At 43.6% G+C, this 57,671-nt stretch carries 45 protein-coding genes, 2 tRNA genes, 3 rRNA genes and 2 pseudogenes (1 of these 52 running past the window's edge); 18 read left to right on the forward strand and 34 right to left on the reverse strand.

The window, feature by feature from the left end:
• Positions 1-176: 176 nt before the first annotated feature.
• From ADH67_RS05330 to ADH67_RS05365, 8 genes are all read right to left on the reverse strand, one after another.
• Positions 177-1,808 (reverse strand): fumarate hydratase, encoded by a 1,632-nt coding sequence (locus ADH67_RS05330; protein ID WP_066592822.1) that lies wholly within the window; start codon positions 1,806-1,808, stop codon positions 177-179.
• A 357-nt stretch (positions 1,809-2,165) separates the two neighbouring features.
• Positions 2,166-2,280 (reverse strand): 5S ribosomal RNA (rrf, locus tag ADH67_RS05335).
• 122 nt (positions 2,281-2,402) lie between these two features.
• Positions 2,403-5,287 (reverse strand): 23S ribosomal RNA (locus tag ADH67_RS05340).
• A 254-nt stretch (positions 5,288-5,541) separates the two neighbouring features.
• Positions 5,542-7,083, reverse strand: a 16S ribosomal RNA gene (locus tag ADH67_RS05345).
• The 16S, 23S and 5S rRNA genes sit together here, the layout of an rRNA operon.
• Positions 7,084-7,371: 288 nt before the next feature.
• Entirely contained in the window at positions 7,372-8,763 is a 1,392-nt protein-coding gene (locus ADH67_RS05350; RefSeq protein WP_066592824.1) for an FAD-dependent oxidoreductase, read from the reverse strand.
• A gap of 112 nt (positions 8,764-8,875) precedes the next feature.
• The gene (locus tag ADH67_RS05355) at positions 8,876-9,526 is read right to left on the reverse strand and encodes a response regulator transcription factor (RefSeq protein ID WP_066592827.1); all 651 of its coding nucleotides are present in this window, start codon (positions 9,524-9,526) and stop codon (positions 8,876-8,878) included.
• Positions 9,486-11,294, reverse strand: coding sequence for a sensor histidine kinase (locus ADH67_RS05360; protein ID WP_084081470.1), 1,809 nt, complete (start codon positions 11,292-11,294; stop codon positions 9,486-9,488). The genes ADH67_RS05355 and ADH67_RS05360 overlap by 41 nt, the downstream gene beginning before the upstream one ends.
• Before the next feature lie 102 nt (positions 11,295-11,396).
• Positions 11,397-12,173 carry a DUF4422 domain-containing protein gene (locus tag ADH67_RS05365; protein WP_066592835.1) on the reverse strand — a complete coding sequence of 259 codons (777 nt, stop codon included), beginning with the start codon at positions 12,171-12,173 and terminating at the stop codon, positions 11,397-11,399.
• 227 nt (positions 12,174-12,400) lie between these two features.
• On the opposite strand from ADH67_RS05365, the gene ADH67_RS05370 reads away from it, so the two are divergent.
• A complete protein-coding gene (locus ADH67_RS05370) occupies positions 12,401-12,814 on the forward strand; it encodes a helix-turn-helix domain-containing protein (protein ID WP_066592837.1) in 414 nt (137 codons plus the stop codon).
• A 73-nt stretch (positions 12,815-12,887) separates the two neighbouring features.
• A tRNA-Arg gene (locus ADH67_RS05375) sits at positions 12,888-12,964 on the forward strand.
• A gap of 105 nt (positions 12,965-13,069) precedes the next feature.
• Here ADH67_RS05375 and ADH67_RS05380 read toward each other — a convergent pair.
• From ADH67_RS05380 to ADH67_RS13330, 5 genes are all read right to left on the reverse strand, one after another.
• On the reverse strand, positions 13,070-13,600 hold the full coding sequence (locus tag ADH67_RS05380; RefSeq protein ID WP_066592840.1) for a hypothetical protein: 531 nt from the start codon (positions 13,598-13,600) through the stop codon (positions 13,070-13,072).
• A gap of 633 nt (positions 13,601-14,233) precedes the next feature.
• Entirely contained in the window at positions 14,234-15,202 is a 969-nt protein-coding gene (locus ADH67_RS05385) for a zinc ribbon domain-containing protein (protein WP_066592843.1), read from the reverse strand.
• Positions 15,203-15,404: 202 nt separating this feature from the next.
• Positions 15,405-16,028, reverse strand: a complete 624-nt coding sequence (locus tag ADH67_RS05390; protein ID WP_066592845.1) for a hypothetical protein — start codon at positions 16,026-16,028, stop codon at positions 15,405-15,407.
• 56 nt (positions 16,029-16,084) lie between these two features.
• Positions 16,085-16,420 (reverse strand): recombinase family protein, encoded by a 336-nt coding sequence (locus tag ADH67_RS13325; RefSeq protein WP_201415734.1) that lies wholly within the window; start codon positions 16,418-16,420, stop codon positions 16,085-16,087.
• Between the two features lie 30 nt (positions 16,421-16,450).
• Positions 16,451-16,681 (reverse strand): hypothetical protein, encoded by a 231-nt coding sequence (locus ADH67_RS13330; protein ID WP_201415721.1) that lies wholly within the window; start codon positions 16,679-16,681, stop codon positions 16,451-16,453.
• Between the two features lie 12 nt (positions 16,682-16,693).
• Here ADH67_RS13330 and ADH67_RS05400 point away from each other — a divergent pair, with 12 nt between their 5' ends.
• A complete protein-coding gene (locus ADH67_RS05400; RefSeq protein ID WP_066592846.1) occupies positions 16,694-17,044 on the forward strand; it encodes a hypothetical protein in 351 nt (116 codons plus the stop codon).
• 116 nt (positions 17,045-17,160) lie between these two features.
• Here the strand turns inward: ADH67_RS05400 and ADH67_RS05405 are convergent, their stop codons facing one another.
• Both ADH67_RS05405 and ADH67_RS05410 read right to left on the reverse strand, forming a co-directional pair.
• The gene (locus ADH67_RS05405) at positions 17,161-18,303 is read right to left on the reverse strand and encodes an ATP-binding protein (RefSeq protein ID WP_066592847.1); all 1,143 of its coding nucleotides are present in this window, start codon (positions 18,301-18,303) and stop codon (positions 17,161-17,163) included.
• A 401-nt stretch (positions 18,304-18,704) separates the two neighbouring features.
• On the reverse strand, positions 18,705-19,238 hold the full coding sequence (locus tag ADH67_RS05410) for a hypothetical protein (RefSeq protein WP_089275713.1): 534 nt from the start codon (positions 19,236-19,238) through the stop codon (positions 18,705-18,707).
• Positions 19,239-19,461: 223 nt separating this feature from the next.
• Between ADH67_RS05410 and ADH67_RS05415 the strand changes: the two genes are divergently transcribed.
• A complete protein-coding gene (locus tag ADH67_RS05415; RefSeq protein ID WP_236578511.1) occupies positions 19,462-20,505 on the forward strand; it encodes an IS1634 family transposase in 1,044 nt (347 codons plus the stop codon).
• A gap of 184 nt (positions 20,506-20,689) precedes the next feature.
• On the opposite strand, the gene ltrA is transcribed toward ADH67_RS05415, so the two are convergent.
• Positions 20,690-21,997 (reverse strand): group II intron reverse transcriptase/maturase, encoded by a 1,308-nt coding sequence (gene ltrA, locus ADH67_RS05420; RefSeq protein ID WP_237307770.1) that lies wholly within the window; start codon positions 21,995-21,997, stop codon positions 20,690-20,692.
• Between ltrA and ADH67_RS13445 the strand changes: the two genes are divergently transcribed.
• The 4 genes from ADH67_RS13445 to ADH67_RS05440 all read left to right on the forward strand — a co-directional run bounded on the left by ADH67_RS13445 (position 21,888) and on the right by ADH67_RS05440 (position 23,741).
• Positions 21,888-22,220, forward strand: a complete 333-nt coding sequence (locus tag ADH67_RS13445; RefSeq protein WP_237307772.1) for a hypothetical protein — start codon at positions 21,888-21,890, stop codon at positions 22,218-22,220. The two genes, ltrA and ADH67_RS13445, sit on opposite strands and share 110 nt — an antisense overlap.
• A gap of 258 nt (positions 22,221-22,478) precedes the next feature.
• Positions 22,479-22,802 carry a transcriptional repressor KorB C-terminal beta-barrel domain-containing protein gene (locus ADH67_RS05430; RefSeq protein WP_066592854.1) on the forward strand — a complete coding sequence of 108 codons (324 nt, stop codon included), beginning with the start codon at positions 22,479-22,481 and terminating at the stop codon, positions 22,800-22,802.
• A gap of 14 nt (positions 22,803-22,816) precedes the next feature.
• On the forward strand, positions 22,817-23,437 hold the full coding sequence (mobC, locus tag ADH67_RS05435) for a plasmid mobilization relaxosome protein MobC (RefSeq protein ID WP_143597729.1): 621 nt from the start codon (positions 22,817-22,819) through the stop codon (positions 23,435-23,437).
• Positions 23,430-23,741 carry a hypothetical protein gene (locus ADH67_RS05440; RefSeq protein ID WP_008812115.1) on the forward strand — a complete coding sequence of 104 codons (312 nt, stop codon included), beginning with the start codon at positions 23,430-23,432 and terminating at the stop codon, positions 23,739-23,741. Before mobC ends, ADH67_RS05440 begins: the two co-directional genes overlap by 8 nt.
• Before the next feature lie 143 nt (positions 23,742-23,884).
• On the opposite strand, the gene ADH67_RS05445 is transcribed toward ADH67_RS05440, so the two are convergent.
• Both ADH67_RS05445 and ADH67_RS05450 read right to left on the reverse strand, forming a co-directional pair.
• Entirely contained in the window at positions 23,885-24,952 is a 1,068-nt protein-coding gene (locus ADH67_RS05445) for an isoaspartyl peptidase/L-asparaginase family protein (protein ID WP_066592856.1), read from the reverse strand.
• Between the two features lie 91 nt (positions 24,953-25,043).
• Positions 25,044-26,762 (reverse strand): IS1634 family transposase, encoded by a 1,719-nt coding sequence (locus ADH67_RS05450; RefSeq protein WP_066592857.1) that lies wholly within the window; start codon positions 26,760-26,762, stop codon positions 25,044-25,046.
• Positions 26,763-26,995: 233 nt separating this feature from the next.
• Here ADH67_RS05450 and ADH67_RS05455 point away from each other — a divergent pair.
• Positions 26,996-27,280, forward strand: a pseudogene (locus ADH67_RS05455) (HU family DNA-binding protein); the annotation flags it as partial.
• A gap of 134 nt (positions 27,281-27,414) precedes the next feature.
• Here the strand turns inward: ADH67_RS05455 and ADH67_RS05460 are convergent.
• The 3 genes from ADH67_RS05460 to ADH67_RS05470 all read right to left on the reverse strand — a co-directional run bounded on the left by ADH67_RS05460 (position 27,415) and on the right by ADH67_RS05470 (position 31,099).
• The gene (locus ADH67_RS05460; protein WP_066592859.1) at positions 27,415-28,572 is read right to left on the reverse strand and encodes a thiaminase II/PqqC family protein; all 1,158 of its coding nucleotides are present in this window, start codon (positions 28,570-28,572) and stop codon (positions 27,415-27,417) included.
• Positions 28,573-28,934: 362 nt separating this feature from the next.
• Positions 28,935-30,056: a restriction endonuclease subunit S gene (locus ADH67_RS05465; RefSeq protein ID WP_066592861.1), complete on the reverse strand. Its 1,122-nt coding sequence runs from the start codon at positions 30,054-30,056 to the stop codon at positions 28,935-28,937.
• Positions 30,053-31,099: an HsdM family class I SAM-dependent methyltransferase gene (locus ADH67_RS05470; RefSeq protein ID WP_236578512.1), complete on the reverse strand. Its 1,047-nt coding sequence runs from the start codon at positions 31,097-31,099 to the stop codon at positions 30,053-30,055. Before ADH67_RS05470 ends, ADH67_RS05465 begins: the two co-directional genes overlap by 4 nt.
• A gap of 121 nt (positions 31,100-31,220) precedes the next feature.
• Between ADH67_RS05470 and ADH67_RS05475 the strand changes: the two genes are divergently transcribed.
• On the forward strand, positions 31,221-32,294 hold the full coding sequence (locus tag ADH67_RS05475) for an IS1595-like element ISBuba1 family transposase (protein WP_066591293.1): 1,074 nt from the start codon (positions 31,221-31,223) through the stop codon (positions 32,292-32,294).
• On the opposite strand, the gene ADH67_RS05480 is transcribed toward ADH67_RS05475, so the two are convergent.
• The 4 genes from ADH67_RS05480 to rpiA form a co-directional block, all read right to left on the reverse strand.
• Positions 32,286-33,281, reverse strand: a complete 996-nt coding sequence (locus tag ADH67_RS05480) for a type II restriction endonuclease subunit M (protein ID WP_084081471.1) — start codon at positions 33,279-33,281, stop codon at positions 32,286-32,288. The genes ADH67_RS05475 and ADH67_RS05480 overlap by 9 nt on opposite strands.
• A 91-nt stretch (positions 33,282-33,372) precedes the next feature.
• Positions 33,373-34,662 (reverse strand): tyrosine-type recombinase/integrase, encoded by a 1,290-nt coding sequence (locus ADH67_RS05485; RefSeq protein WP_066592863.1) that lies wholly within the window; start codon positions 34,660-34,662, stop codon positions 33,373-33,375.
• Between the two features lie 194 nt (positions 34,663-34,856).
• Positions 34,857-34,947: transfer RNA gene (locus ADH67_RS05490), tRNA-Ser, on the reverse strand.
• Positions 34,948-35,145: 198 nt separating this feature from the next.
• Positions 35,146-35,832 carry a ribose-5-phosphate isomerase RpiA gene (gene rpiA / locus ADH67_RS05495; protein ID WP_066592866.1) on the reverse strand — a complete coding sequence of 229 codons (687 nt, stop codon included), beginning with the start codon at positions 35,830-35,832 and terminating at the stop codon, positions 35,146-35,148.
• A 154-nt stretch (positions 35,833-35,986) separates the two neighbouring features.
• Here rpiA and ADH67_RS05500 point away from each other — a divergent pair, with 154 nt between their 5' ends.
• The 5 genes from ADH67_RS05500 to xth all read left to right on the forward strand — a co-directional run bounded on the left by ADH67_RS05500 (position 35,987) and on the right by xth (position 43,165).
• Positions 35,987-38,371, forward strand: coding sequence for a PAS domain-containing sensor histidine kinase (locus tag ADH67_RS05500; protein WP_066592867.1), 2,385 nt, complete (start codon positions 35,987-35,989; stop codon positions 38,369-38,371).
• Positions 38,372-38,594: 223 nt separating this feature from the next.
• Positions 38,595-39,260, forward strand: a complete 666-nt coding sequence (locus tag ADH67_RS05505; RefSeq protein WP_066595776.1) for a response regulator transcription factor — start codon at positions 38,595-38,597, stop codon at positions 39,258-39,260.
• 82 nt (positions 39,261-39,342) lie between these two features.
• Positions 39,343-40,209: a bifunctional methylenetetrahydrofolate dehydrogenase/methenyltetrahydrofolate cyclohydrolase FolD gene (folD, locus tag ADH67_RS05510; RefSeq protein ID WP_066592868.1), complete on the forward strand. Its 867-nt coding sequence runs from the start codon at positions 39,343-39,345 to the stop codon at positions 40,207-40,209.
• Positions 40,206-42,260, forward strand: a complete 2,055-nt coding sequence (locus tag ADH67_RS05515; protein WP_066592869.1) for a M3 family metallopeptidase — start codon at positions 40,206-40,208, stop codon at positions 42,258-42,260. The genes folD and ADH67_RS05515 overlap by 4 nt, the downstream gene beginning before the upstream one ends.
• 107 nt (positions 42,261-42,367) lie before the next feature.
• Positions 42,368-43,165, forward strand: coding sequence for an exodeoxyribonuclease III (gene xth / locus ADH67_RS05520; protein WP_066592872.1), 798 nt, complete (start codon positions 42,368-42,370; stop codon positions 43,163-43,165).
• A gap of 29 nt (positions 43,166-43,194) precedes the next feature.
• Here xth and ADH67_RS05525 read toward each other — a convergent pair whose 3' ends face one another.
• The 7 genes from ADH67_RS05525 to rph form a co-directional block, all read right to left on the reverse strand.
• Positions 43,195-44,193, reverse strand: a complete 999-nt coding sequence (locus tag ADH67_RS05525) for a radical SAM protein (protein WP_066592874.1) — start codon at positions 44,191-44,193, stop codon at positions 43,195-43,197.
• 31 nt (positions 44,194-44,224) lie between these two features.
• Entirely contained in the window at positions 44,225-45,670 is a 1,446-nt protein-coding gene (gene ntrC, locus ADH67_RS05530; RefSeq protein WP_066592877.1) for a nitrogen regulation protein NR(I), read from the reverse strand.
• A complete protein-coding gene (gene glnL, locus ADH67_RS05535; protein WP_066592878.1) occupies positions 45,667-46,734 on the reverse strand; it encodes a nitrogen regulation protein NR(II) in 1,068 nt (355 codons plus the stop codon). The genes ntrC and glnL overlap by 4 nt, the downstream gene beginning before the upstream one ends.
• A gap of 71 nt (positions 46,735-46,805) precedes the next feature.
• Positions 46,806-48,221 carry a type I glutamate--ammonia ligase gene (gene glnA, locus ADH67_RS05540; RefSeq protein WP_066592879.1) on the reverse strand — a complete coding sequence of 472 codons (1,416 nt, stop codon included), beginning with the start codon at positions 48,219-48,221 and terminating at the stop codon, positions 46,806-46,808.
• Positions 48,222-48,400: 179 nt separating this feature from the next.
• The gene (gene hemW / locus ADH67_RS05545) at positions 48,401-49,546 is read right to left on the reverse strand and encodes a radical SAM family heme chaperone HemW (RefSeq protein WP_066592881.1); all 1,146 of its coding nucleotides are present in this window, start codon (positions 49,544-49,546) and stop codon (positions 48,401-48,403) included.
• A 2-nt stretch (positions 49,547-49,548) separates the two neighbouring features.
• The gene (gene rdgB, locus ADH67_RS05550; RefSeq protein WP_066592883.1) at positions 49,549-50,145 is read right to left on the reverse strand and encodes an RdgB/HAM1 family non-canonical purine NTP pyrophosphatase; all 597 of its coding nucleotides are present in this window, start codon (positions 50,143-50,145) and stop codon (positions 49,549-49,551) included.
• 2 nt (positions 50,146-50,147) lie between these two features.
• The gene (gene rph / locus ADH67_RS05555; RefSeq protein WP_066592885.1) at positions 50,148-50,867 is read right to left on the reverse strand and encodes a ribonuclease PH; all 720 of its coding nucleotides are present in this window, start codon (positions 50,865-50,867) and stop codon (positions 50,148-50,150) included.
• Between the two features lie 84 nt (positions 50,868-50,951).
• Between rph and ADH67_RS05560 the strand changes: the two genes are divergently transcribed.
• A complete protein-coding gene (locus tag ADH67_RS05560; protein WP_066592887.1) occupies positions 50,952-51,869 on the forward strand; it encodes a YicC/YloC family endoribonuclease in 918 nt (305 codons plus the stop codon).
• A 414-nt stretch (positions 51,870-52,283) separates the two neighbouring features.
• A complete protein-coding gene (locus ADH67_RS05565; protein WP_066592889.1) occupies positions 52,284-54,002 on the forward strand; it encodes an IS1634 family transposase in 1,719 nt (572 codons plus the stop codon).
• 162 nt (positions 54,003-54,164) lie between these two features.
• On the opposite strand, the pseudogene ADH67_RS13775 reads toward ADH67_RS05565, so the two are convergent.
• A pseudogene (locus ADH67_RS13775) lies at positions 54,165-54,698 on the reverse strand (IS1634 family transposase); the annotation flags it as partial.
• A 202-nt stretch (positions 54,699-54,900) separates the two neighbouring features.
• Between ADH67_RS13775 and ADH67_RS05575 the strand changes: the two are divergent.
• Positions 54,901-56,712, forward strand: a complete 1,812-nt coding sequence (locus ADH67_RS05575; protein WP_066591289.1) for an IS1634 family transposase — start codon at positions 54,901-54,903, stop codon at positions 56,710-56,712.
• Positions 56,713-56,844: 132 nt separating this feature from the next.
• On the opposite strand, the gene ADH67_RS05580 is transcribed toward ADH67_RS05575, so the two are convergent.
• Positions 56,845-57,671, reverse strand: partial view of an IS1634 family transposase gene (locus tag ADH67_RS05580; RefSeq protein ID WP_066592893.1) — the final stretch only. 973 nt of this gene lie beyond the right edge of the window; 827 of the gene's 1,800 nt are visible here — the last part of the coding sequence; the start codon falls outside the window, past its right edge; its stop codon occupies positions 56,845-56,847.

Raw genomic sequence — 57,671 nt, forward strand, 5'->3', positions numbered from 1 at the left:
TTGCTATCTGCTTCTTTCAGCCTGTACATCACTGCACACACCTTGCAGATTCGCTAGCTCTTCCCACTAGCGGGCGAGCTCGGGACTTTCACCCTTTAGATTGCACTCATGCCGAGCACACAAAAAAGTCCGCGAGACTAAGCCCGCGGAAATTCAATCAAAGGTCAAGCAAAACTTTACTTAAGCGGTTTTAATTGAGTAAAGAAGTCGTTTCCTTTGTCATCAACGAGGATGAAGGCCGGGAAGTTTTCAACTTCAATTTCATAAACAGCTTCCATACCAAGCTCAGGGTATTCAATGCACTTGATGCTCTTGATGGAAGAGTCGGCCAATGCTGCGGCAACACCGCCGATGGTTCCGAGATAGAAGCCGCCGTGTTTCTTACAAGCATCAGTAACTACTTGGGTTCTGTTGCCTTTAGCAATCATAACGTGAGAGCCGCCGGCAGCCATGAACGGATCAGCATACGGATCCATACGGTTAGCCGTTGTCGGGCCCATTGCACCGCAAGCATAACCTGCAGGTGTCTTAGCCGGTCCGGCATAGAGAACAGGATGGTTCTTAATGTAATCAGGAAGTTCTTCGCCCCTGTCTAAACGTTCTTTGAGTTTAGCGTGAGCAATGTCGCGAGCAACAATGATCTTGCCTGTCATAGAAACACGTGTAGAGACTGGGTACTTAGAGAGTTCTTTTCTGATTTCATCCATCGGTTTGTTCAAGTCAATCTGAACACCGGTGTCAGAACCTTCGTTCTTGTATTCTTCAGGGATCAATTCTTCAGGATTTTCATCTAATTTTTCAATGAACAAGCCTTCAGCGGTGATCTTGCACTTGACGTTACGGTCGGCAGAGCAGCTAACACCGATACCGATCGGGCAGCTAGCGCCATGACGAGGCAAGCGGACTACACGAATATCATGGGCCAAATACTTACCGCCGAACTGAGCGCCCAAACCAATATTGTTTGTCATTTCGAGAAGCTTTTCTTCTAATTCAAGATCTCTGAAAGCTCTGCCGGTTTCGTCGCCTGTTGTCGGAAGAGAGTCATAGAAGTGAGTAGAAGCAAGTTTGACCGTAAGCATTGTCTTTTCAGCAGATGTACCGCCGATGACAATAGCAATGTGATACGGAGGGCAAGCGGCTGTACCGAGATCCTTGATCTGCTGCATCAAGAACGGAATTAAGGCATCCGGATTAAGAATAGCTTTAGTCTTCTGGAAGAGATAAGACTTGTTAGCGGAACCGCCGCCTTTGACGACGCAAAGGAAGTTGTATTCCATACCTTCTACTGCTTCAATATCGATCTGAGCAGGAAGATTGCAGCGGGTATTAACTTCTTTGTACATTGTCAGAGGAGCATTCTGAGAATAACGCAGAGCCTCTGTTGTGTAGGTGTCATAAACTCCTTTACTGATTGCTTCAGCGTCATCAAAGCCTGTCCAAACCTGCTGGCCTTTTTCACCATGAATGATTGCTGTACCGGTATCCTGGCAGATAGGCAAAACACGATTAGCAGAGATCTGAGCATTTCTAAGCATCGTGACTGCTACGTATTTATCGTTATCGGAAGCTTCCGGGTCATGAAGAATCTTGGCAACAGCTTCATTGTGAGATCTTCTCAAAAGGAAGTTCACATCTTTAAAAGCCTGATGAATAAGAGTTGTGATACCTTCTTTTTCGATTTTTAGAATAGGTTGGCCTTCAAACTCTCCAAGGGAGACAAATTTATCTGTTAACCGATAATATTCGGTCTTATCTTCTCCCATTTGGAACATTGGAGCATAGTTGAAGGAAGGGGTTTCTGCCATGCAAATCTCCTTAAATAATTTCTAAAGACTGACTGTGTCCGTAAAGATACACCGATTTTATGAATAAATGTAAAATAATTAACCTTTAGTTAATATAAACCCGTATATCTTTCGGATGAACAACTCACAAATAAAAGAAGAAGAAATTACAAAATCTAGAAATAAATTAATAGGTTAAATTTAAATATATAAAAATCAATAAATAGATAATAACTTATTTAGGCTATAACTAAAATAAGACAGATATTAGTGTATTTACTAATTATTTTGTTTGAAATAACAAACGAAAATTTATTTCCAGCAAAAACAAAACCCTCGGAGTCGCAATGACTTCGAGGGTCTGTTTTAAATAATTGAGCCCGGAGGCTACCTACTTTCGCAAGAAATACAACTCACTATCATCGGCGTGGAGGCGTTTCACTGTCCTGTTCGGGATGGGAAGGAGTGGTTCCACCCTGCTATGGCCTCCGGGCTTTAACTTGTTCTGCATCTTTCGATGCTCGGAAATTCTTATCAATCTTGACGAGCATTTAAGCTCTGCTTTGTTTAACTTTACTTGCTACAACCAACGCGGGCTTTAAGCTTCACGGTTATAGGATCAAGCCTCACGAGCAATTAGTATCAGTTAGCTCAATGCCTTACAGCACTTACACACCTGACCTATCGACGTCCTGGTCTCGAACGACTCTTTTGGGAGGTTTTACCTCCGGGAAGACTCATCTTCAGGCAAGTTTCCCGCTTAGATGCTTTCAGCGGTTATCTCTTCCGCACTTAGCTACCCGGCTATGCCACTGGCGTGACAACCGGTACACCAGAGGTGCGTCCACTCCGGTCCTCTCGTACTAGGAGCAGCCCCCGTCAATCTTCCAACGCCCACGGCAGATAGGGACCAAACTGTCTCACGACGTTTTAAACCCAGCTCACGTACCTCTTTAAATGGCGAACAGCCATACCCTTGGGACCGACTTCAGCCCCAGGATGAGATGAGCCGACATCGAGGTGCCAAACACCGCCGTCGATATGAACTCTTGGGCGGTATCAGCCTGTTATCCCCAGAGTACCTTTTATCCGTTGAGCGATGGCCCTTCCATTCAGTGCCACCGGATCACTATGACCTGCTTTCGCATCTGCTCGAGTTGTAGCTCTCGCAGTCAAGCACGCTTTTGCCATTGCACTATCAGCACGATTTCCGACCGTACCTAGCGTACCTTCGTACTCCTCCGTTACCCTTTAGGAGGAGACCGCCCCAGTCAAACTGCCTACCATGCACGGTCCCAAACAGTGTGGTCCTGTCTTGGTTAGAACCGCAAACAAATCAGGGTGGTATTTCAAGGTTGACTCCAGAGGAGCTGGCGCTCCTCTTTCTCTGTCTCCCACCTATCCTACACAAATCGGTTCACAGTTCAATGCAAAGCTGCAGTAAAGGTTCATGGGGTCTTTCCGTCTAGCCGCGGGTAGATTGCATCATCACAAACACTTCAACTTCACTGAGTCTCGGGAGGAGACAGTGTGGCCATCGTTATGCCATTCGTGCAGGTCGGAACTTACCCGACAAGGAATTTCGCTACCTTAGGACCGTTATAGTTACGGCCGCCGTTTACTGGGACTTCGATCAAGGCCTCTCAGCCCATCAATTAATCTTCCAGCACCGGGCAGGCATCACACCCTATACGTCGTCTTTCGACTTTGCAGAGTGCTGTGTTTTTAATAAACAGTCGCAGCCACCTATTCTCTGAGACCGTCTCACGCTCAAGGTGTCTCTCCTCTCACGCTACTGCGGCACACCTTCTTCCGAAGTTACGGTGTCAATTTGCCGAGTTCCTTCTCCCGAGTTCTCTCAAGCGCCTGAGCATATTCAGCTCGCCCACCAGTGTCGGTTTGCGGTACGGTCCTCTCAGACTGTAGCTTAGAGGTTTTTCCTGGAAGAGTTTCCAATCACTTCGCTCCCGTGGGAGCACCACTTCCGATCCGGACGATCCGTTGGCGGATTTGCCTGCCAACCGTCCTCGTCTAAGTACCGAGTAGTCCAACACTCGGATGACCTTAGCCTCTCCGTCACCCCTTCGCATCTGACAGCGGTCCGGGAATATTAACCCGGTTCCCATCGGCTACGCCTTTCGGCCTGACCTTAGGGGCCGACTCACCCTGCTCCGATGAACGTAGAGCAGGAAACCTTGGGCTTGCGGCGAGAGGGCTTTTCACCCTCTTTAACGTTACTCATGTCAGCATTCGCACTTCTGATATCTCCAGCAGACTTCTCAATCCGCCTTCTCAGACTTACAGAACGCTCCCCTACCACGCATGGATTTTTCCATGCATCCGCGGCTTCGGTTAGCAGCTTAGCCCCGTTACATCTTCCGCGCAGAAAGACTCGACCAGTGAGCTATTACGCTTTCTTTGAAGGATGGCTGCTTCTAAGCCAACTTCCTGGTTGTCACGGCCTTTCCACTTCGTTTTCCACTTAGCTGCTATTGGGGACCTTAGCCGGCGGTCTGGGTTGTTTCCCTTTTGAGTCCGGACGTTAGCACCCGGTGCTCTGTCTCCCGTGTATAGCTTCCAGGTATTCGGAGTTTGCCTTGGTTTGGTAAGACTACATGTCCCCCTAGCCAAAACAGTGCTCTACCCCCTGGAGCCTTCACACGAGGCACTACCTCAATAGTTTTCGGGGAGAACCAGCTATCTCCAGATTTGTTTGGCCTTTCACCCCTATCCACAGCTCATCCGCTAATTTTGCAACACTAGTCGGTTCGGTCCTCCAGTGTGTGTTACCACACCTTCAACCTGGCCATGGATAGCTCATCTGGTTTCGGGTCTACACCCTGCGACTTTTCGCTCTATTCGAACTCGCTTTCGCTTCGGCTTCCCTATTCGGTTAACCTCGCCACAGAATGTAAGTCGCTGACCCATTATGCAAAAGGTACGCAGTCACCTCAAAAAAAGGCTCCTACTGTTTGTATGCATGCGGTTTCAGGTTCTATTTCACTCCCCTCCCGGGGTTCTTTTCGCCTTTCCCTCACGGTACTGGTTCACTATCGGTCGATCACTAGTATTTAGCCTTGGAGGATGGTCCCCCCTTCTTCAGACAGGATTCCTCGTGTCCCGCCTTACTTCTCGTTTCCTTAGTACCATTCGGACAATTTTAAATACAGGGCTATCACCTTCTCTGGCTGAGCTTTCCATCTCATTCTTCTATTATCCAAACTATCAAAAACTAGGCTCCTCCGGGTTCGCTCGCCGCTACTGCCGGAATCTCGGTTGATTTCTTTTCCTGAGGATACTTAGATGTTTCAGTTCTCCTCGTTCGCCTCGCATGACTATGGATTCATCATGCGATAACCCTTATCGGGCTGGGTTCCCCCATTCAGATATCTGCGGATCTATGCTCGTTTGCCAGCTCCCCGCAGCTTTTCGCAGGCTGCCACGTCTTTCTTCGCCTGTGATCGCCAAGGCATCCACCACATGCACTTAGTCGCTTGATCCTATAACCCTGCCGCCTATTGCCCGGCAGCGTTACAAGCAACCGCTAAACGCTGTTCCCATTACGCTGTTTATGTCTTCGCTTTCAAGTTTCTCACAAAGTTTTGCTTTGTTATGACTCGTCAATCTTTTCCCGTTTACGTTTCCATAAACGTTTTCAATTGATTCAAATTTCCGATTTTTTAAAGAACTATCTTCTTCAATCTATCGACTGCCGATAAGAGCGGACACTCAAATCTTCAAGCAAAAACTCTTGAAAGGAGGTGATCCAGCCGCACCTTCCGGTACGGCTACCTTGTTACGACTTAACATTAGTCACGGTGCTCACCGTGGTCGCCGCCCTCCTTGCGGTTAGGCTAACGACTTCTGGTAAACACCACTCCCATTGTTTGACGGGCGGTGTGTACAAGACCCGGGAACGTATTCACCGCGGCATGCTGATCCGCGATTACTAGCGATTCCGACTTCATGCAGTCGAGTTGCAGACTGCAATCCGGACTACGATCGGTTTTCTGGGATTTGCTCCGCCTCTCGGCTTCGCTGCCCTCTGTTCCGACCATTGTATGACGTGTGAAGCCCTACCCATAAGGGCCATGAGGACTTGACGTCATCCCCACCTTCCTCCGGTTTGTCACCGGCAGTCTCACTAGAGTGCCCTTTCGTAGCAACTAGTGACAAGGGTTGCGCTCGTTGCGGGACTTAACCCAACATCTCACGACACGAGCTGACGACAGCCATGCAGCACCTGTGTGCAGATCCTCTTGCGAGCTCTCCTCATTACAAGGAGTTGTCTGCCATGTCAAGGGTAGGTAAGGTTTTTCGCGTTGCATCGAATTAATCCACATCATCCACCGCTTGTGCGGGTCCCCGTCAATTCCTTTGAGTTTTAGTCTTGCGACCGTACTTCCCAGGCGGTCAACTTCTCGCGTTAGCTGCGTTACTGAAAGTTTTACCTCCCAACAACTAGTTGACATCGTTTAGGGCGTGGACTACCAGGGTATCTAATCCTGTTTGCTCCCCACGCTTTCGTGTATGAGCGTCAGTTGCGTCCCAGGGGGCTGCCTTCGCCATCGGTGTTCTTCCAAATATCTACGCATTTCACTGCTACACTTGGAATTCCACCCCCCTCTGACGCACTCTAGTCTTGCAGTCATGTATGGCTTTCCCAGGTTAAGCCCGGGGCTTTCACATCCATCTTGCAAAACCGCCTGCACACCCTTTACGCCCAGTAATTCCGATTAACGCTCGCACCCTACGTATTACCGCGGCTGCTGGCACGTAGTTAGCCGGTGCTTATTCTTAGAGTACCGTCATCGTCTATCGGTATTATCAATAGACTTTTCGTTCTCTACAAAAGTGGTTTACAACCCGAAGGCCGTCTTCCCACACGCGGAATAGCTGGATCAGGCTTGCGCCCATTGTCCAAAATTCCCCACTGCTGCCTCCCGTAGGAGTCTGGGCCGTGTCTCAGTCCCAGTGTGGCTGGTCGTCCTCTCAGACCAGCTACTGATCGTCGCCTTGGTAAGCCTTTACCTTACCAACTAGCTAATCAGTCATCGGCCGCTCCGCTCGCGAGAGGCCCTCGCGGGTCCCCCTCTTTCATCCTCGGATCTCATGCGGTATTAGCTCCCCTTTCGGGAAGTTGTCCCCCACGAGCGGATACGTTCCGATGTCTTACTCACCCGTTCGCCACTCGTCGACAGAGGAAAGCAAGCTTTCCTCCTCGTTACCGTTCGACTTGCATGTGTAAAGCGTTCCGCCAGCGTTCAATCTGAGCCAGGATCAAACTCTTTTGTTTAATCTCTGTTGTCGCTCTTACTCTTCGTTTCGGTTTTGACGGAGCATTTCCTACTCCGTTTGCCTCACAAAGCGAGCTTCTTAAATTTAATCTCTTTGCTTTCGCTCTTAAACTTAAGTGCCCGCTCTTATCGGTTCGTCGATAAATTTTTAAAGAACTTTACTTAAGATTCACTCTTAAGTCGCTTTCGAAACAACTTGTTTTCGTCAGCGCAGAATTTGAATATTACAGACAATTTTTTCACTCGTCAACTATCACAACCAAAACCGATGTAAAGAATTGTAATTTTTATTGAGTCAAGTTTTTAGCAGCCAAGCGTCCGAACACTACAGCACAATTAATACCATTGCCTCCGAGTCGGTATTTGCCGTGTAGGTTGCCGATTACCTGACCGCAAGCCCATAGCCCGGTAATGGGTTTGCCCAGCTCATCCAACACTTGGGCCTTTTCATTGATTTCTACACCTCCTAAAGTCAAATGTATTTTAAAAACGACATTTGCAGCCCAGAAAGGAGGTGTCAGAATTTGTTTATCAAATTGACATTCTTGAATTGTTTGAAACAGGTTTTCCTCTGGAATGTTTAACTTTCTCGCAAGTTCTTCAACGCTATTTCCTCTCCAAACCATATTCTTGTAGAGGCCTTTATAAACATTCTTTTTTCTGTTGAGCTGAATTTCTTGAACCGTTTGATTGTCGACTATGGAATAACAGCGTTTGAAGCCGCCGTTAAAGTACGCTTCCGAAATTTTTCCTCTCGGAAGCTCTTCATTTACGAATCTTTTGCCGTTTTCATTAACAAAGATGAACTTTCTCGGGTTGTAATCCAGACGAACAGGATTATTTTCGTGCGCTGACGAACCTGGTACGCACTCCACAAAATGCATATTTGTTAATTTTCCGCCTACCGCATAAACAGCATCGTGAAGATCTCCCGTCGCTCCGGGGTTGGAATCTGTACCTAAATCAGCAGCCCACGGAACCATCTCTCTTAACTTAGAACTATTCGCACCAAATCCGCCGGAAGCTAGAACAATTCCTTTACGGGCAAAAACCGTGCTTGGACCTTCTGGTCCCTGTGCAATCACGCCGACAATTCTATTGTCCTCGTTTCCTTTGATTAAAGAGATGACCCGAGAGTTCGTAGACACTTGCACTCTCTTGGATAAACATGCTTCCGCTAAGACCTGAATATAGATCCTACCGTTGCCTGTTTCTGTCAGAAAAGACCGGGGATATTTTCCTCCGTAGACATGATAAGGCGTTGGCAAAAATCGTATTCCCAATTTCTTAAGCCACTCAAGAGAATCACGGCTGTTTTCTGCCAAAGTTCGAGCTAATTTGGGAGAATTTAAGCCTTCGGCGAGCTGATTTATTTGGGAAGTGTAAAGTTCAATGCTGTCCGGAGGATAATCGGGGAACCAGGAAGATTCTTCAGGAGTAAGAACGGCGTTGAAATAGCCGCCGGATAAGAAAGTATCTCCTCCCAGCTTTGGCATCTTCTCTAAAAGCAGCACAGACGCTCCTTTTAACGCTGCACTGTATGCCGCCGTAAGACCTCCTGCTCCGGCACCGACAACAATGACATCTACATATCGCGGGGCATACTCATCTTCTGACGACAAAGCGGCTACAGGAAAACCTGCTATTAAAGTTGTAAAGAGGAAATCCCTTCGCTTCATATATACCTCACAGTGAATTATCGTTGTTGTTTTAGTGACGCCACAACCTGCAAGAGAGTGTAGGAAAACAAACCGTTCAATCCTGAAAATCCGTACCGAAATTTATCTTGATTTATTGATTAGGATTGTTCGGCAAATATGCTTTGCGATATCGATTTAAATCGTTTAAAAATCCAGAAAGTTCTGCAGCATTCTCTACTTCCAGCTTTTCATAAATACTCGAACGATGGGATCGTACGGTTCTCTCCGTAATTTCCAATACAAGACTTATCATATTGTTAGTAAGTCCTTTTGCAACCATATCGGCTACTTGCCGTTCGGCCTCGGTTAAGGAATTCCATTGATTCATCAAAAATTCTGCGAATCTTCTTCCCTTCTGTCTCTCTCTGTGTTCCTCTACAGCTTCTTTTATGTATTCCAGAAGTTTATCAAGACGAGGAGGCTTAACCAAAAACGTTTTAGCTCCCTTATGAACGGCTTCAACTGCCATTTCTATATCGCCATGAGCAGACAGAAAAATAATAGGAAGATCGCACCTTCTTCTAATTAACTCATTCTGCAATTCAATTCCGGACATATGCGGCATACGGACATCCAGAACGATGCAGCCCGTCACAGAAAAATCATCTTTTTCTAAAAAGGATAACGCCGAATTGTATGACTTGACCTTGAAGCCTGCCATTTCTAAAAAAAGAGACTGAGCTTTCAGAACACTTTCGTCATCATCCACCAACCGTATTAATGATTGAGTTATCTTCGTCATCTCTGAGTCCCTCTTTTGTTATAAATTTTTCTACAAATAAACTAGCTATCACTCCCGACGTTTCTCCTCTTTCAAACTCTAAATGTCCGCCGGATGATTCTGCAATCGCATTGCATATTGACAAACCAAAGCCCAGTCCATCAGGTTTGCTGCTTTGGATGGCTTTTCCTAAATTTTCGAAACCTTGCTGATCAAGTTTTGGTCCATCGTCCGCTACGCTTAATTTCCAAAAAGCCCCCGCTTCCGATACAGAAACCAAGATGTGGGGATTAGCAACTCCCTTAACAGCGCTTTTGGCATTTCTTACAAAATTGAGAACGATAAATTCCAGTTCAAAAGCATCTCCGAGAGTAAAGAATTCTCCTTTAGGAACGTTATTTTCAACAGCTTGGGCATATAAGCCTTGCCCTAAAGCATTGCTAACAACCACTCCCAGATCGCAAATCTTTTTTTCTTTAGGTCTTTTCTTAACCAAGCTTCTGACATGCTCAACGATTTGAGTCGATTTTTGCAGTTCATTTTGCAAGAGCGTAATGATTTCTTGCGCCCTGTTGTCTTTTGTTGGCTTTTGTTCCAGAAGCATACTCAGTGCTCCGGCATAGTAACCAATGTTCGTAATCGGCTGTTTAATTTCATGCGCGAACATGCTGGATATCTGAGAAACAATGCTCATTCTTTCCAGAGCATGCAGCTTTTGTTTGCTTTTCTGAGATTCCAAATAAAACTTCTTAGTCTCTTTCAGGGCTTTGCTTAGCTGACCCGTGCGTTTTCGAACCAAGTAATTAATTTGAAATACATGCAATAAGAGAAAAAACAGCAGTAAAACCGCAAAATAAATCTCGTTTTTATATTTCTCCATTAAAAACTTTACCGACCACGCCGAGTCATGTCTAAATGGTCCCAGTCTGAGAGACTGCATCAAGTTGTACGTTGGAAGGAAGTTATTTGTGATCGTCCAGTTGAAATCTAAGCCTACCGAAGGCATAGTCAACAACTCAACTGTAACGTCCTTAGTGATACTGGGCGCAACTCCGGCTAAGGAAAAAAAGACAACATCCGGGTATCCCGGAGTACTAACTAAACATTTTTGCGGGTTGAGACGTTGATTAAGAACCCTAAAATCTCCTTCTTTTATCTGTCCGGACTGGATAGCTTTCTCCAGCTCACAGCTTTCAACCACTCCAACAGTCACGAAACCGTGTTTTAAAAGAAGGAATACATCCGGTACACCATATTTCGTCTCGATGATCTCTGAAAAAAACTTGTCCGGGTTGTAACCTGCAGAAAGCAGCTCCCCTTTGGCAATAAGCCAACCTCCAAAACTTTCCAAATCTGAAACTGCTGCTTTTTTCCCTCTTGCATCCGCTAAAGTTTTTATCGAACTGTCCGATCTTACGATAATGGTTGAAGCTACTGAATCCGTGAAATTCGAAGTCTCTTTATTCTCTTTAGTCGCGACCTGAAGGGCTCCGTGGGTCTGCATCAGGCTGACATAAGTAAACGCATTTGAAATTAAAAAATCCGGCTTGTACCTCTCTATATCTTCCAGTATGTTGCCCGGATTTATATCGACTAAATTGAATTGATATTGTGTAAGTCTCTCCATCAAATGATCGACGGTCGGAGAATAAGACTCTATGAAAAAAGTAGGCGAAAAAGTATCCACCAACCCGATGGTTACAGTCGGTTTATTTTCTGATGGTAAGCCCTGGCTGGAAAAGACAAAAAGCAATGCCAGAAGGGCAAATTTGATTTGGGATTGCTTCACACCTATTCTCGTTTTATTTTTTTTATGGTAAGAATGTAATAAAGACGGTTCAATATAACAATAGGTATATTTCTTATGCGTGTCGGCTTGAAAAATTTTTTTCTATTCTATTAATTTTTTTAAACCTGCTTTTCTAATCAAAAACTTCGCAATCTTTTGAGGCCAATTCACAGGTTCAAGATTCAAGACAGGTAACTCGCAATATCTAATCTTATTCTTTATCAACCAAACATCCAGAAGTCTCTCGGAGAGAAAGCCATAAACCCGAGCATCATTTTTTGAATACTCCGAAATATTCAAAGTATTCTCAACTTGCGCCAAAACTGAAAAAAGCCACGTGCAATACTCGTCGAAGAGTTCCTTTTTCATCACAAACATATTAAGCAAATGAAGTTTCTTAGAATTCATTACTTGCTCAAAAGCAGGAAGATAAGTCGGACAAATCTTCCTCATAGCCTTTTCTAATGCAAGAAGATCTTCTTCATGATGTGCATGAACATATTGACTTCGGACAGTTTCGACGAAGTAATTTCTCTTCACGGGCAAGATGACTTGATAATCTCGTAAGCAATTCTCAATCTCTTGAGCGTCCAAGATATTGGCAAACTTTCCTTGAACTTTAGAGTTTCCCTTGAAATATCTTCGATAGTGAACAAGGCCAACGACATTGGCATCCTTGATATTTTTCCAGATCCAAAAGTAACCGGTCAGCTCACAATAATTCGGATTCTTTTCTGAAATATTCAGACCGGTATTATCTCGAACTCCCTTGAGTCCTAGATCTTTCCGTAATGAGGCCCCGACTTCTAAAGGAATATATATGTCGTCATCAGGCATCTCATAATTTTTGTGAGTCGCTATAAAAATCTTAATCGACATATCCTCAGACCTAATATTTCAACTTGAAAAGTTTAATCGATTTCTTCTTTTTGCAAATCGTTCTATTATTTACAAAGTAGAAAAAACGTTTATTTTTTCTAGAGTTAGAAAGAGTATTTTTCCTCCGATGTCCTAGGAATTACGGCCCATCTTGAATTAACCAATAAATTTAGATTAAAATCCCTGCACATCCTAAAAATATGGGATGGCGATTAGGAGGTCAATTTATGGAGAACGACCCGCAAGTCAGAGCTGGGTTATCACAAAGATTACAAGAGCTAAGATTGGAAAACCAAATGACGCAAGCGGAACTTGCTCGTCTTTGCGATATTCCTCAGCCGGTGTTGTCTTTGTACGAAAAGGCTGACAGTAACAGAATGCCCACTCTGTATGGACTTGTGAAACTGGCAAATGTTCTTCGTGTTTCGACTGATTATCTTCTGGGCCGTACAAATGAGAGAACCGGCAGCGCAAGTTTCTTGCCGGAAGATTCTGTCTTAAAAGAGCTCTCGGTCAAAGATAGACAGATTCTCATCCATATTGCTAAAGCGCTTTTACTTGCCGCGAAAACAAAACAAGAAATAATGAGAAGTAAAAAGATTCCGAGTAAAGCTGAGCAAACGCCCGAGACAGGCGCCTAAATCTTTTTTTTCTTTGCTGCTTTAATAATTTTTTAGTTATTTCACTTTTCCAGTGTTAGAATAAAAAAAAGTTGCGCCAGTAGCTCAGTTGGATAGAGTACTTGGCTACGAACCAAGGGGTCGTGGGTTCGAATCCTGCCTGGCGCGCCAATGATGGTCCGAGACGCTTAACTGCTTCTCGGACCTCCTGTTTTCTACACTCCTCCACTAGATTTCTAGGCCTTCATCGGATGTTCTCACTGAGAAGGGTCTTGTCTAAAACACTGCGTTCTCCCTGCTCTCTAACAAGGCTCTCTGTGCCTGCCATTTATTCCGAAGCACTCTTACGGTCTCTTCAGCGGTCAGGACCGCCTCACAGACGTGTTCAATGAAATAGATAGGTACTACTTTGTTTTTATAGGTGACTCGGACGGCTTCTATTACGTCCTTCCTTTCCTCTGACTGTGCCTTTGTCACGTAGTCCGAGCAGATTCGGCAAGAGTTTAGCCATAACCAGAAAATGTAATCCTTGTTATTTCCTCCTCTAGCGATGTCGGCACCTTTAGACAAAGTGCAGACGGATGAGACGCTCACAAATTCTGATTGGTCCGGGTGGTTAGGCACAAATCTAACGTATCCAATCAGCTTTCTCTCGGCGGCGACCGGTAATCTTACTTCACCGCTGTAAAGCCTCTCCGGCTCATAGCCAAAAATAATGGGTTGAAAAAATTCGATGAATGGCAAGCGACCTCTAGCAACAAAAGCTGGGTTCTTGGAAAATTTTCTGAATTGTTTCAATGTTCTCATTGCTCGTTCCAATAAAATTCGTTAGAAAACAAAGCCGTTTGCAGAAATATGCGGCTCGTCCTTCGGAGCACTGGACAAAAAATCGGCACAAAAAAAGCCCAATCCTGACCAAAATCAGTGCTCTTTAGATTCTTTGGAACGATTAAGAATTAACCCATTGGTCTCAGAAATTAAATATTTTACACTTTATTGTACACTATTTTGTCGCAAAATTTAAAATTTGTCTTAGAGGCGCTGCATCAAGTTGGGTTTTTTGGCACTTTGAGAAAAAAATGGCACCTTGGGAAAAGCTTGATGAGGGAAGAAAAAAACTTCCTCTTATGGCACAAGTTTGAGCTTTCGAGTCAAAATTCTTTTTACAAGTTCAAATTTGTGGTTTGAGACTCAATAGAAAAATAAGAGTAGCACCCGGGAGTATAGAGGCAGCTTCTCAACAAATAAAACTCCCGAGGATTTTTGAAGATCTTCGGGAGTCTTGCCTTTCTCTAATTTCCTCCCGGAATATTTATAGTTACTAAGTTATCCTCCACTAACTCTCTTGGCAAATTGAGAGTAAGCGGAACATTGGAGCTCCCGAGCATGACGGGAATGCAGAACTCTTTCACTGCAATGGTCATAAAAAGTCAGGGAAGCTTACTGGGATATACAAGCTACAGTTTGCCGTTTTTGAGAAGTTGAAAAAACTTGATCATCGCGAGAATACAAGCTTTTCTTCTCCCCTTCGCTCTCATTAAGTTGAGTCTTGCAGGAAAACGGTGGTGCCTTAGGCACTTCCAACCCGCGTTTGTACTGCACCATCAGCATCTCAAATACCTTCCCGGGCGGGGCATATAGTGGTATCTCCCCGCTTCGCCTACGTAATATTTCCTTCGCAGCACACGTATCAGCGTGGCCCTCATAGCTGCAATTACGGCACTTCACACGATCTGTCGAGACTCTGTTGTCTTTGGATGGGTAAAAACAGGCTGGACAAACTCGAGAGCTGTGACACGCATTTACCTGAGTAAGCCTGATGCCAAACTGTTTGCATTTCTGCTCAAGACACTTCCGGATATATCCTCGGGCCCAGCTTGAAAGCCTTCGGTTCCAGTTTTTACTTCTTGTCTTCCCCATATGAGCAGAGAGCTTTTCGATGACGAGCTCTTTGACTTTTACGCCTTCTAACCCGTCTCCTTTGCCTTGCACAATGGAATTTATCGCTTTATTGATTTCCTGTTTGATTGAGTCTTGCGCTCTTTGATATTTCGCATTGTGTTTTTTGCGGCCAAGGTTATGTTTAAATATATTTTGTGCTTTTCTCCTGTCTTTCTCTTTAGCCGAGCTTTCTAACTCTCTGGCTTTGGCCCAAAGTTTATTTCTCTTCTGGCCTTTATCCTTGCAATAGTCTGAGAACCGGGTGAGCTTCTCCCCGAACTTTTGCCCGACAAACGCTCCGTTGCTTAAAGCTGCGACTTCCGTGTAACCGGTATCGAAGCCTACAATCTCTCCTTCAGTCCTTTCCGGTTTGCATAAGGCTTCACGGCAGACTCTCAGTTCGTAGACGTCGAGTTTTTTAATGAGCTGAATAGTTCCTCTGAGTGCTCCTTTGCCAAGGATGCGCAATGCAACGGGCGCCCGTTTCTTGTTCCCTTCGGCATATGACGTCAGCCTTAACTCATTCTAGTCTTTAGAATTTAGTCTCCAGCAGCTGCTGTCAAAGTCTGCCCTGTTGGAAGTAAGCCGGCAGTGAGGAAGCCGTATCTTTTTACGAACTTTCTTGATTGCGCAATAGACCCGTTTGGCAACGGCATACCTTTTAACAGTTTCAATGTCTTTTTTTCAGTTTCTCAAAGGCTGCCAGCCGCTCCCGGTATCTTTCTTCAGCGTCCGTTTCTTTTGGATTGAGCTTAGGAGGCTGAGGATATGGAACTTTTCCTTGAGAAGCCATGTAGAACTGCTGCTCAGTCTCTCTTAGAATCCAATTGATATAGATAAGTGTTTTGGGCTCGTTGGAATATCGGCCGAAAAACCTTCCCCATTGTCTTTTTAACTCTGCTTTTACAGTCTGCCAATAGGTACGAAGTCCTTGGCTGGCCTCGTCTAGGCACAGTTTCCAATGACGGGCCTGCAGGCGCGGCCCTTCTGAGATCTGCTGAGAACGCAGAAACTTTAAAAGTTCAGCTTGAGCTCGTTTCCCTTGCGCTTTGAGATCTTCAAGCAAAGTTTCGAACTTCGGCTGCGGAAGATTTAGGAAATAAACCAATTCATCTCCGAAGGCGCGCCAGTTCCAAACTTTTTGTCTGAGCTCGTGAGTGCAGAAAGCCATTTGGAACTTCTGCAATGTTCTACCGTAAAGCTCACACAACAAATCCAACTCCGCCTGAGTCTCAGGAGGAATCGGCGCGAATAAACGCGTTACTGTTAATGGTAGAGAATTTACGGTCTTCATCCCCTCCCCCACACACTTTACACGAACCAGGGGGTGCTTGTCGGTAAGGAATTCATCTAATTACCAGTCGGCATAGAATTCGGTTGCGTTTGTTCTAGGGCCCGTCGATTCTTCCAGCTTCTTTTGCCATAAAGATGAGCCGAGAACACAGTCATCAGCGTAATTACATCCTTAACCAGTTCAGTTTCAAAGGCTTCTCCTTCCGGGTCATCGAGAATCTGAATCGAGACATTAAACTGTTTGCACCGGTAGAAAACCAATTCCTTTCCGAACCGTAAAAGACGATCGGCATGAGTCAAAGTAAGAGAGCTCACAGTACCGCTCCAGATGGCCTCCAAAAGCTTCTTTAATCCCGGCTTTTTGCAGTTTAATCCGGAGCCGAGATCAGAGATAACTTCATCGCAGTCACTGTCTTTAAGGCGTTAAATTTGGGACTGAAGGTCAGATTTTTGATCGTGGCTGGAGACTCGGGCATATCCGATGCTGCTTAAATGAGAGAAAGAGCAAGAAGCAAAACGACGATGGTTCCCGACAGTTCGGAGGGTCTCCGTTAATTTACCGGCACGGCACCAGCGGCAGATGGTTGCTGAGGTAACACCTAATTTAGCTACTAATTCGCCTACTGACAGGAGAGAAAAATCTAGACGCTTCATCTGAAAAGGTGGGTGTTATCCTTATTTGTACAAGATTACACAACAATTTCATGGCTAGTTTTTAACCCTATCGATATCATTGGTGCAGAGAATGGATGGACAATCAACACAGAAATGTATTATCGATTTCAACCCTGGGATCTAAATGCTAAGGCCTTCTTCGATTTTGGACGGCTCTCCGGCCATTCCATTAATAAGCAGCGTTGGCTCACAGGAACCGGCATAGGTTTGGACTGGTATTGGAGAAACAAACTCTCCTTTTCTTTAACTCTTCCTTTCCCGCTGAAAAGACATCTTCGTGATAAAGAAGTTGAGCAAATTTCAAGAGGAAGGCTTGACTTTAGTCTGACTTATGTCTTTTAACCTGCCAAAAAAGTTTTCCAATCTCTTTTTATTAGCTCACCTTGTCCGGATCAATACGTCGGGACAAGGTTGATAGAAAATCTTGAATTTTTCGGCGGTTGAACTAAAAAATTGAGTTAAAGAGCGGTCGAGGAAAGAAACTGATAAAAATTCTTTTCATTGACAACGTCAAAAGATGCCTCTGGATAGGCTTTTGCAAATGTCGGAGGGACTTTTACGTGATCTCGCGAGAGCTTGAGTTCAAATGCATGGATTTGATTGTCTTTTTCCTCAATCAAATCAATTTCACTCGCTGATTTATTTCTCCAAAAGTAGTGAGAAACGAAGGAGTTAGAATAAGAGTGAAGCTTAATCCGTTCGATAATGAAGTAGTTTTCAAAAAGCATGCCCTGTTCTTCGGGCGTTCGTGTACTAAAAGGAGAAAAGTTATTAATGATGGCGTTCCGGATGCCAAGATCACAAAAATAAATCTTTTTAGATTTTCGAAGTTCATTAGCAAGATTTCTGGCAAAAGACGGAAGCACCTTAATGATGAAGCATTCTTCGAGCAGCCCTAGGTATGACTCGATGGTTCCTGCATTCAGACCGCACTCTCTGGCTAAAGAGTCAGTGGTAGAAAGAGAGCCAATCCGGTAAGCGAGCACCTGTACCAAGCGCATAAAGGATGGATGCTTGCGAACTCCTGCATAAGCGAAAATATCTTTGAAAAGTACTCCGTCGATATAAGTCTTTAAATTTTCTTTTGCCTCCTTCGGATTAAGAACAACTGAAGGATAGTTGCCGAGAATCATTCGTTCCGGCAGTGAACGAACTACATCGAACCAGGAAGAATGAAGCGCAATTTCTTCGGCTGAAAGCGGCCACAAAGTAAGAGGTCTAACGCGTCCTGTAGCTGATTCATAAACGCCTCCGGCAAGATCCAGAGAGCTTGAACCAGTGACAAACAGTCTTGTGGAAGACTCAAGATCAATAACACGCTTAATAAGCATTCCTACACTTGGAATGCGTTGAGCTTCATCGATAATGATGTTTTTGGCGCTGTCAAGCAGCATCTTTAAGTCAGGCGTAGAAGATATTGAGGAAAGAAAGTTTACGTCGCTCGGATCGTCACCTGTGAACCAACGTGTTTTTTCATTTCTAAAGATATGTTTGAGAAGAGTAGTTTTTCCGACTTGCCTCGCTCCAAAAATAATAACTGCCTTATTTTTTGGAACGTCTTCTACACGATTTGTTAGTAAACGATTTACGTATTCAGACACCTTTCCACCTCAATTACCAACTTTTCTATATTGTAATATGGAAAAGTAGGCTAATTTCTATATTATGATATGGAAAAGTCGGTCTATAACTCAAATAGATTTAACCATACGGAAAGTCAATTTTTAGTCTGAGGTCCCAGTAATCTTGGTGCTGAGTGTAGCTACCGATATTGTGAAATAAGGTATCGGAGATAAGAAAGAGGATATTGGCGTAAAGAAAAAATTTAATCCTCTGGAAGCCAGCAGTGTCGGTGAAGAAAGGAAATGCTGGTTTAGAGGTGTAAGATTATCGGAATTATGAGAAAAAAGTCAAAAACAGAAACCGTTCGGTGATGCAAAATATTTGAGCCGAGCTTTAAAAACGTTCGGTTTTTCAGTTCCTATACAACCCTACTCTCCCTCTATGCTTCAGAAGCTTCGGATCTTATCTCTTTCAGCTTCTTTGCATTTTGAATCTTTTGAAATGTATTAGAAAAAAATTCATTTTCCGAAACATCATGTAGGCAAATCCTCCCCTCACCAGGGCGTTTGTATGAAAATTGAAAAGACAAAACCTTTCCTCCGCTTAAAAAATACACATACCCAGCATCATTCTTGGGGGCCCCTTGCTGAGAATCCCATTGTTCCATCCCTTCGATAACCACGTTGGATGTTTCATTCGGAAAAAGATAATTAAAAACTGAAGTCTCTTTATCTTTGTCCTTTTTTTGATCATCAGGATATGAGATTGGATAATGATCAAAAAGAGTGATAACTCGACCCGATTCCAATCGCATTTTCACAGATTCACATTTGAAAGATACCAGACCTTCTCTAATCAGTATAGGTTGACGGAGGGGGTTGTCAAAAAAAATATCTTTGATAACGTTGCCAATGAAAAAAGCACCATCTCGAATTCCTTTCCAGTTTTTCCCATCTTCGTAGGCATTTGCCATTTCCAAAAGTACTTCATCGTAAATATCATAGTCTGTAACCTTTTCAGACCAAATTCTTGTGTAAAAATTTATAGGATCTTCCCGAGTTTGACACCTATTTTTGCAGATGAGACCAGACGCGCTCTGGGTTCCTCTGCAAAAAATTTACCGTCTTTGTAGCGTAAAAGTAGCGTGTTTTAAAAAATTCAGGTATAATATCCTTACAGTAGTCGGAGTCGGAAAAATGCCTTTGCATGTTTCAGTGGTTAAAGTTAAAAATCATCAATACATCCGTGTCTATTCGAGTTATCGAAATGAAAAAGGACAACCTCGTTCTCGAATAATTGAAAACCACGGCAGACTTGATGCCGCTTTAGAAAAAGATCCTCAGTATGTGGAAAGACTCAAAGAACGCATTGCTAAGGAGAATGCTCTAGAAGCTCAGAACAAATCTCTGGAACTTGAAAATCAAGCCAAAAGAAGAATGGATAAGTTGGCTGATTCTGCTAAAGGTCTTAACGAGAAACCGGGCAATTTCAAGAGCCTCAATGTTGGCTCGGCTCTTATAAGGAAGGTGTGGTTAGATTTAAAAATGCCGGAGATGTTCCGCCATCTTCAAAAAGGCAGAAAAATCCAATATCCCTATGACCAGACTGCTTACCTTCTGACTGAGCAGAGGTTCTTAAATCCCTCAAGTAAGTTGAAAAGCTTTAATAACCGTGCTCATAGCATCATTGATCACGGCCAAGTCGATCATCTCGAAGATTTGTATAAAGTTCTCGATGTGCTTCAAGAAGATAAGAAAACCATCGTCAGACATTTAAATAAAGAAATCCAGAAAAGAACAAAAAGGACTGTCACGGCTGCCTTTTACGATGTGACCACCTACAGTTTTGAGAGCCGCAGTGTCTCTGAATACAAGGATTTCGGTCTAAGCAAAGATCATAAGGTTAACGAGGTTCAGGTCGTGCTTGGACTTGTTATGGATGAGAACGGCATCCCCATTGACTATGAACTCTTTGCAGGCAACACCAGTGAATTCGAGACGATGGTGCCGTTGATTAAGAAAATAAAAAATACCTATCATCTCAAACAGCTGATTGTGGTTGCTGACCGTGGTTTGAATTGCGCTGAGAACCTATTTGCTCTCAAAGAAATTGGCTGCGACTTCGTTATTGCTCAGAAATTTAAAAACTCTGCAGCGGAAATAAAGGCTCAAATTTTGGATCCTGACAACTGGGAGGAGTTTATTTGCAAAGACGACGGAGAGGGGGAGAATTTAAACTAATTTAAATTCAAATAGATAGCAACTTAAAGAAGAATTTAGTGACCAGTTTGGTGACCAATTAAAATTGTAAAATTATTAGATCGAGTAGGGTTTCGCTGATTTCCAGCGAACACCCTCTCACACCGCTGCCCGTACCGGTCTGGTAGGCCAAGTCACCTTGGTTTTTCAGCGGTTTCTTAACGTTTTAACCTCTAAAACATCCCAACCATGACCATCCTCTTTGTTTGAGGAAGTCCGTGGTCAGAGTGGTCGTGAGAATGTGGCTGTTGGATATCCGCCAATAGCCCTTTCGGGTACAACCCCAGTAATAAGCTTGATTAGGGTCCGCCCCCAGTTTCACCAGGGCCCTGATTCTTGTTTTTACCTTTTTCCAAGTTTTCCACAAGAGTTGGCGGATGCGACGTCGTATCCACCGATCCACCCCTTGCGTCCATCTTTGGACGTCTGCTAATTGGAAGTAGTTCATCCACCTCCGAAGCTTTTGCGCTAGTAGCTGTTTCACACTCTCTATGCTCGTTTTCGGACTCCGAGAGAGTAATTTCCTGATCGTATCCTTGAGCTTTTGTTTGCTCTTTTCATGGATTGTCAGTCTTACCTCTCTTTTTGTCCGACTGTAGTAGAAGCCGTACCCTAAGAATTTCGTTTGCGGGCTCGATATATAGGCCACATGCGACTTTTCCCGGTTTACTTTCAACAGCATCTTTTCCTGTACAAATCTTGTCAGACTTGCCAGCGTTCTTTCTGCCGTTCTTCTACTCTTACAGATGCAGATCAGGTCATCAGCGTATCTTGCAAAGCGGTGGCCGCGCTTTTCCAATTCCTTGTCCAGTTCATCTAGGTAGATGTTGGCAAGGAGCGGTGACAGTGGGCCGCCTTGCATAAGTCCTATTTCCGTGGGTTTGATCTCCCCCTTAATTTGGACTCCCGATCGAAGCATCTTGTGTATCAGCGAAATGACCCTGCCGTCTTTGATTTTGAGTGACAGCTTTCTGATTAGTCGGCTGTGGTTCACCGTGTCAAAGAATTTGGCTAAGTCCATGTCCACTGCCCATCGATAGCCTTGATCGGCTTCTGCTGTTATGACTCTGAGAGCATGGTGAGCCCGCATGTTCCGTCTGAACCCGAAGCTCCGATCCGAGAAGTCCCTGTCATAGGCCCAGTCGAGTACTTGGGCGGTTGCCTGTTGCACTAGACGGTCTATGACTGTTGGGATTCCCAGATCTCGGAACTTTCCGGGTTCTTCTTTCGGAATGCTTGCTCTTTTCACAGGGGAGGGCCTGTAAGTTCCCTCCTTAATCGCCTTTGTAAGCTGGCCGGGGTGGCTGCGTATCCAGTCGAGCAATTGCCCGACTTCCATACCGTCAACTCCGGGAGCCCCTCTGTTGGCTATTACTCTTTTGAGCGCTTCCTTCAGATTAGTGGGCTCCAGTATCGCCTCTAAGGTGATGCTTGCGTATAAATTGAGGTTATGTGTGTCTTCTTCTGCTCCTATGGACGCGGGCGGATCCTTTTGTGCAGGTTTGGCCGCATTCCGTGCCCCTCGCCCGCATGAAGGTTTTTCATTGTTTCTATCCATAATTCCCTTTGTCGTAGTTGCAGTAACACACTCCGCTAAGATTCAGGCCTTCCTCGGTTACTGCTACCGAGTACTACGCCGTCTGCTGACCACTCACGACAAGCTTTACTCCGCCAAGCCAAATGGCTTGCGTCCGTGAGTTCTCCTCGGGTAAGAACGAACTCTTTCCCATCATGTACCTTCGGTCTTTACACTGCCATCTCCGTGTGGCCTTTGGGCTTCAACTTGTCTTGCAGTCTTACCCGACAGCATATGCCTGAGACCGTTTCTGTTCGTAAGGTCAATGGTTTGCCTCGGGCTTCCTTCAGTCGGAACCTCGCGGTTCAGGCCTTGCCTCTGGCTATGTGCTTGGCGCCACCGCCTGCACTTCGGGACTTCCACCCTGTAGAGTTCGCTCATGCCGAGCGCACAAGAAGAGATTGAAACGCCCAAGGAAAGCGTTTCAATTGACAACTATGAAGAAAAGACCACATCCGAAGAAAGACAACATTCTGACGAATCTGAAGAACTTGAAACGGCTGCGGATGATTTTTTGCAGGAGCAATCTGAAGAATCTACTTATAAAAAACCCGTGATCCTATGCTTGATAGAAGGCAGAGAATGCGAACTGCTTTATAAGAAAAAAACGTTGGATGGGTTCGTCGTTGTGAAATATGAGGACGGTACGGAAGAAGAAGTTCCCGCTGAAGACGTGACGTTAAATCGGATCATAGAAGCTTGATAAGAAGGGGCCCAGTGCCCCTTAGTCTCGGTATGAATAAAGATAAAACATCAATGAGTGTATGGCTGACGCAGGAAGAAAAAGACATCTGGAAGCAGCTTGCCCGGCTAAACAATATGAATCTTTCTGCCTATACCCACTTCGTCATAAAAGAAGTCATAAAGGAGTCTCTTAACCTGCCGGAGCTAAAAGTATCTCTTGATGTTGAAAGAGAAAGCAGCGAAGAGGATAAATCGTCGATCATTCTTAGAATGACAAAAAGCGAGCTTGAAGCCATCAGAAAATTAGCGACTGTCAGAGGACAAACCCGTCAGGCACTAATCGTATCAGCTGTCAGAGAATTGCTTTTGAATAAATCCCAGATTGATCCTAAACAGTATCAGCTTATATCCGATTCAACTCTTTCACTGAATCGGATCGGCGTGAACTTGAACCAGATAGCCAGAGTTTTGAATGAACAGAATAAATCGGGAGAATTAAATCCGTCAGACATTGCTGCGATACCGGCAGTCCTCAAACAGCTGGATCAAAAAATAGGTCTGCATATCAAAGAGATTGACGAATTTCTTTTGCAGCATAAAGATAGGTTAAAAATAAGATCAGCGGTAAAGAAAACGGAGAAGGAAAATGAATGAGTCAGTCAAGAAGTGGCTTGAAGAAAAGCGGGCCGAGCTTGCCGGGCGCCGAGATGTCGCTATTTTCATAGAAGCCAAGGACGTTTTGGACGCCATAGAGCAGCTGAGCAAACCTCGTTTATTTTCCGACTCTCGTTTGGTAGAGAGTCTGCGCTGGCAGTATTCAGAATGCGAAACCCGAAAGCAATTTTTGAGGAAAGTGCTCACTGAGCAATTCAAATTTGTCGGGCCGAATGCGAATTGCCCGGAGCCGCAAAATACGGACTCTCAAGTTGAAAGAAGAAGAGCCCGAGAAACAAGATAAAATTAGCCCCAAAACGCAAGCATGGATGGCTCTGCTTGACGGACTTGTAGGGCTAGATGTTTAGAGGAACCGCCGTGTACGGACCCGTATGCCCGGTGGTGTGGAAGGGTGGCTTATCGCCACCCCATCCGATAGGCTATAGATTACTTAGCTTTGAAATGACGCAATTGTTCATCACCGAACATAGCGGTCATCGGGACGCCCTTAGAGTCGATCATACCGCGGTGCATACCACCGGAGTTCATCGGGAAGGCGAAGTTACCCTTAGCGTCGAGAATAATCATACCGCCCGTGCCCTTGATGTCACCGATTTCTTTGATCACTGCGTCACCAGCCTTTTGAACATTTTCACCTAAGTGCGTGTAACGGGAGTGAACATTGTAAGCGGCAGACGTACGGATGAACATTTCGCCAGAACCCGTTGCAGATACTGCTACGGACTTATTATTAGCATAGGTACCAGCACCAATCACAGGACTGTCACCGATGCGACCATAGCGCTTATTGGTCATACCACCCGTGGAGGTACCTGCTGCAAGGTTACCGTCTTTATCTAAGGCAACAGCACCAACCGTACCATACTTATAGTCATACATTAACGGATCAATGTAGAGCTCTGCGTTGGCAGTCTTTTTCTTTGTAGCGCCATCGTGGTCAAGAATAACTTGTTCTTTTTCTTGAGCTTTCTTGAGCTGGTCATAACGGTTTTGCGTGAAGAACCACTTCGGATCAACCGTTTCTGCACCGTTTTGAGCACAGAACTTTTCTGCGCCCTTCGTCGCCATCATAACGTGAGGAGACTTCGTGCGAACGATGTCTGCACAATTAATCGGGTGCTTAATATTGGTAACACCAGCAACGGCACCTGCCATAAGGGTCTTACCGTCCATGATAGAAGAGTCAAGTTCGTTCTTACCTTCATTTGTGAACACAGCACCACGACCAGCATTAAAGATCGGATTGAGTTCCATTTGGTTGATAGCAGCCTTCACTGCATCAATAGCCGTACCACCGCTAGCTAAAACTTTGTTACCAGCAAGAAGGGCCTTTTGGAGACCTGCATGGTATTCAGCTTGTTGTTCAGGGGTAAAACGGTCAGCAGTAATGTTGCCGGCGCCACCGTGAATAACAAGGCGATACTGTGCGTCAGCGGCGTTTGCAGCAACTGCAAACGTGAGACCAAGAGCCATAGCAAGAAGTTGTTTCTTCATGTTCAATCCTTTGCATTTATTGAGCACTAATTTATCTTGCAAGATCAGCAAGATTCGACGATTATAACCTAAAAGTAACCGAAGGCGATCATTAAATTATCATTCCTAACAGAGATAAAAAGAACTTGTCTCGCTCTATAGATTCCGTTTTCCAACGAATTTCTCCGGCCTTACTCGCCACAGTTGTTTCCTCAATGCAGTCGAACCAATCTAGAATCTGAGCCAGAGACCTATTATCCAGCCAGCTTAGCAGTTTCTCTGCTTTGGATTTTTCAGATTTCTTTTCTTTTTCTACCAGCCATTTAGCCAACAACTCTTTGATTTCTCGAACCTTTCCTATTAACCAGCATCGATAGCTCAAAGCAATGAACTGTACGAATTGCCTTCCTCTGAGGCGGTCGCCTGTCCAGACTCTCGGCTTTCTGCCGTCACAATATTCTTTATATATTCCAAAGGCTTCCTCTGTTTTTTCCCGCAATCGATAATCTTCTAACGCCTCAAAGCAGTCTTGAGCTTTGTTCGATACCAGCACAAACAATCCAAAGAACTTAGCTGTTTCGTTAAAGGCTTCCTGGTTAAATTTAACGGTTAATTTTCCTCCGCGTCCCTGGCGGCTCAGAATCAAATATTTTTCAACTTTCTTTGCCGCAGACTCGGAGAGCTCTTCTCCGCTCAATACCGTACTTCTCAGTGCTGTAAGTTCTTCCTCTAATGCTCTTGTTTTGCAAGTCTGTATTTCAGAGTTCCTCAGAATGTGGACGTATATTCTGCGGCTAAACTTCTGAGTTTCCCCTGCTTTGGCAGAAGCCGTGCTTCTGTGACGCAGACGTGAGAATTCCTGCATCTTGCTGACGGTTTTTCCCTTGACCTGCGTGTCGTAAGGGCAGATGTTGTCGAGGTTGTCCAACTCTGCGAGTGCTTCTTCCACGATATCGCGAAGCCAAGTTGCCGATCGGGATGCAAGGGTTAGAAATTTCATATTCGAGTCTAGAAATTCAACCATGTTGCCCATGCTGTAGTAACCGTTGTCAGTAACAATCAAAGGCTTGGTTACTCCGAGAACACTTAGCTGCTTGAGTGCAGTTTGAATACTGATGACATCGGGAATGTTGCCCGGCTGCTTGCAATAAGCGATAGGCAGCCTGTTTTTCACCGAATACAAAGTCACAAATTTAATCGTGGGAAGTCCATCAGCATCCTTGTTGAAGCCGTATCGGGCTTCCTTGAGATTTGTTGAGTAAGTTGAGAAGGTCGTTGAATCCAGGGCCAGGGCGGGCTCTTTTTCAAGCGTCGATGCAATATGCCGGAAGTAATTTTGAATCCAAGATTCGTTTCGCCCGAGTTGTTCAAAAAGTGTCCCGTACACTCGTTCCGTCAAAGGTTCGAGATAGGGAATTTGATGATTGAGCTGCCAAGTCTCTATACCCGGAAGTGTCTTTCGGTCACAAGCTGCTAAATAACGAGCCAAGCTGATGGCCTTGAGTGCTTCGGCTTGCGGAAGCGAACGAAGAATGCAGGTATCAATGCCGCTCTGTTTTCCGACAAAATCCAGAATTTCGGAGGCGCCGACATGAGATCTTGCAACCTTGACCGGTGCAACAGGCTTTGGCGCGGCAGGCTTTTTAGGACGAGTTTTGATAATCTCATTGCTTCCCTTGAGGATTTTACCGATTAATTTACAGCCAAGTACTTTAATCTTCTTGGTCTGAGGGTCATAAATAGTGGTCCTCTCATAGATGTATTTAGTTCCGTCTTTTCTGGTTTCCGTACGTCTTCCAACATGAGGAACGCCTGATAAAGGTCTGCCCATAATTGCACCTCTCAATAATAATCGTATTATAATACGATTACAAAAAAAAATACGAGAAAAAACCGCAATTAATTCAGATAATTACGGTTGAAAGAGAGGATTCTTTAAATTTATCGATCGTTTTTGGTTACTTTAAGGATTATAAAATTTGATATTCCTATAAAAAGAGAGATTAAGAAAACTCCTATTAAGGTTTACTCTTACTTTTTACAAACCCCAATTTTTTAAGGAGAAACGAATTTAACAAAACTGAATTGGTTGCAGCCGTTGCCGAAGAAACCGGAAAATCCAAGGCCGACGTCAAAGAAATTTTAGAGGCCCTTATTGCCCAAGTGGTCAAAACGGTAAAGGCCGGTGATGAAATCGCGTTGATCGGTTTCGGTACTTTTAAATCTGCCGAACGTGCCGCCAGAACCGGACGCAATCCGGCCACCGGTAAAGAAATCAAAATTCCGGCTTCTATACAGCCGAAATTTGTAGCCGGGAAAATGTTCAAGGACGCACTTAACGGGAAATAATTCATAGAAAGTACCATAGTCAAAGGGCCTCTTCGGAGGCCTTTTGACTTCTAGGGTGTTTTCAAAAAGTTGGTTTAGACCAACTGTTTAGCTCTTACAGTTGCCCACAAGCCCTTGCACGCAACTAGAGGAATTTAGTTGTGAAAAGCAGAATCAAAAAATTTTTGTTCCAGATTACATCCTTTTAGGAAGGCCTCAGTCATTTTATTTTTCTCCTTGTCCTTAAGTTTTACTGCATGCTCGTTCAAAAAACCTCTAATTTGATCTACGGTTTTCAGATACTGTGGGTCCCCTAGACCTTCCAACCATGAGTGATAGGGATTCTCAATTAAAATTGCTTTCGCTTGAATCGCTTTTCCAATTTCTCCGTAAACCCAAAAACAGGGGTAAACAGATGCTAATCCAATACTAAAAGAACTATTACGTACTAGATTTGATTCGAATTGAATGTACTCAGAGTTCTCCATACAAGGTTTAATGATAGTGGGAAATTTTTTCTTACCAATGTGCTCGTATAGTTCTTTCGTATACTCGACCAACGCAGTCGCCTCTTTAGAGCTTTTCCTCAGAAAATCAGATTCTTCTCTATTTGATGTTTTTAATGCAAGGTCTGAAAGAACATCTGCGTAATTCTTCAAGTACAAAGCATTCTGTTCCAAATACTTTAGGAAAACTTTCAATGGAAGGTTTCCAGAAATAGCTGATGGAATAAAACCTTTATTTATTATTGAACGAACAGTTTCTAAAGCACGCTTTTCAGCTTCTTCAGTCCACAACTCTTCGGAGCGCACAATATTCGGAATTAACATCGTTAGAGGCAAAAGTAAAAACAAATTTCTCCTTAACATTTTTAGACCTTGGTAGATATGAATCGAAAATTGTATTCCTTGTGTACAGGCAGAGACCTCACACATCGCACATAAAAATTGTTTTGAAGTAAGTGTTTGCACGGTCTCCCTACTAGACAAGTTAGTTTTGGCCTCTCTGTTCAAAAAGTTTGTACGTACAAACTTTTTGGCCCTTGCAATTGCCCACAACAAATCCCGGTCGCTACAGCCAGTGTTGGGCCAAGCGCTTCCTTGGGGATAGTTATGGACAACTGCAAGCAGAGCGGAAGTTTCCCACAAGCCGCTGTAAGCGGCTATGGAAAACTTGAGATTTAATCTGAAAACCGGATCGAGTCGGAACAAAAGGACCGGTTCAATCTTCTCAAAAAGTTTATTCAAATAAACTTTTCGGCCCTTGCAGTTGCCCACAACAACCCCGGTCGCTACAGCCAGTGCCGGAGCCAAGCGCTCCCTTAGGCGTTAGTTATGGACAACTGCAAGCAGAGAGGAAGTTTCCCACAAGCCGTGTAAACCGGCTGTGGAAAACTTAAGACCAACTTAGAAAATCAGAGCCCGTTTGCAGCCTCACTTTGAAAAAGCGAGGCTAGCCGGGCTAGGGGTTGAGGGGAGCGCTTAGCGTCCCCTCTAAAACCAAATTAAAAGCAAAAAAGAACTAAGGCAGGATCGCATTTTTATATCAGTTCTAAAGACCTGATATTAAAAATGCATCAGCACCTCGCTGTCGCTCGGTCGAAAATTGGAAATTTTCGGCTGTCCTGCCCACCGCTATCGCGGTCGAAACCTTTGGTTTCGGGGATCTTCAAAAATCATTGAGTAACTAATTCTGAGGTCTTTTCAGTTACGAAATCATCAACAGTTTTCAAAACTAGTTTTTTCAATGCAGCCGTCAAGTTTCCTAAAAATTCAAAATCGGGCTGACCGTCTTCTAAAGGTAATGTTACAAAGTCATGCTTTATTTTTTGCGAACTAATACTATTGCCCCAAGAGTACTTATGCCTCAAGCTCAGGTTGATACAGGTTGCCAACCCGAGGAGGATGTCCTTATGAGAGTATTTCTTTTCTTTAAGGTATAAGGCTAAATTGTGGCTGTCATTAGAGAAGAAATCTTTTTCTTGATACGAGACAACAAAAGTTTTTCCTCCAATAAAAACACAGTTTCCTTTATTTAAAAATGAAGGATCATAAGAAATAAAACTGTTTACTCCATTATTTTCGGCACTTGCACTGAGATAAGGAGTCGAGCCAGAGTTTGAGATGATTTCTCTTGAGAGAAGGCTACTGGTGTTTCTAATATTAAAGATATCAGTAACTTTAAAATTTTTAAATTTTTTTGTTTTTAAGCTTTCAATCGCAAGAGTTTCTTCCTTCGTAAAGCAAAAATCGGGCGCCCCGGAGGCAGCAAGATAATTTTTCAAAACCTCTAAAAATTCAATTTCTAGTTGTCTCATAAATGAGTTTATAAAGTCAAAATCAATTTGATTATCTTCTCGTACTGGAAGATTAAAAATTTGATTGCCAATTGTTTTGACATTAAATCTTGAGCTTCCCCAAGAAAAATTTGAAAAAGCTTTATTCAATGAACTTATAAAAAATAGAGCTTCTTTTTGTTCAAACTGCTGCAACGTTGACTTTAAGACTTTTATTTTATCGCCTGTGAAGTAGGGTTCCTTTTGATAGAACAAAGTAGCTGTGTCTTGACCGAACGAAATTGTATTTCCTTCATTAAGGAATTTTTCATTTTCCTTAAGATAGCCTCGCTGCCCGTTATTGCTACCAGAACGGATGATGTATGGATGGTGACCACGTTCAAATACAGTGACTTTGTTGGCATCGAATCTTTTGATTGACGATTTGATTTCAAAGAGGTCCTTTAGATGAAATCCTCCCCACTTAGCCTGAACAAACCGATGGCTAAGTGGGGAAATCATTTTCCCAACAAAAAATTCTCCTCATGGTCGTTTTTAAGTAGATTAGTGATTTCCCACGCCAAGTAGTCAGAAATAGTTTTTTTGAAATCTTTTAATTTAGGTTGAGTATCAACCGGTGCGCTTTGATTCCAATCTGCTCCGCTTTTAGGATCAATCTTCCCTTCGTAATATTCTTTTTCTGTAAGGTACTTAAGTTTATCTTTGCCAAACCTCACAAGCTGTACAACCTCGTCATACCTTTCTTTAGCATGGTCCGTATCTTTCAGGTTGACGCTGGCCTTTTTACGGTTTGTCCGAGTGTATCCGTCATTAGAAAAGTCGATGAACTTTACAGTGTCATCAGCTTGATGTGGCTCATTGACGCGGAAAACATAAACATAGGTTTGCACGTTAGATTTTCCGATAAACAAGTCAATTGGCATTTTGATACTTGCCAATAAAGTATGTTTTTTTAGGATTCTGCGGTTGTAATCAACTGCCTTACCGTTGCCAGATGACCCTTGAATAATGATGGCTGCGTATCCTTTGTTCATCATTCCAAGAGCTTTTTCTACAAAAATCATTCCGTTTCCAGCGGCAGAATAAGGTGGATTGAGGACAAAGGCGCTGGCTGGGAATTTTTCAGTTATTTTCCCGAAGCCATATTTTCCGTCAAAATCGTGCAATGAATCTTTATTAAGAATGTTGGAGCTGCCGTCCCCCATGAGAATCATGTTGAGGATAGCCAACATATAAATGCTCGGAAGCACCTCTAAACCGAGTAGCTGTTCGGCCCTAATAGTTGCTTCCTTCCGGGCCAATTCGTCAGGGGAAGTAATATGGTTTTTTGCATCTATCAACATCTCGTTCATAGCCGCAACCAATAATCCGGCAGAACCAGTGGCAAAGTCCCAAACATAGGAATTCCTATCCACTCTGGCTAACTTAACTAGAAGTTTTGCAACGTAGGAAGGTGTTAGAACGACATCGTTTAATTTGTCTTGAGAAAAACCAAGCCAACCATACATTTCATTAAAGAGTTTGCCGGTAAAGTCTGTTGTCAATCCGATTTTGTAATAACGGCCAAGGTCATCGACGATTTTATTAGGCTCTGTTCAGAGTAAGTATTGATATTAGTTGTCGCGCCTCCATTTAAGGGGTATTTTTAAGTTAAGGAGGTACCCTATGTTTACCACAGCAGTAGATAAGCTCCTTTCGCAGTTTTTTGCCTTAAGCGCTGAAGAAAGATCTTGCATTCTGGAAGTTCTCGTTGATAGCCAACCCATTAACAACTCCGATGGAGTCGAAAGCTTTCTAAGCAAGAGGCTCGATGTCAGCCGGTCAGGTCGGCCCGCCTGTCCGCACTGCAGCTCATTAAAAGTTGTAAAAAACGGCAGACACTGTGGGACTCAACGCTTTATATGTCGAGATTGCAGCAAAAGCTTTGGTTGGAGCAGCGGGTCCTTTTTCAACCATTGCAAGAAAGAAATTTCTCAATGGTTCAAATACGTCCAGTGCTTCATGGACCGGCTTCCTCTCAGAGAGTGCGCACGAAGGTGCGGAATTTCCTTGGATACCTCTTTCAAGTGGCGCCATCGGCTGCTAGACGGCTTACAAAAGATACACAACTCGGTAAAACTGACAGGCGTCGTCGAAGCTGACGAGGTCTACTTTTCGATCAGCTACAAAGGATCAAGAAAATTTTCGGCTCAGCCCGCCGGCAGAGAACCGAAAAAAAGAGGAATGCGTTCCACGAAAAGAGGCCTGTCTGATGAGAAAGTTTGCGTGCCGACAGCCGTAAACCTAGAGGGAAAGAGCACAGGCGTGGTTTGCAATCTTGGGAAACCCACAACCGCGAATCTCAAAACTGCTTTAGGGTGCAAGATTCTTCCCGGTTCCACTCTTGTAACGGACAGTCTTGGAGGTTACCCCTTGCTAGCCGAATCTTGCAAGGCTAAACATGTTCAAATTCCGTCAAAGAAACACAAGAAAGGAATCTTCAATATCCAGCTGATTAATTATTACCACTCCGCCCTCAAGGCAATGACAAATATCCGGTTTAGAGGGGTTGCCACTAAGTATCTCAACAACTACATCGTTTACAACAACTTTGTGACCTTTGCCAAAGAGAGTTTCATGGAAAAAATTAAGATCCTGAAGAATGAAATTTTTACTATCGGAGTTGAGGAAAGAAGTTTTTCGGTAAATATCTCTAAACGGGATCCATTGCCGTTACTCAAAGATCAATACTTACTCTGAACAGAGCCTTTTATTAAAGACTCTTTTAAGCTGGGTTTCCCCAGCAGTGATTTTGTTTAAGTTATCACTGGTTAGAGTATTTTGAAGAGTTCTGATGATCAGTTCTTTTTTTGTTTCCGGCAGAGCCTTTTCTGTCAAAAATGCCTTAATTTTCCTGAGAATAATTTCTCCGTCAGTTTCACCGGATTCCGGGGAGGATTTAAGATCTTCTTTCTCCAAAGGCTTTACTTTTCCGGGAACTCCAAGAGTGGCGATGATGGAGGAGGCAACGAGATAAACCCGGTCATCTTCAGACAAGTTTTTTTCGTTCTGATAAATGTCGTTGTTTAACTTGACTAAGCTGGCTTTAATTTCTTGTTCTTTTCGCTCTCTTAATTGCTCTAGTTGTTCAGCGCTGATATTTAAGGTTTTAACTTTCTCAATAAACTTGTCAAATTCGGGGGGGGGTAAGAATGATAGATCTGTGTATTCCCCGACTTTTTGTCCTACACCCAAATTATTTTTAGAGACGTAATAAACCGCAATTGAGTGTTTTAGTTTGCCCAGCTCGTCTTTGTAACCCGTCATCCCAATGGCAATGATATCGGTGTAGCTCGTATGGTGGAGCAGAGCGTTTGCATAGTGGACAGCACCGTTTACCGCAAAAGATTTGATGTTTGAATAGTTAGGTTCATTCCGAGCTGTTAAGTTGTCAATGTTCCCGCAAGAGTCGAGTTTTTCAAGCTTACCCTTATAGCCTTTGTATTCGATAAGAACGGGCCAATAGTTGAGGTTTTTATCTTGTAGCAGCAGTTTTGCGTCAGGTCTATTTCCTCCTTTTCCTCCGCTTTTGGATAAATATTCGTCCAGTGCCTTGTCGATTTCTGTGTTTAACGGCTCTTGTTCAAGTTTGTAGTCTAAGTTATAAGATTTCATCCACCCGTTAGCCAGATCGGCAATAAGCGGTTCTACAGATCGAACTTTATTTTTGGTAACTGTTTTAGTCATGCGAAAAGAAAGATTTCATTTTTTAGTCAATGGTCCTAAGAAAAGACCGCCCCGTTACCATTCTAAAGAATTGTGTATTTGCTTTTCACTGCTATAGGAGCTGGGTACAAAACTTTCCCCATTCCTCCATTATGTTCCTGCGTTCTTGCTCCATTTTGCTTCTGTCGTAGGCTCCTTTATAAGGATCATTCCGTTCGTGAAGCATATTGAGATTTATGGCCTCTTTATCGAATTGTTTGTTATTCCCGAGCACGTCATCCTTTGCCCAAGTTTCAAAACAGCTGCGAGCAGTCGCGTGCTGAGTAGCGATACATTCCTTTCCGGTTCTTTTTGATTTTTCCTTGTCGATCCAGCCGATTCCGTCCAGAAGTTTCTTTCTTGCGTGGGCTTTCCGAATGAGTTGATTCATAGCCATATCGGAATAGGGCCTTCCGTAGGAATTACAAAAAACATATGGACTTTCACTGAACCGAACAACATTCTTGAGTAGCGTAACAGCTGCTTCGTTTAAGAAGATAGTCCGGGAACGTTTTGAGCCTTTAACCTTGTCATCTTCCGGCGGCACATTCCAAATTTTTTTCCCAATATCAATATCTGACCACTTGGCATTTCTAACAGGCTTAGATCTGGCAGCTAGAAAAATCGAAAATAGAAGCATCTCGGCTGTTCTGCTTCTCAGAGTGTTAATGTCTTTTACAAACTCAGGAATTTCGTGAAAATCTAACCCGGAAAAATTTTCCTCTTCCTTTCTGTTTTTATTGTATGGCTCCATTAAGACCCCAAGAGCTCCAGAAAGATCAGCCGGATTCTCGCGATTTTCTCTGATACGAAGTGCGATTGCCCATCGTAAAATAGCTCTAACGTCAGCGAGAACTTTTGAAGATGTAGAAGGACTCCTGTTCCAAACAGGGAGCAGAAGGTCCCTAATATCTTCCGGTTCGATACTCTCGATTGCCTTTTCACCGATTTTCGGGAAAACATGGTTCGATAATCTGCTTAATGTATTAGCTTCTCCTTTGACATTGTTTTTCCAGAAATTATTGGTGGCTCTTTCTTTAACCCAATCAAGTGCACATTCTTTGAATGTCTTACGGTTAACTTCTACGGTGCATTCTTCCTTTCCAGCGGTTTTTTGTTCTTTTGGGTTTGTTCCTTTACGGACCAGCTCAGAGAGCTCGATAGCTTTTTTTCTGGCATCCGAAAGAGAAACCGAATCGGATGTGCCTATCTTGAAGAGTTGTCTTTTCCCTTTCCATGAATAGCGGAAATAAAACTCTTTGCCGTATTTGGTGACACGCAATTGAAGGCCTCGGCTTCCGGTAATTGAATAATATCCTTCCGCCGTTAGATTTTTGATTTCTAAGACCGTTGAAACTTGCATCCAAAAACTCCAAATTCAAAGTGGTCACTAAGAAGAAAAAACTCAAAATTTAGTGACCAGTTTAGTGACCATTTAGTTGCGGCTGCATGCGAACTCATGCGAACTTATACGAACAACGCTTGTTACAATTGTTTCGCAACTTTCTGAATTTTAGGGGATTTTTGAACGCATACGAACTTATGCGAACTAATGAATGGCGGAGAGGGGGGGATTCGAACCCCCGAAACCTTTAAAGGGTTTACACGCTTTCCAGGCGTGCGCCTTAAACCACTCGGCCACCTCTCCGTAAAGAAGTCAGCATTGTATACAAATTTTTTTCGTTTGTCATCTCTGCCGAATAAATTTATTTCGCCCTAATTGTGACAAATTCTCTACCTCCCCAAAAAACTAATAAAAACAAAAACTCCGGAATTCCTCGTTCCAGAGGCTTTGAAAAGCTTTTTCTCTCAAACTTAAAAAAGCAGAAAGAGATACAGCTGTTACTTACTTCTTAAAAGAGAATTTATTCTTTTTAGTTGTAATTTTGATGCCGTCAGAAGAACCGACAATTAAAACATCCGCTCCTCTCTTGGCAAAAATTCCGCAGGTAACTAGGCCTGGTAATTGGTTAATGGCTTCCTCGAGCTTTAAAGGATCTTGGATCTGTAAACCGGACACATCAATAATGTTGTTTCCGTAATCAGTGATGCATTCTCTGACTTTAGGAACTCCCCGAATACCTTCCATAGATTTTTTAATTTGTTCCACTGCCTTGGGAAGAACTTCTAACGGCAGAGCAAAAGCGCCGAGCTGTTTCACAAGTTTTGTATCGTCGGCAATACAAACAAATTTATCACTGGCCTGAGCAACGATTTTTTCGCCTGTAAGAGCGGCGCCGCCACCTTTAATCATGTTGAAATTGGCATCAATTTCGTCGCAGCCGTCAACATAAACAGGAATTCTTCCTTGAATTTCATTCAGCTCTACTACCGGAAAACCAAATGCTAACAGCTGTCTTGTAGTTGCATCTGAACTGGAAACACAGGCTTTAACTTTTTTCCCCGATTGCTGAAGAGCGGCAATAAAAAAGCTTACTGTCGTACCGGTACCAACCCCTAAATATTCATTTTCAATAACATAGTCGACTGCAGCCTTGGCAGCCAGCTCTTTCTTTCTTGCCTGCTCATCCATTGTTATTTGTCCTTAAGTTAGGTAAAAACTACATGTGATTTTATCCTCTTGAGCGAGTTTTCTCTAAAACAAAATTTGTTTTCGCCGTTGGTCTTTCAAATCAGAATATATTTTGGTTATATACTTTCAGACCTTAGCGATAATAAAGTTTCTCATGAGCGAAGCCCACTCTACTTACAGCAGTCAGATAATGGACCGTTTTGGTGAATCTGTCACCGCTCTTAAAAAACAATCTAAATTATCTACTGAAATCGCCCCTTTCATTTGGGCGATAGCGGTCCTTCTTATTGTTATCTTTGCCGCTTTATATATCAATGTTCGGACAAATAACGAGACCATCCTAAGAACGAACATTATGAAAAGCACAATCCAGGTGGCAAACAACATTGAGCTGAGATTGACTTCGACCAGCTCAACCATGGCCAGGGTTATTGAGAAATTAGAGCAAGAAGGCCCCAACAAAGAAGTCTTCGATAAATACGGCCGAGAATTTTTACTCCAAAACCCTGAGGTTATTCTCTTAAGACTCATTGAGCCCAATGGAAAAGGAATCACTTCTCTCGTAGGACCGCGTATTCGAAACGAAAGTTTCCGACAATATAACTATCTTGATTATCCGCCCGTAGTAAGAGACAGTATCCGAGACGCATTTGCTACTAAACGAGTCGTTTACAGCAGCTATTGGGAAATCCCATATGATTCAACCTCTCCTAATACGGTAATTATCTATCCGTTTACATTGAATGAAAAAGAATACGCACTCCTCGCCCGTATTTCTCTTTCTCGACTTCTTGAGGAATCTGTTCCCAATATTCTTCGGTCAGATTACGAATTTAGCTTGATGCACGGAACAGAATTAATCGCAGGCAACGCTCTTTACAATCCTCCTGACGACTTCACAATTCCAAGCTATATTCGTTCCGCTGACCCTCTTCCCTCTTCTATTCAGCTCTATGGCTGCAATCTTGTAGAAAGTCCTTTAATTTTTGCCAGCCCTTTACTCTTTTGGCTTGGCAGCTTGATGTTGTTCCTCCTCTTGTTGCTGTTCTTTTTATATAAAAAGATGGTGCAGAATCAAAACGCATTGGATGCGGCAACAAAGGAAGTTGAATTACGAAGATCAATCGAGCGCTCTATGCTGATGGGAGTTCTGATCACGGATATGAACTCAACCATCATCTATCTCAACCAGTCAATGTGTAATCTTTGCGGTTACTCAGAAAACGAACTTCTCGGAAAAGAAAGTCCCTATCCTTTCTGGGGAGATTCAACTCCTCTCCCCTCTACAATTCTTTCAGCTAAAGACTTGAATGCTTCCGAGCTTCCGTATCGGTTCGATATCACTATTCGGAAAAAGAACTCTCAGAAGATCAAAGGAATGCTCTTAGCTTCGCCTTTCTATTCGCAAGATGGAGAGCAATCGGGCTGGATTTACTTGATTCGCGATAATACAAACGACTTTAATTCTCAAACATTGATCAATGACGCGATTGCGTCTTATGAGAAACTCCTGAATTCCGTGAATTCCTGTATCTCTGTAGTCACTCACAAGCCTTCGGGAAATATTCTTGGAATGCGCAATGACTTATATGTGGAAACGATGGGTTCTACAGTTAAAGGGCACCAAGATATTTCGCGCTCTTTCCATGAACCGTTTAATGCAGAGGGTAAGCGCACGGGAGACATCTGGGTCTCCTCGATGAAGAAATGGTTCAACGTCTCAGAGAGCAGAATTACACTTCCCGGCGGATCTCACGTAACGCTCCAAACTGCGCAAGACATCACTGATAAGAAAATCAGTGAAAAAACCCTAGAGGAACAAACAAACAAAATGGAGATTTCATCCCGGTTAATTACACTGGGTGAAATGGCCTCTACGATTACTCATGAAATCAACCAGCCACTCACGGCGATCGTCGCTTATACGAGTACCGCTATCGAAGTGATGGACAACGCTTCTGAGGTAAATAAAAAGCAGGTTATTGAAGTTTTCCAAAAAGTTGCCGCTCAGGCTACCCGCATCGACAAAATTATTAAAAACATCCGCTCCTTTGCTAAGAGACGTTCAACTAGCCTTGAACCGATTCTTCTCGGAAATGTTCTTAACGATACGATGGAACTGGGAAAACTTATTGAAAAGAAATACAACGGTGTTCGTCTGAATTACGAAGTTCCGAAAACTCTTCCGACAGTTATGTGCGATCCGGTACAGCTGGTGCAGATTCTTCTTAATCTCATCCGCAATGCAGCAGATGCATGTACTGAGGCAAAGAGTCCGAATTTAGAAATCACCGTCAGAGTCACAAAAGAAGAAGATCACGTAGCGATTGCTGTTGAAGATCATGGACCGGGAATAAACGACACCATGAAGGCAAGTTTATTCACTCCATTCTTCTCCACTAAAAAGAACGGACTCGGTCTCGGTTTGAGTACGTGCCAGACTATTGCTGAAGCCCACAATACAAGGCTTGAAGTTAGAGATAACCCAGGAGGCGGAACAATATTTTCCTTCGAACTTAAAATCGTTGCAAATAATTAGAAAATCTTAGAGAAAACTACTTATGATCTGAACTTTAGTGAAAATTTTTTGAATTTTTTTATCATTATCCCACGGGTAATACCCGCGGGGTATTTATAAAAAGTATATAATTAGGGTAGCTCAAATTAGTTAGCATTCTAGCGTGAGCAGCGAACCTTAAATTTAAAAATCTTCGTATAAACTTTATTGAGAATAATTTCTGAAAGGCGTACAGATGATTCAGATGACCTCGAAAAACTACACTCAAGACAATCTTGAGACATTAGGTGTCGTCTATATAGTAGAGGATGACGAAGCTGTTAGAGACTCTCTTAAGTGGCTCTTAGAAGCATCTAGCTATCGCGTCGAACTTTTCGACAGCGGCGAGATGTTCCTTGCTAAATTCGATCCCAATGCTATCGCAGTTCTCGTATTGGACGTAAGAATGCCGGGTATGAGCGGTCTTGAGGTTCAAGAACACTTGATTGCCCGTAAATGCGACATCCCAATTATCTTTATTTCCGGACATGGTGATGTCTCCATGGCTGTCTCCACCTTGAAGAAAGGAGCTGTCGACTTTATTGAAAAACCTTTCGACCAGGCTGCTTTGCGTTCTCAGGTTGAAAGAATGCTCCAGGAAGCCAGACAGAGACGCATCAGAGCAGAACGCCGCTCTCTTAACGATGCCTTGTTAAGTAAGCTTACGCCGCGTGAACAACATGTTTTAGAGAGAATCGTCAGCGGCCGCTTGAACAAACAAATCGCCTCTGACCTTGGAATTTCTATCAAGACTGTAGAAGCTCACAGAGCATCCATCATGGATAAAACAAACTCAGGCACAGTTGCAGATTTGATGAGAGTGGTTCTTAATGCCAACAAGGCTCCCTTAAAAGATAGCTCCATTAGCTAAGACTTCAAAACAGATGACTAAACGAGAAGGCCGCGCCTTCTCGTTTTTGTTTAGACTCTCAGAACAACATATGGAGTAACAGATGACCGCACAGCTAATTAACGGAAAAGATTTATCTCAGCAAATCAGAAAAAACATTAAAGAAAAAGCCTCTCAATTAACGGAAAAGTACCGTCAGCCCTGTCTGGCTGTCATTTTGGTAGGTGAAGATCCGGCCAGCCAAGTTTACGTACGAAATAAAGTTAAATCATGCGAGGACTGCGGCATCAAGTCCATTCTTCAGAGACTTCCTGCCGACTCCACGGAAAAAGAAGTTATAGATTTAATTAATGCCTTAAATCAGGACAAAGAAGTAGACGGAATCCTCGTTCAGCTGCCTCTTCCTAAACATATTTCCGAACAAAAAATCATCGAAACAATTGATGTAGCGAAAGACGTTGACGGATTCCATCTCCATAACGTCGGCGCATTATCTTGCGGACTTCCGTGTTTAAAACCGTGCACGCCTCACGGGGTTATTAAGATGCTCGAATCCGCTAATATCGATTTGGAAGGCAAGCTCGCCCTCGTCTTAGGCAGAAGCAATATCGTCGGGAAACCGATGGCACAGCTTCTGCTCGAAAAGAACGCAACAGTCATCCTTGCTCACAGCAAAACACGTAATCTTCAGAAACTAACTCTGCAAGCTGACGTCATTATCGCTGCGGTCGGCCGCCCTCTTTTCTTAAAAGCCGAGATGGTGAAGCCGGGGGCCGTTGTTATTGATGTTGGCATTAATAGAAATTCGGAAGGAAAACTATGCGGCGATGTTGACTTTGAAAATGTCAAGGAAACGGCCGGATTCATTACACCGGTGCCGGGAGGCGTTGGTCCCATGACCATTACGATGCTTCTTGAAAACACTCTAATCGCTGCTGAAAACAGTTTCCAAAAAAAGGAAAATCAATGACAAATCAAAAATATGCTCTTTTAGATGTCGTTAAAAACAAGGACAAGCTTATTCCGTTCGATCATTTAGACGAAGAATCATTTAATCCTGCCATCCTTGAGTTAATCGCCAAGGTCAAAGAAACAACAAACGGCATAACCGAATCTAAGAGTGCTCCTTCTTGGAACAACATTATCGACAAGCTTGATGATGCGGAAGAAAATTTAAATTTTGGCTGGACGATTATCTCCCACTTAAACAGCGTTAAAGATACCCCTCAGCTTCGCAAGATCGTCAATGAACTTTTGCCCTCTATTTCCGAGCTTTACAGCTGGTTAGGACAAAATGAAGAGCTTTATGCAAAGTATAAGGAGCTCAGAGACTCTGATGCGGGAAAACAGCTCAACAAGACCCGTCAACGAATTCTGAAAAGGCAAATAACAGGGTTTGTTTTGTCCGGTGCCGAACTCTCCAAAGAAGATAAGACAAAACTCAGTGCCATCAATGAAGAAAGCTCTCAGCTCTCCCAGAAATTTTCTGAGAATCTTCTTGACTGCACAAACGATTTTTCTTTGTATCTTCCGGAAGAGACAACACAGTTGGAAGGAGTACCGGAATCTGAAAAGCAGTTGTTTAAACAGCAGGCTCAAAAAGAAGGTAAAGAAGGTTACAAGATTACTTTACACATGCCCAATTACCTTCCTATCATGCAGTACGCTGCTGACAGAGATCTAAGAGAACAGCTTTACCACGCTTACAGTACACGTGCTTCCGAATTCAGTCCAGCGGGAAAAGATAATGCTCCGATTATTGAGAGACTCCTGGAACTGAGATCTCAAGAAGCCGCTTTGCTTGGTTATAAAAATTTCGCCGAAGTCTCTTTAGTCATGAAGATGGCAGATTCTCCGGAAGAAGTTATCAAGTTTCTAAGAGAGCTTGCCTCTAAGGCAAAACCGGCTGCAAAGAAAGATATGGAAGAGCTTCTGAAATTTGCCAAAGATGATCTGAAGCTCGAAGATCCTAAGGCTTGGGATTTAACTTATGCCAGCGAACGCTTGAGAGAGAAAAAATATTCTTACAGCGATCAGGAAGTTAAGCAATACTTTACGGAGCCCACCGTCTTTAAGGGTCTATTCGGTCTAGTTGAGAAACTCTTCGGGATTCAAGTGGAGGAAACAAAAGCTCCTGTTTGGGCCCCTGAAGTCAAGTATTTTGTCATTAAAGACAAAGCCGGAAAAGAAATCGCCTCCTTCTATGCAGATCTTTACGCAAGAGAAGGCAAGCGAGGAGGTGCCTGGATGAACGACCAGAGAACCCGCAGAGAGGTCAACGGGAAAATTCAAACACCGATTGCTTATTTAGTTTGCAACTTCTCCGCTCCTGTCGGTGATAAACCTGCCCTCCTCACTCTCAACGATGTTGAAACACTTTTCCACGAATTCGGCCACGGCCTCCACCACATGCTTACTAAGCAAACGGACTTGTCTGTTTCCGGTATCGCCGATGTGGAATGGGATGCCGTGGAAATGCCGAGCCAGTTTATGGAAAACTTCGTTTGGAATTGGGACATCATCCAATCCTTAACTTCACACGTGGAGACCGGCAAACCAATGCCGAAGAAATTGTTTGACAAGATTGTCGCAGCTAAGAACTTCGAAGCGGGAATGGCAAATGTTCGTCAGATTGAATTTGCCCTCTTCGATATGCTCCTGCACTGTGACTATGATCCGACGACTTGCACCGTTCAGGAGCTCTTAGATGCCGTAAGAAAAGAAGTGGCAGTTGTTTTTCCACCGAAATATAACCGTTTTGCTAACTCTTTTTCTCATATCTTCGCCGGCGGGTACGCAGCGGGTTATTACAGCTATAAGTGGGCTGAAGTACTTTCTGCGGATGCATTCTCCTTATTTGAAGAAAAAGGTATCTTCAATTCGGAAGTTGGACAGAAGTGGCTGACAGAAGTTCTTGCCGTCGGAGGTTCGCGCCCCGCTAAAGAAAGCTTCAAAGCCTTCCGTGGCAGAGATCCCTCTCCGGACGCATTACTGCGTTCATATGGACTGCTGGATCGTTAGTCTTTAGGCCTCTGTTCCGGCAGAGGCTGCTGCTTCTGACAAATTCGGAAGAATTTTTCTTTTATCTGCCGTTTTCTTCGATAAAAATGCGTTTTTACGAGATTTTTATGAAATGCAAAATTACCACTTGGAACGTTAACTCTCTTAAAGTAAGAAAGCCCCACGTTCTCCAATTTTTGCAAGAAGAGTCACCCGACATTCTTTGTCTTCAAGAACTTAAACAACCAACTGAGGAAGTAGATATCCGGGCCTTTGCTGAACTTGGCTACAGCACCGAAGTCTTTGGTCAAAAGACTTACAACGGTGTAGCCACACTGACAAAAAAAAGCGTTTTTTCTGAATGCACTGACATCATCAAAAACCTTCCTAATTTTGAAGATCCACAGAGCCGTCTTTTGGCAATGACAGTTCTTTTAGACGGACTACCATTACGCATCGTTAACGGATACTTTCCCAACGGAGAAACAACAGAAAGCGAAAAGTTCCCTTATAAGTTGAAGTGGTTAGACAATTTGACAGCTTGGCTGGAAAAAGAACTGAAGCAATATCCGAACTTAGTACTGCTCGGAGACTTCAATATTGCTCCCGAAGACAACGATGCCAAACATCCGGAAGAGTGGAAGCACACAGTCCTTTGTGTTCCGGAAGTCCGTCAAAAATTTAAGAATCTTCTGAACTTGGGATTGGTCGACAGTTTCCGTCAGCATGACCAGCCAGAAAAGATCTATTCTTGGTGGGACTACCGTATGAAAGCTTTCCAGAGAAATCTTGGTCTGAGAATTGACCATATTCTTATCTCTGAACCTTTGACAAAATTCAACCGCTCAGTTGTCGTTAACAAGAACTTTCGTGGGTTGGAACGACCGAGCGATCATGCTCCGGTTACTTTGACCTTAGAACTTTAAGCGAATGCCGAGACGTCCCGGCATTTAGCTCATTCGGCAAGTTCTTCCATTTTTCTTGCGCGAAGCTGACCGCAGCCGCCCTCCACCTCTTGCGCGGCAGAATGTCGATACTTCAATAGGACGCAGCCTTTTTTCAGACGCTCAGCTATAGAAAGCATAGCTTCATCGGAAGGACGCTCATAAGGACTCCCAGCAATTTTATTAACGGGAATCATATTGAGAATGGCCTTTTGTCCCTTCCACAAGAAAATAACATTCTCAACTTCTTCGTCTCCGTCATTCACACCGTCAATCAACGTCCATTGAAATTGCACGGGATAACCGCCAGCTTTGGCATATTCAGCTGCGAATGCCATCATATCCGCAACCGGCATCGGCTGAATATTAGGCATTAATTGCTTCCTTTTTTCATCAAACGTTGAATGCAAGGACAAGGCTAGAGCCGGCTTAACTTTAGAGGCCATAATGGCATCGAAAAGCCTTCTGTCCCCCACGGTAGAAAGAACCAAGTTCTTATAAGAAATACCGGAATACTTCGCTAAAAAGTTGATGGAAGAAAGAACTCTCCTAAGGTTGTGAGAGGGCTCTCCCATTCCCATAAAAACCACTTTCTTAATCAGTTGATATCGCCTGGCAATTTCGACCTGAGCCAAAATTTCTAAATCGCTCAATTGACGAATTAGGCCGAACTTCCCCGTCATGCAAAACACACAGCCTACAGCGCAGCCGACCTGAGTGGAAACACACACTCCGCCACGTGGAAGAATTACCGACTCGATTAATTGTCCGTCATGAAGCTTCAAAACCAACCTTGTGCCGTCAGAGGGCGATGAACATTCCTCTACGACTTCTGCCAGTTTATTAAGTTCTTCCTTGTATTTTTGTGCAGCTGCTTGGACGGAAAACGGCAAACGAGGTGTACGCGCAGTTGGTGCTTTTCGAAGAATCCACTGGCGCCAAAAATGATCTATATGTACCTGAAGCGCTCCATTTTGGAGGAGCGCTTCTTCAACTTCTCTTATTTCCATTAATCAATAACAACTTTTATTGTTTAGAACTTTATTCCAAGTTGTACTCTTGTATTTTTCTTGTCATGGTATTACGGCCGATTCCTAACTTCAAAGCGGCTTCAACCTTCTTTCCCTTTGTTTCAGCCAACGCCGTTGTTAAAACAATTTTTTCGAAGGTTTCCGTCAGCTGCTTCATTAAGTTGGGCGTAGCAGCCTCCAATTGCTGACTGACCGCTATTTTAAGGTTTTCCGTCCAATCAAAGCCGTTAATCGGCAGCTGCGCATCAGAAACCAGTGTATTTTCTTGTGTCCGGCAGTCATGGGATTGGGCTTCTTCTTTCTCCTTATTGAAATCTTCCGGCAAATCTGCAGGCGTGATAATTTGCGCAGGTGCCATTACCGTCAGCCAATTGCAGACATTTTCTAACTGACGGACATTACCGGGGAAATCGAATTTTGCAAGAATATCCATGGCTTCTTTACTGATGCCTTTTGGCTCCACGTTGAGCTGTTTTGCGGACTTAGATAAGAAGTACGGCACCAGCAAAGGAATATCTTCTTTTCTTTCACGAAGCGGCGGAAGACGCAAACGAATTACATTAAGACGATGAAATAAATCTTCTCGGAAGTTGCCCTCTTTCACCATCTTTTCTAAATTTTGATGAGTTGCGGCGATCACGCGGACGTTTGCTTTAATAGGCAGATGACCACCAACACGGTAAAAATATCCGTCCGATAGAACTCTCAGAAGACGAGTCTGGAGCTCGAAAGGCATATCGCCGATTTCATCTAAAAACAGAGTTCCTCCCTCTGCTTGTTCAAATCTGCCGTGTCGAATATTGTTGGCTCCGGTAAATGCCCCCCTTTCATGGCCAAACAATTCACTTTCCATCAATTCGCGTGGAATAGCGGCCATATTCAAAGCAATAAAGCCTGATTTTGCACGAGGACTATGATGATGCAGAGCACGGGCCACTACTTCTTTACCAGACCCAGACTCTCCGGTAAGCAATACGGTAACATTGCTCTGAGAGAGTTTTCCAATCGCACGGAACACTTCCTGCATGGCCGGAGCCTGCCCAATGATTTCCGCATCGAGAGGAAGAACTTCAGATGTTTGCTCATCGGCCGTTGACTCTGCTATCGCTCGTTCAATCAGCTCAATGGCTTTGCCGATGTCAAAAGGCTTCGGAAGATATTCAAATGCGCCTCCTTGGTAACTGGATACGGCACTGTCAAGGTCAGAGAAAGCGGTCATGATAATGACAGGAAACTTCCAGTCCGCATTCTTCTTAATTTCGGAAAGAAGTTCCAGTCCGCTTTGATTCGGCATTCTGATGTCGCTAACCAGAACGGAAGGAGTTTCTGTTTTCAGCGCATTTAGAACTTCGTCAGCACTTTGAAAGGTCTGGACCGGGATTTCTGCTTTTTGAAGCGCCTTTTCTAAGACCCAGCGAATCGACCGATCATCATCAACAATCCAAACTTTTTTCATAATTCCAGAGGGAACAGCAGACTAAAATCTGTCTTCCCTTTCCTACTGTAAACTTCGATTGAACCCCCGTGCTGCTCTACGAAGGAATGGACTAATGACAGACCAAGCCCGGTGCCTCCCGCTTTTCCTGTCACCAACGGGAAAAAGATACTTTCCTGGAGTTCCGGAGGAATTCCGGGACCGTTGTCTACGATATGAATATTCAAAGCTGTCTTGTGGCGCAATGCACCAATCATGACATGATGAACAACTCGAGTTGAAATAGTCAGCTGTGCGGTATTTTCTCTAATTTGCTCTTCAAGTGCTTCAACTGCGTTGCGTAAAAGATTCAAAAAAATCTGGGTTAGCTGACCTCTGTCACCATCGATTTCCGGAACACTTATATCGTAGTCCCTGACGATGGTCAGGCCGGAAGAAAACTCGGACTCTATAAGAAGCCTTACTTTTTCTAATATCTCATGGATATTGGTTTTAGAGGGTTTATAGGGCTGACGGTACGGAGCAAGGAGTTTATCTACCAAACCTTGCAGTCTGTCTGCTTCGCTGATAACCACACGGGTATATTCTTTCTGTTCTTCATCCTTGAGATCGAACTCTAAAAGCTGAGTAGCTCCCCTAATTCCTCCGAGAGGATTTTTAATTTCATGGGCTAAATTCCGCAACAAACGCCTTGTATTCTCTGACAAGTCGTTCATGTGTTTATTATGATTCAGCAGCAAAGAATTCTTCGCCGGCTGCAGCTCAATGATTAAGAGCTGATCTTCCTCAGGCAGAGGATGAACGGAGGCATAAACCTGAACCAGAGCACCGGGACGAAGAATGAGCTCGGTGAGTTCAGCATGCACCGAAAACAGAGAGGAAGGATTCTTTTTATAACTTCCAATCCACTCTCTGGCTTTCGGCAAAAAAGAAGACACTGGGAAACCGAATAGAATTTTATTAGAACGTCCGAGCAGAGATTCACAAGCAGCATTTACATACTCGATCATGCCGTTTACATCTACAATCAGTACGCTTGTTGAGAGGAGATTTAAGCCACCGATTTTGTCAGTGTCTAACTTCATGGATGATAATCCGGGTTAAAAAAGGGCATCCGAGTCTTGCGATGCCCTTTTTTTCAGTCAAAAGATTTTAACTATTGGGCGTAATACATATCGTACTCTTCCGGAGTAACGGCAAGCATGACTCTTTCAACGTCCTGACGTTTGACGTCAATGTAGGCTTGAATCATGTCTTCGGAGAATACGCCGCCGGCTGTTAAGAAGTCATGGTCAGCAGCAAGACTGTCGAGAGCTTGTTCTAAAGAAGAGCAAACGGTCGGAATCTTGGCGTTTTCTTCTGGAGGAAGGTCGTAAAGGTTCTTATCAGCAGCTTCGCCCGGATGAATCTTGTTCTGGATACCGTCAATGCCGGCCATTAACAAGGCAGCAAAGCAAAGATATGGGTTGGCCATCGGATCCGGGAAGCGAACCTCAACGCGGCGAGCTTTATCGCTGGCTACGTACGGAATACGCAAAGAAGCAGAGCGGTTACGTGCGGAATAAGCCAATTTAACAGGAGCTTCGAAACCCGGAACCAAGCGGCGATAGCTGTTTGTTGTCGGGTTAGTAATAGCATTTAATGCCCTGGCGTGTTTGATAACGCCGCCGATATAGTAAAGAGCCATTTCAGATAAGCCGGCATAACCGTTGCCTGCAAACAAGTTCTTGCCGTCTTTCCAAATGGATTGGTGAACGTGCATACCGGAACCGTTATCACCGACCAATGGTTTCGGCATGAATGTAGCGGTATGACCCCAGTTTAAAGCGACATTCCAAACAGTGTATTTGAGAATCTGTGTCCAGTCAGCACGTTTTACCAATGTGCTGAACTTAGTTCCAATTTCGCATTGACCTGCGCCGCCCACTTCGTGGTGATGTACTTCAACAGGTACACCCTGTTCTTCGAGGCAGAGGCACATCGCAGCACGCACATCGTTAAGGCTGTCTGTCGGTGCAACCGGGAAGTACCCGCCTTTAACTGCAGGACGGAAACCTGGATTTCTGCCTTCCATGTCTTCCTTGTTGGACCAGTGGCCGCGGTAAGAGGAAACCTTAAAGAAGGACTTGTCCATGGATGTTTCCCAAGAAACACCGTCAAAAATAAAGAATTCAGGTTCCGGACCGAAGAACGCTGTATCACCAATGCCTGTGCTCTTGAGATAGGCTTCTGCACGTTTGGCAACGGAACGAGGATCCCGTTCATAACCTTTACCGTTTGCAGGATCAACGACGTCGCAGGTAAGGATAAGTGTTGGTTCTTGAGTAAACGGATCCATTCTTGCGCTGTCCGGATCCGGCATCAACAACATATCGCTAGCTTCGATGCCTTTCCATCCGCGGATTGAAGAGCCGTCGAATGCATGGCCCTCCTCGAATTTGTCTTCATCAAATGAAGAAACAGGAACGGAAACATGCTGTTCTTTGCCCATAAAGTCACAAAAACGAAGATCCACGAATTTAACCTCCTGATCCTTGATCAGGTCCATTACATCGTCAGCTGTTTTAGCCATCATTTTCTCCTAACTGAGTAGCATGTGTATTAAGAAGTTAACCAACCATATGCAAAAACCGTGCCAACATTTTCAGTGATAACTCTAAATAGCGATGACCACGTTGGTGCATGAAAGCCGCGGCAAAAATACAGAGCAATCTTCTTCGTACGAAAAGCACCATTTTAGTGCATTTGCGCCTATTTAGTGCACAGGAACTCTTCCTGTACGCAATTTAAAAAGTTCCAACCTGTTTCCGTTGTTTTTAAGAGATTTGGGGTTTTGACAAGCATGCCCACATTTTGAAGCTTCTCTACGGTGGACCGAATGGATGCATAAGAGAGGAAAGTTCTTTTTTCCCAAAGTTCTGTTGGTACACCTTCCCTTAATCGAAGAACATTGAGCATAAATTCAAAGGGTATATCCTCTTGAGGTGTCTTAATATCTTTCACGAGCCCGGTGCCTCCTGAATGAACCTTTTCTTTCCAGAGTTCCGGATTCATCGCACTAACCGTTCTCCAAATTTGTTTATCCCGCGTCAGTTTGCCATGTGCTCCCGGCCCTATCCCGAAATAATCTCCATACTGCCAGTAATTCAAATTATGGCGGCATTGGAATCCGGGCCTTGCATAACCGGAAATTTCGTAATGCTCCAATCCTTTTTGAACTAACGATTCGGCAACCAAGTCGCTCATGTCTGCTCTGATATCATCATCGGGCAAATTAGCCGGCTCATATTTACCGAAATAAGTGTTAGGTTCGATAGTAAGCTGATAGTAAGAAAGATGGGGGCTGCCAAAGCTCAAAGCAGTTGAGATATCTTTTTCCAATTCGTCAAAAGTCTGCCCAGGCAAAGCAAACATTAAGTCAAGATTGAAATTATCAAAAATCTCAGCCGCTGCGGCAGCTGCTCGCTTGGCTTCTTCGCTTGAGTGAATTCTTCCGAGAACTTTAAGCTTTTGATCGTCAAAACTTTGTATTCCAATTGAGAGGCGATTGATTCCTGCCTTTCTGTACCCTGCAAAGTTCTTATATTCAAAGGTTCCAGGATTCGCCTCCATGGATATTTCAGCGTTCGGCGCAATATCAAAGTTTCGATGGAGTCCATCAAGAATCTGAGAAATAGACGATGGAGACAGCAACGACGGAGTTCCGCCTCCAAGGTAGATTGTTGAAATCTGCCGACCTTCTCCCCGGTGTGAGAGCCTCCCAACACTTAAGAGGAGGTTTTTCACGTATTCACTTTCGGAATCTTTTTCTCTCTTAAATTCATGAGAATTAAAGTCACAATAAGGACACTTATGAATACACCACGGCCAGTGAAGGTAGACAGATAAAGGAATCATTGTTATTTCCAATTATTGATAATGAGTTCTTTCATCTGCTGCATTGCTTTGCCTCGATGACTGACAGCGTTTTTTTCCTCTGCGGAAAGTTCAGCAGCATGCTTACCCAGTGCAGGAATAAGAAAATAAGGATCGTAGCCGAAGCCGCCCGCGCCTTTTCTTTCTTGGCTGACTTCACCTTCCCATCTGCCTACAGCGATGAGAGGCTCAGGATCGTCTGCACTACGAACGGCAGTCAAAACGCAAACGTAATGGGCTCGTTTATTGTTTTGAGTCTTCATCAACTCAAGCAGCTTCTGGTTGTTCTTTTCATCATCGGCATCTTCTCCGGCGAATCGAGCACTGAAAACACCCGGAGCCCCTTGTAATGCATCTACGCAGATACCGGAATCATCGGCAATTGCCGGCAGCCCAGACTTTTTGGAAGCATGACGGGATTTTGTCAAAGAATTTTCAATGAAAGTAAAAAAAGGCTCTTCTGCAGAAGGAATATTAAGACTTCCCTGGGAAACGACTTCTATTCCCAAAGGGGCAAGAAGTTCGTTCATCTCTTTCATTTTTTTCTTGTTATTACTTGCTAAAACAATCTTATTCAACATCTTTATTCCTGATTTTGAACCTTCATCAATTCTTTAATACCATTCTTGGCCAATCGGATTAAAGTGCCTAATGTCTCTTCGTCAAACGGGTCTCCCTCTGCGGTCCCCTGAACTTCAACAAACTTATTTTCACTTGTCATCACAACATTCATGTCGATATCGCAAAGATGATCTTCTTCATAATCCAAATCGCAGACCGGCAGTCCGCGAAAGACTCCGACAGACAAAGCTGCAACTTGAGCTTTGATTGGATTTCCAATAATAAGCCCTTCTTTAAGAAGTTTTTCAACAGCATCTTTTAAGGCCACATAAGCCCCGGTAATAGAAGCACACCGTGTACCTCCGTCCGCTTGAATGACGTCGCAATCGATCTTAATTGTTCTGGTCCCCAGCTTCTCCATATCCACAACTGCACGAAGAGAACGTCCAATCAAACGTTGAATTTCTTGAGTTCTTCCACTTTGTTTACCTTTTACTGCTTCTCTATCCGTTCTGGTTCCGGTAGCACGCGGAAGCATTCCGTACTCTGCCGTGACCCAGCCGCGGTTCTCATCTTTCATCCAACCGGGAACTTTTTCTTCTACTGAGGCAGTACAAATGACTTTGGTATTACCCATTTCAATAAGCACGGAACCTTCTGCGTAACAAGTGAAATTCTTTGTAATTCGAACCGGTCTGATTTGTTCAGGAGTCCGGCCGCTCGGCCTTACTACAGTCTCCATCTATGCCTCCACAAAGTATTTACGTTTACTAATAGTGTGATAGTTTTAGAATAGAGCAATTTTAGAAGATTCAAGGACATAAAAATGAGCAACAATATCTACAGCATGACAGGCTTCGGCTCAGTCTCTGCGGATACAGAAATAGGAACTCTTCAAATCGAGTTAAGAGCTGTCAATTCAAGATTTTTAGATTTCTACTACAACGCCGCGACAGACGGCTTGCGTTCTCTGGAACCCAAAGTCAGAAAACTTATTGGCGATAGTGCTGACATCAAAAGAGGAAAAGTCGAATGCAAAATTTACATTTCCAATAGAACTTGTCCATTGCAGAACATCAGCTCCGTCAACATAGAAGCTATTAAAAATCTTCACGATCTTTCTAAAAAAATAAAGAAAGTCGTCAAAGTCAAAGACATGACTATCGGGGAAATCTTGAAAGTGCCGGGAATTTTCAATGATCAGACCGACGTCAATGCGAAAGTTGAAACGGCTGTATTAGCCGGTTTTCAGGAATGCATTAACCGTTTCAATACTTCTCGAAATGAAGAAGGAAACAAATTGGCTGAAATCATGCTGCGTCAATGCGATGAGATTGAAAAGCTGGTCAAAGAACTTCAGCCGAAAGTCCCTGAAATCATTAATGCACTAAAGGCTAAACTTCAAGCACGACTTGCTGAGGCATTAACCGATGAACTAAGCAATAAGAGCTCTCTGACTGCCGAAGAAGTCAACGACAGAATCAGAATGGAAGTCACTCTTTTTGCAACCAAGATTGATGTTGCCGAAGAAATGGATCGATTGCTGACCCATGTCTTTAAGATTCGTGCCGCTGTTAAGGAAGGAGGATCCTTGGGCCGCAAGTTGGATTTCATTATTCAAGAGCTCAATAGAGAAGCCAACACTTTAGCTAGCAAAGCTAGTGCTATTGAAATGACCGACACGGCTGTAAAACTTAAGGTCGTTATTGAGCAAATGCGTGAACAAGTTCAGAACCTTCAATAAGACTTTTTTGTCTCTGAGAGGACCGCCTAAAACGGTCCTTTTTTCTTTTGAGTTTCTTTTATCTTGCCTTTCTGTCCATAGGCTTCACTTCCCAAGAAATTAACCAAAAGGTGAATCCAATCCTCTCAGTTTTATCATGTACGAGGCTTGGAGTTTTGGTTATAAATAATGAAAGATGTCCTACAGGCAAAGACTTTTCACATTATTAGAAGGACAGCACTTCTATAGTAATTTCAATTACCAAGAGTCTTCATAAAAATTGAGCTTGAAACCGCAAGATTCCAAGCCTGACTTCCCATTAAACTAGGTGCTAATTTAACAATTTCTTGCTTATTCTTAATAACTTGCTGATTTAGTGCTCTTTTTGAGTTACGAATCAGCTTTTTTATATTTCATAGGTGATAATTATCTCCTATGAAAACCGATACTTCTCAAACAAATTTTGATCCTTCGGCTCAAGAAAAGTCTTTCATTGAGTCAGGCGTTATCTCACCCATCTTTATTAAGAACAATCATAGGATTAGATACGCAATTTTCTACAGAAATAAATGGGAAGGCTCTACTTGCCAGAAACAATTCCAGAAAACGGTAGGAAGAATTTTTGATGATGACTCAGTAGAGCTAGGCAAGAAATTCTTAAGTCAGTTTCCCGCTTTAAAGAACTGCAAGGCCACCTTATCTGGAAGAACAATACGTCTGGCCGGTCCAAATATTGCGGCGCTTCCACCTGTTGACCCCATGGCTCAACAACGTCAAGCTTTCTTTAATGAACTCGATCAGAACACTCGATTTTTTGCCGGAGCCTCCTATGTCTTGTGGCAAATAGCCCAACAAACCCATCTGCTGGCTGACCTTGAGGATGTATTTGGGAAAGACCGTGCGGCAGTTCTTCTGTCTTTGGCTATTTTCTTTGCCTCCGATGCGGGCGCCGTTGCCTCAGAATTTGAAATCTACAGCCATCACACTTGGCTGCCTTGCTCTCCCTTGAGCTCTCAGGAAGTCTCCGAAGTTTTTCAAAGCATCTTAAATCCAGAAGTCATGCGATTTCTTCACAAAAGGATTCAATACTCTAAATCTTCCGAGCAGAATTCTCTTTATTGGAGCTTTGATACCACCTCTATTTCTTCTTACTCTGAAACCATCCGAAAAACTGCCTATGGTTACAGCAAAGAAAACCCAGAACTGCCTCAGTTAAACTTGGGTCTGATCGTTTCCGAAAACTCCGGAGAACCTCTGTATTACAAAGTTCTGGAAGGTTCAATTTCTGATCCTCTGGCTTTAAGGCAGTTGTTGGTAGACACCGCTCAATTGGATACCTCCAACGTAAGCCTAGTCATGGATAGAGCCTTTAGCTCACCTTCTTTGCTTGACCAACTTTATAAGAACAATCTCGGATTTATCTGCGGCTCTAAGACCAACCTTAATTACTGTAAATCGGTTATTAACAGTTTTGCCAGGGAATTGCAGTTAGGAGGCTTGGATACATTCTTAGAAGAATATGGACTGCAAGCCAAAACATCTTCAACTACTTGGTCTTACTACGATCCCTCAACAGGTTATCGTGAAAGAAAGCCACTGTATATCCATGTTTATCTTGACCCTTTCCGTGCCGCCGGAGAAAGAGAAACACTTTTAAAAAAGCTGAAAAAACTGCAGGAAAAAATTCAAACTAAATCTCCCTTAAATAAACCGGAAGCAGACTTGCGTAAACAGTTCTTTATCAAGGGCTCTCTAGGATGGGCTTACGACAAAGAACTGTGGCAGCAAAATGAAAAACTACTAGGGCTATTCGTATTGGTGTCCAGCTCAGTATCTTCGGCAGCTGAAGCTTTGAGAATTTACCGGCAAAGAGACATCGTGGAGAAGAACTTCAATAATCTCAAAGAGAGATGTTCGGGACGCCGCATGCGTTGCCAGGAAAGCGCTTTAGAAGGAAAAGTATTTGTTCTATTTCTAAGCTTGATTTTGCTGATGAATTTAAAAATGCGTTTCCACCGGGCAAGAGAAGAAGAAAACTGTCAGGAAGAAAAAGCAAAATTTTTGCCCGATGATGTCCCAGACTTCTTAAGAAGCCTGAGTGTGATAGATGTCACAAGCCGGAAATCAGAAAACAATCAATTCTTTTATTGGTAAGGTTCCCATGGCTCGATAAGAGCCGTGGATTTTCCGGCATTAGCTCTCTGCTTGCAATTGTTTGTAGGTAGACGGAAGCCATGGCTCCCGACTTTGACACCAGATTCATCAAGAAATCTGCGGGAACCTAGGCTCCATCGAGGTTCCCAGACTTTATAAAAATTACGTCTGTGTAGCTAAAGTTTTTGCAATCGGCAAATGTAATTTCCTTCTTAGAGAAGACGGAGTTTCCACTCGATTGAGAGCGTCCAGCCCAAATACGGTGGACATTCGGTCAAACAACCCAGCCTCATACAGTCTTAAATAAAGAGGCACCTGAGGGTTAATATCATCGTAAACAACACTGGCGGTTTTGATGCTCTCAAGCATCTTGTCGTGTGTGATTTCTTCTTTGCCTAACTCCCTTTTAAGCATGAAGAGCATGTATTTTTCAATGACCAGGCTTATAAAACAACTAAGGAAGTGTCCATAAATGTGAGGATCCGTCCACACGAAGCACGGACGTGTTTCCAGATGAGTTTTTGAGACTCTAAAACAATCTTCAATTTGCCAGAGTTTTCGATAAATACTGGTTGCTTCATGAGGCGAAATTTCAAGATTCGTACAAATAACGTAATAACCGTCCCACTTGGCCTGTTCTTCAATTTTGTCCCAATTTATACGAGGAGAACCGGTCCCTTTAGGGATCGTAATAAGGGATTTATACCCGCAGCTTCGAAGTCTGTTTGGATCATCGACCGCCTCCCGTCTTTAGCCATGTAAATTCTTCTCCAACCCTTGTGAATGCTTAATTGTTCCCACTTTTTATAGAAGACAAATTTAACTTATATTTGATTTATATTATACTTAGTTTTTACTTTTGTGGTATAATTAATAAAAATTAGATTCTGGAGAGGATATGCCTACTATTGCTCTGCAGCACTACAAACGAGGATCGCACTATTACGCCAGCATCATCGAAACCTTTCGAGACCCGGTTACCCGTAAGAACTCTTCTCGGACTTTGGAAGCTTTAGGAGATATTTCTGAAAAAATGAAGGAGGATCCGAACTACCTTCAATCTTTAAAAGACAGAGTCACAGCTCTGCGCTCGGATGCCTCACGTGCAGAACAGCTCCAAGAGGCTGCGGTTCGGCGGATTGCGCCCGCGGTTTTTAATTCTTCGGCAGACGCCTCATCTCCTCGGCTCCATTACGGAATGGCGCCCATACGAAAAGTCTGGGAAAAGCTTGGATTAAACGCGTGGTTCCGTAAGGCCGGATACAACAGAAAACTTTCCTGGGATTTAGATTTAGCCGTGTTCTATCAAGTGGCCAGCCGTATTCTCAGTCCCTTGAGCCGGCGAGGAATGAGGCGTCAATGTCCCCGTCATTTGTTCAAGTTTGACTCTGTCTCACTGGATCATCACTACGAAGCTTTAGACATTCTGGCTGCTTCTAAACCGACTATTATCAAAAAACTTGATGAAGCCGTATGCAAAGAAATTTCGCGGGACTGTTCCTTAGTCTTTTATGACGTAACCACTTTTTACTTTGAGAGCTTTGAACCTGATTGTTTACGTGAAAGAGGCATGAGTAAAGAACACCGGACTCATGAGACACAGGTTCTGCTCGGTTTATTAATTGATCGTTGCGGCATTCCTCTCGACTATGAAATCTACCGCGGCAATACGGCAGAAGTTAAAACTTTAATGAAAGTTGTTGAGTCGTTCCGAGAAAAATGTCCGCAGGGCAAACCCATTGTTGTAGCCGACAGAGGACTCAACAGCAAAGACAATCTCTCCAAACTGATTAAAAACGACTGTGCTTTTATCGTGGCGCACAGTCTTCAGCGGCTCAGCAGCAAAGAGTTGGGAAGCTTGTTTAGCGAGGACGGCTGGAAATATAAATTTGATTCAGAAACAGGAGAGATGTCATGGAAGATGAAGACAATGGACTGTCCTGATGCGGTTAAGCAAGAAGAATCACAAGAAGCTGTTAAACCGCGTTTGATAGTGACTTGGTCGGCTAAGCGGTATGCCCATGACATGAAGGAATTAAATTTGCAATGGGAGCAAGCCAAAAAAATGGTAAGTGCCGGCACCGGCAGAATTGATGCCTCTTTTAAACGAGGCTCGAGACAATTTTTGAAAAGAGTAAAGCAGTCAGATCCAGATGAAAAGGCGCCGGAGGAGCGTTATGAATTAAACCGTGAGCTTTATGAACGAAAAATAAGGTTTGCAGGTTATTACGGTTTGATTACTTGCTGCGAAGACTTGAGTGATGAGGAGATTTACTCGAGACTAAGAGAATTATGGAAGATAGAGAACTGCTTCCGAGTAATGAAATCAGTACTGTGTACGAGACCGATTTATGTAAGAACAGAAGCACATATCCGAGGTCACTTTGTCGTTTGTGTTCTGGCACTGGCTTTGGAGAGGTTCATGGCATTTAAGCTGCGAGAGCAAGGCATAGAGTACTCTGCGGAGATGATGGTTGAACTGCTGATGTCTCCGACAGTCTCTCCGATTGAAGGGGTAAAAAACAAAGTGAAGCTGTACCTTAAAACAGGAGAACAAGAGCTGGAGAAACCGGAAAGCAGCTGCTCGAAGAGCGTGGATCTAAACCAAGAAGCGGAAAAAGTGATGGCTGTCTTTGGAGTTGAGCCGCTTCCAACACTCACCACCGTGGTTGATATTACGAAGCGTCTCGGAGTTAGATTGCCAATATAAGTGACTTTTGTCTGCTTCAAAAATTATATAACTCTCTGAATTAAGAGAGTTTTGTTTTATTTTTACAAGCTAAAGACGGGAAGAAATCTGCGGGAACCTAGGCTCCATCGAGGTTCCCAGACTTTATAAAAATTACGTCTGTGTAGCTAAAGTTTTTGCAATCGGCAAATGTAATTTCCTTCTTAGAGAAGACGGAGTTTCCACTCGATTGAGAGCGTCCAGCCCAAATACGGTGGACATTCGGTCAAACAACCCAGCCTCATACAGTCTTAAATAAAGAGGCACCTGAGGGTTAATATCATCGTAAACAACACTGGCGGTTTTGATGCTCTCAAGCATCTTGTCGTGTGTGATTTCTTCTTTGCCTAACTCCCTTTTAAGCATGAAGAGCATGTATTTTTCAATGACCAGGCTTATAAAACAACTAAGGAAGTGTCCATAAATGTGAGGATCCGTCCACACGAAGCACGGACGTGTTTCCAGATGAGTTTTTGAGACTCTAAAACAATCTTCAATTTGCCAGAGTTTTCGATAAATACTGGTTGCTTCATGAGGCGAAATTTCAAGATTCGTACAAATAACGTAATAACCGTCCCACTTGGCCTGTTCTTCAATTTTGTCCCAATTTATACGAGGAGAACCGGTCCCTTTAGGGATCGTAATAAGGGATTTATACCCGCAGCTTCGAAGTCTGTTTGGATCATCGACCGCCTTCTTTGCCTTCTCAATGGCTCTGTCTCTATCGGCCTTATCTTTAGCCGCTCTTGCCGGGCTGTAAGAGACGATCCAATTTAGTTCCATGGTGCCTAGAACCTTTGGGCCCCGGTACCGGCGATGAGTAGTCGGACTTTCTTTCCTCTCGTGCAGTTCCTGAGTCACATTGAGTGTCTTATATTGACACTTAACCTCTCCGTCGTCTTTGCAAATAAACTCCTCCCAGTTGTCAGGATCCAAAATTT

This window comes from Turicimonas muris (genome assembly GCF_002221595.1).
Lineage (GTDB): Bacteria > Pseudomonadota > Gammaproteobacteria > Burkholderiales > Burkholderiaceae_F > Turicimonas > Turicimonas muris.

Excerpts from the sequence above, each read along its gene's own strand:
- ADH67_RS05330 (WP_066592822.1), bottom strand. The coding sequence starts at position 1,808 with ATGGCAGAAACCCCTTCCTTCAACTATGCTCCAATGTTCCAAATGGGA.
- ADH67_RS05350 (WP_066592824.1), bottom strand. The coding sequence starts at position 8,763 with ATGAAGCGAAGGGATTTCCTCTTTACAACTTTAATAGCAGGTTTTCCT.
- ADH67_RS05355 (WP_066592827.1), bottom strand. The coding sequence starts at position 9,526 with ATGACGAAGATAACTCAATCATTAATACGGTTGGTGGATGATGACGAA.
- ADH67_RS05365 (WP_066592835.1), bottom strand. The coding sequence starts at position 12,173 with ATGTCGATTAAGATTTTTATAGCGACTCACAAAAATTATGAGATGCCT.
- ADH67_RS05370 (WP_066592837.1), top strand. The coding sequence starts at position 12,401 with ATGGAGAACGACCCGCAAGTCAGAGCTGGGTTATCACAAAGATTACAA.
- ADH67_RS05380 (WP_066592840.1), bottom strand. The coding sequence starts at position 13,600 with ATGAGAACATTGAAACAATTCAGAAAATTTTCCAAGAACCCAGCTTTT.
- ADH67_RS05390 (WP_066592845.1), bottom strand. The coding sequence starts at position 16,028 with ATGAAGACCGTAAATTCTCTACCATTAACAGTAACGCGTTTATTCGCG.
- ADH67_RS13330 (WP_201415721.1), bottom strand. The coding sequence starts at position 16,681 with ATGAAGCGTCTAGATTTTTCTCTCCTGTCAGTAGGCGAATTAGTAGCT.
- ADH67_RS05410 (WP_089275713.1), bottom strand. The coding sequence starts at position 19,238 with ATGGCAAATGCCTACGAAGATGGGAAAAACTGGAAAGGAATTCGAGAT.
- ADH67_RS05415 (WP_236578511.1), top strand. The coding sequence starts at position 19,462 with ATGCCTTTGCATGTTTCAGTGGTTAAAGTTAAAAATCATCAATACATC.
- ADH67_RS05430 (WP_066592854.1), top strand. The coding sequence starts at position 22,479 with ATGCCGAGCGCACAAGAAGAGATTGAAACGCCCAAGGAAAGCGTTTCA.
- ADH67_RS05440 (WP_008812115.1), top strand. The coding sequence starts at position 23,430 with ATGAATGAGTCAGTCAAGAAGTGGCTTGAAGAAAAGCGGGCCGAGCTT.
- ADH67_RS05445 (WP_066592856.1), bottom strand. The coding sequence starts at position 24,952 with ATGAAGAAACAACTTCTTGCTATGGCTCTTGGTCTCACGTTTGCAGTT.
- ADH67_RS05450 (WP_066592857.1), bottom strand. The coding sequence starts at position 26,762 with ATGGGCAGACCTTTATCAGGCGTTCCTCATGTTGGAAGACGTACGGAA.
- ADH67_RS05465 (WP_066592861.1), bottom strand. The coding sequence starts at position 30,056 with ATGATTTCCCCACTTAGCCATCGGTTTGTTCAGGCTAAGTGGGGAGGA.
- ADH67_RS05475 (WP_066591293.1), top strand. The coding sequence starts at position 31,221 with ATGTTTACCACAGCAGTAGATAAGCTCCTTTCGCAGTTTTTTGCCTTA.
- ADH67_RS05480 (WP_084081471.1), bottom strand. The coding sequence starts at position 33,281 with ATGACTAAAACAGTTACCAAAAATAAAGTTCGATCTGTAGAACCGCTT.
- ADH67_RS05485 (WP_066592863.1), bottom strand. The coding sequence starts at position 34,662 with ATGCAAGTTTCAACGGTCTTAGAAATCAAAAATCTAACGGCGGAAGGA.
- rpiA (WP_066592866.1), bottom strand. The coding sequence starts at position 35,832 with ATGGATGAGCAGGCAAGAAAGAAAGAGCTGGCTGCCAAGGCTGCAGTC.
- ADH67_RS05500 (WP_066592867.1), top strand. The coding sequence starts at position 35,987 with ATGAGCGAAGCCCACTCTACTTACAGCAGTCAGATAATGGACCGTTTT.
- ADH67_RS05505 (WP_066595776.1), top strand. The coding sequence starts at position 38,595 with ATGACCTCGAAAAACTACACTCAAGACAATCTTGAGACATTAGGTGTC.
- folD (WP_066592868.1), top strand. The coding sequence starts at position 39,343 with ATGACCGCACAGCTAATTAACGGAAAAGATTTATCTCAGCAAATCAGA.
- ADH67_RS05515 (WP_066592869.1), top strand. The coding sequence starts at position 40,206 with ATGACAAATCAAAAATATGCTCTTTTAGATGTCGTTAAAAACAAGGAC.
- xth (WP_066592872.1), top strand. The coding sequence starts at position 42,368 with ATGAAATGCAAAATTACCACTTGGAACGTTAACTCTCTTAAAGTAAGA.
- ADH67_RS05525 (WP_066592874.1), bottom strand. The coding sequence starts at position 44,193 with ATGGAAATAAGAGAAGTTGAAGAAGCGCTCCTCCAAAATGGAGCGCTT.
- ntrC (WP_066592877.1), bottom strand. The coding sequence starts at position 45,670 with ATGAAAAAAGTTTGGATTGTTGATGATGATCGGTCGATTCGCTGGGTC.
- glnL (WP_066592878.1), bottom strand. The coding sequence starts at position 46,734 with ATGAAGTTAGACACTGACAAAATCGGTGGCTTAAATCTCCTCTCAACA.
- glnA (WP_066592879.1), bottom strand. The coding sequence starts at position 48,221 with ATGGCTAAAACAGCTGACGATGTAATGGACCTGATCAAGGATCAGGAG.
- hemW (WP_066592881.1), bottom strand. The coding sequence starts at position 49,546 with ATGATTCCTTTATCTGTCTACCTTCACTGGCCGTGGTGTATTCATAAG.
- rdgB (WP_066592883.1), bottom strand. The coding sequence starts at position 50,145 with ATGTTGAATAAGATTGTTTTAGCAAGTAATAACAAGAAAAAAATGAAA.
- rph (WP_066592885.1), bottom strand. The coding sequence starts at position 50,867 with ATGGAGACTGTAGTAAGGCCGAGCGGCCGGACTCCTGAACAAATCAGA.
- ADH67_RS05560 (WP_066592887.1), top strand. The coding sequence starts at position 50,952 with ATGAGCAACAATATCTACAGCATGACAGGCTTCGGCTCAGTCTCTGCG.
- ADH67_RS05565 (WP_066592889.1), top strand. The coding sequence starts at position 52,284 with ATGAAAACCGATACTTCTCAAACAAATTTTGATCCTTCGGCTCAAGAA.
- ADH67_RS05575 (WP_066591289.1), top strand. The coding sequence starts at position 54,901 with ATGCCTACTATTGCTCTGCAGCACTACAAACGAGGATCGCACTATTAC.